Origin of the sequence: Treponema bryantii, from assembly GCF_036492245.1 — a bacterium.
In the GTDB taxonomy this organism is placed as follows: Bacteria; Spirochaetota; Spirochaetia; order Treponematales; family Treponemataceae; genus Treponema_D; species Treponema_D bryantii_C.
On record NZ_AP025286.1, the window covers coordinates 2,473,125 to 2,530,795 of the forward strand.

48 protein-coding genes (2 of these 48 cut by a window edge) are annotated in these 57,671 nt (G+C 38.2%); 8 read left to right on the top strand and 40 right to left on the bottom strand.

Features of this window, described 5'->3' with window-relative positions:
• The 12 genes from AABJ44_RS10945 to AABJ44_RS11000 all read right to left on the bottom strand — a co-directional run.
• On the bottom strand, positions 1-3,770 hold the 5' portion of the coding sequence (locus AABJ44_RS10945; RefSeq protein ID WP_338369106.1) for an RHS repeat-associated core domain-containing protein. It extends 2,083 nt beyond the left edge of the window; 3,770 of the gene's 5,853 nt are visible here — the first part of the coding sequence; its start codon is at positions 3,768-3,770; its stop codon lies beyond the left edge, outside the window.
• A 14-nt stretch (positions 3,771-3,784) separates the two neighbouring features.
• On the bottom strand, positions 3,785-5,125 hold the full coding sequence (locus AABJ44_RS10950) for a clostripain-related cysteine peptidase (RefSeq protein WP_338369107.1): 1,341 nt from the start codon (positions 5,123-5,125) through the stop codon (positions 3,785-3,787).
• A 10-nt stretch (positions 5,126-5,135) separates the two neighbouring features.
• The gene (locus AABJ44_RS10955; RefSeq protein WP_338369108.1) at positions 5,136-5,573 is read right to left on the bottom strand and encodes a hypothetical protein; all 438 of its coding nucleotides are present in this window, start codon (positions 5,571-5,573) and stop codon (positions 5,136-5,138) included.
• Positions 5,570-6,163 (bottom strand): hypothetical protein, encoded by a 594-nt coding sequence (locus tag AABJ44_RS10960; protein WP_338369109.1) that lies wholly within the window; start codon positions 6,161-6,163, stop codon positions 5,570-5,572. The genes AABJ44_RS10955 and AABJ44_RS10960 overlap by 4 nt, the downstream gene beginning before the upstream one ends.
• Positions 6,160-6,708 carry a hypothetical protein gene (locus tag AABJ44_RS10965; RefSeq protein WP_338369110.1) on the bottom strand — a complete coding sequence of 183 codons (549 nt, stop codon included), beginning with the start codon at positions 6,706-6,708 and terminating at the stop codon, positions 6,160-6,162. The genes AABJ44_RS10960 and AABJ44_RS10965 overlap by 4 nt, the downstream gene beginning before the upstream one ends.
• 63 nt (positions 6,709-6,771) lie before the next feature.
• A complete protein-coding gene (locus AABJ44_RS10970) occupies positions 6,772-7,407 on the bottom strand; it encodes a hypothetical protein (protein WP_338369112.1) in 636 nt (211 codons plus the stop codon).
• A 26-nt stretch (positions 7,408-7,433) separates the two neighbouring features.
• On the bottom strand, positions 7,434-7,769 hold the full coding sequence (locus AABJ44_RS10975; protein WP_338369114.1) for a hypothetical protein: 336 nt from the start codon (positions 7,767-7,769) through the stop codon (positions 7,434-7,436).
• Position 7,770: 1 nt separating this feature from the next.
• Entirely contained in the window at positions 7,771-7,965 is a 195-nt protein-coding gene (locus AABJ44_RS10980; RefSeq protein ID WP_338369115.1) for a hypothetical protein, read from the bottom strand.
• Entirely contained in the window at positions 7,943-8,458 is a 516-nt protein-coding gene (locus AABJ44_RS10985; protein WP_338369117.1) for a type II secretion system protein GspG, read from the bottom strand. Before AABJ44_RS10985 ends, AABJ44_RS10980 begins: the two co-directional genes overlap by 23 nt.
• 15 nt (positions 8,459-8,473) lie before the next feature.
• Positions 8,474-9,376 carry a type II secretion system F family protein gene (locus AABJ44_RS10990; protein WP_338369119.1) on the bottom strand — a complete coding sequence of 301 codons (903 nt, stop codon included), beginning with the start codon at positions 9,374-9,376 and terminating at the stop codon, positions 8,474-8,476.
• Positions 9,348-10,772 (bottom strand): GspE/PulE family protein, encoded by a 1,425-nt coding sequence (locus AABJ44_RS10995; RefSeq protein ID WP_338369120.1) that lies wholly within the window; start codon positions 10,770-10,772, stop codon positions 9,348-9,350. Before AABJ44_RS10995 ends, AABJ44_RS10990 begins: the two co-directional genes overlap by 29 nt.
• Complete coding sequence (locus AABJ44_RS11000) at positions 10,756-12,792, bottom strand: type II secretion system protein GspD (protein WP_338369122.1); 2,037 nt, start codon at positions 12,790-12,792, stop codon at positions 10,756-10,758. Before AABJ44_RS11000 ends, AABJ44_RS10995 begins: the two co-directional genes overlap by 17 nt.
• Before the next feature lie 340 nt (positions 12,793-13,132).
• On the opposite strand from AABJ44_RS11000, the gene AABJ44_RS11005 reads away from it, so the two are divergent.
• Complete coding sequence (locus AABJ44_RS11005; protein ID WP_074642559.1) at positions 13,133-14,182, top strand: magnesium transporter CorA family protein; 1,050 nt, start codon at positions 13,133-13,135, stop codon at positions 14,180-14,182.
• Here AABJ44_RS11005 and AABJ44_RS11010 read toward each other — a convergent pair.
• From AABJ44_RS11010 to AABJ44_RS11040, 7 genes are all read right to left on the bottom strand, one after another.
• Complete coding sequence (locus AABJ44_RS11010) at positions 14,179-15,117, bottom strand: formylglycine-generating enzyme family protein (protein WP_256210326.1); 939 nt, start codon at positions 15,115-15,117, stop codon at positions 14,179-14,181. The two genes, AABJ44_RS11005 and AABJ44_RS11010, sit on opposite strands and share 4 nt — an antisense overlap.
• Before the next feature lie 22 nt (positions 15,118-15,139).
• Positions 15,140-15,832, bottom strand: a complete 693-nt coding sequence (locus tag AABJ44_RS11015) for a metallophosphoesterase (RefSeq protein ID WP_074642557.1) — start codon at positions 15,830-15,832, stop codon at positions 15,140-15,142.
• Between the two features lie 191 nt (positions 15,833-16,023).
• Positions 16,024-17,184 carry a histidinol-phosphate transaminase gene (gene hisC / locus AABJ44_RS11020; RefSeq protein WP_338369129.1) on the bottom strand — a complete coding sequence of 387 codons (1,161 nt, stop codon included), beginning with the start codon at positions 17,182-17,184 and terminating at the stop codon, positions 16,024-16,026.
• A gap of 26 nt (positions 17,185-17,210) precedes the next feature.
• Complete coding sequence (locus tag AABJ44_RS11025; protein WP_338369131.1) at positions 17,211-18,176, bottom strand: hypothetical protein; 966 nt, start codon at positions 18,174-18,176, stop codon at positions 17,211-17,213.
• Positions 18,177-18,194: 18 nt separating this feature from the next.
• The gene (locus tag AABJ44_RS11030) at positions 18,195-18,926 is read right to left on the bottom strand and encodes a DUF4097 family beta strand repeat-containing protein (RefSeq protein ID WP_074642553.1); all 732 of its coding nucleotides are present in this window, start codon (positions 18,924-18,926) and stop codon (positions 18,195-18,197) included.
• A gap of 9 nt (positions 18,927-18,935) precedes the next feature.
• A complete protein-coding gene (locus AABJ44_RS11035) occupies positions 18,936-19,946 on the bottom strand; it encodes a permease prefix domain 1-containing protein (protein WP_338369134.1) in 1,011 nt (336 codons plus the stop codon).
• A gap of 1 nt (position 19,947) precedes the next feature.
• Positions 19,948-20,283: a PadR family transcriptional regulator gene (locus tag AABJ44_RS11040; protein WP_074642549.1), complete on the bottom strand. Its 336-nt coding sequence runs from the start codon at positions 20,281-20,283 to the stop codon at positions 19,948-19,950.
• A 157-nt stretch (positions 20,284-20,440) separates the two neighbouring features.
• Here AABJ44_RS11040 and AABJ44_RS11045 point away from each other — a divergent pair, with 157 nt between their 5' ends.
• Both AABJ44_RS11045 and AABJ44_RS11050 read left to right on the top strand, forming a co-directional pair.
• Positions 20,441-22,342, top strand: coding sequence for a hypothetical protein (locus AABJ44_RS11045; RefSeq protein WP_074642547.1), 1,902 nt, complete (start codon positions 20,441-20,443; stop codon positions 22,340-22,342).
• 238 nt (positions 22,343-22,580) lie between these two features.
• Positions 22,581-23,012 carry a single-stranded DNA-binding protein gene (locus tag AABJ44_RS11050; RefSeq protein WP_074642544.1) on the top strand — a complete coding sequence of 144 codons (432 nt, stop codon included), beginning with the start codon at positions 22,581-22,583 and terminating at the stop codon, positions 23,010-23,012.
• Here AABJ44_RS11050 and AABJ44_RS11055 read toward each other — a convergent pair.
• The 3 genes from AABJ44_RS11055 to AABJ44_RS11065 form a co-directional block, all read right to left on the bottom strand.
• Entirely contained in the window at positions 23,009-25,282 is a 2,274-nt protein-coding gene (locus tag AABJ44_RS11055) for a U32 family peptidase (RefSeq protein ID WP_338369135.1), read from the bottom strand. The two genes, AABJ44_RS11050 and AABJ44_RS11055, sit on opposite strands and share 4 nt — an antisense overlap.
• Before the next feature lie 57 nt (positions 25,283-25,339).
• Positions 25,340-26,500 carry a lipoprotein TP_1001-related protein gene (locus tag AABJ44_RS11060; RefSeq protein ID WP_338369136.1) on the bottom strand — a complete coding sequence of 387 codons (1,161 nt, stop codon included), beginning with the start codon at positions 26,498-26,500 and terminating at the stop codon, positions 25,340-25,342.
• A gap of 143 nt (positions 26,501-26,643) precedes the next feature.
• Positions 26,644-27,348 (bottom strand): DUF2259 domain-containing protein, encoded by a 705-nt coding sequence (locus AABJ44_RS11065; RefSeq protein WP_074642537.1) that lies wholly within the window; start codon positions 27,346-27,348, stop codon positions 26,644-26,646.
• A 96-nt stretch (positions 27,349-27,444) separates the two neighbouring features.
• Between AABJ44_RS11065 and AABJ44_RS11070 the strand changes: the two genes are divergently transcribed.
• Complete coding sequence (locus AABJ44_RS11070; RefSeq protein ID WP_338369137.1) at positions 27,445-28,260, top strand: hypothetical protein; 816 nt, start codon at positions 27,445-27,447, stop codon at positions 28,258-28,260.
• Between the two features lie 21 nt (positions 28,261-28,281).
• Here AABJ44_RS11070 and AABJ44_RS11075 read toward each other — a convergent pair whose 3' ends face one another.
• The gene (locus tag AABJ44_RS11075) at positions 28,282-28,902 is read right to left on the bottom strand and encodes a diacylglycerol/polyprenol kinase family protein (protein WP_074642533.1); all 621 of its coding nucleotides are present in this window, start codon (positions 28,900-28,902) and stop codon (positions 28,282-28,284) included.
• Between the two features lie 17 nt (positions 28,903-28,919).
• Complete coding sequence (gene flcA, locus AABJ44_RS11080; RefSeq protein ID WP_338369138.1) at positions 28,920-32,531, bottom strand: periplasmic flagellar collar protein FlcA; 3,612 nt, start codon at positions 32,529-32,531, stop codon at positions 28,920-28,922.
• A 277-nt stretch (positions 32,532-32,808) separates the two neighbouring features.
• Here flcA and AABJ44_RS11085 point away from each other — a divergent pair, with 277 nt between their 5' ends.
• Positions 32,809-33,528: an early set domain-containing protein gene (locus AABJ44_RS11085; protein WP_074642528.1), complete on the top strand. Its 720-nt coding sequence runs from the start codon at positions 32,809-32,811 to the stop codon at positions 33,526-33,528.
• 32 nt (positions 33,529-33,560) lie between these two features.
• Here AABJ44_RS11085 and ffh read toward each other — a convergent pair whose 3' ends face one another.
• From ffh to AABJ44_RS11130, 9 genes are all read right to left on the bottom strand, one after another.
• Complete coding sequence (ffh, locus tag AABJ44_RS11090) at positions 33,561-35,012, bottom strand: signal recognition particle protein (protein WP_074642526.1); 1,452 nt, start codon at positions 35,010-35,012, stop codon at positions 33,561-33,563.
• A gap of 41 nt (positions 35,013-35,053) precedes the next feature.
• Positions 35,054-36,103, bottom strand: coding sequence for an NAD(P)H-dependent glycerol-3-phosphate dehydrogenase (locus AABJ44_RS11095; protein ID WP_338369139.1), 1,050 nt, complete (start codon positions 36,101-36,103; stop codon positions 35,054-35,056).
• A gap of 72 nt (positions 36,104-36,175) precedes the next feature.
• On the bottom strand, positions 36,176-36,619 hold the full coding sequence (gene ndk / locus AABJ44_RS11100) for a nucleoside-diphosphate kinase (RefSeq protein WP_338369140.1): 444 nt from the start codon (positions 36,617-36,619) through the stop codon (positions 36,176-36,178).
• Positions 36,620-36,940: 321 nt separating this feature from the next.
• Complete coding sequence (gene ispH, locus AABJ44_RS11105) at positions 36,941-37,810, bottom strand: 4-hydroxy-3-methylbut-2-enyl diphosphate reductase (protein WP_338369141.1); 870 nt, start codon at positions 37,808-37,810, stop codon at positions 36,941-36,943.
• 351 nt (positions 37,811-38,161) lie between these two features.
• Entirely contained in the window at positions 38,162-39,379 is a 1,218-nt protein-coding gene (secF, locus tag AABJ44_RS11110; RefSeq protein WP_338369142.1) for a protein translocase subunit SecF, read from the bottom strand.
• Complete coding sequence (secD, locus tag AABJ44_RS11115) at positions 39,376-41,115, bottom strand: protein translocase subunit SecD (RefSeq protein WP_338369143.1); 1,740 nt, start codon at positions 41,113-41,115, stop codon at positions 39,376-39,378. Before secD ends, secF begins: the two co-directional genes overlap by 4 nt.
• Positions 41,116-41,136: 21 nt before the next feature.
• Positions 41,137-41,562: a preprotein translocase subunit YajC gene (yajC, locus tag AABJ44_RS11120; RefSeq protein WP_074642517.1), complete on the bottom strand. Its 426-nt coding sequence runs from the start codon at positions 41,560-41,562 to the stop codon at positions 41,137-41,139.
• A gap of 116 nt (positions 41,563-41,678) precedes the next feature.
• Positions 41,679-43,451, bottom strand: coding sequence for a tetratricopeptide repeat protein (locus AABJ44_RS11125; protein WP_338369144.1), 1,773 nt, complete (start codon positions 43,449-43,451; stop codon positions 41,679-41,681).
• 12 nt (positions 43,452-43,463) lie between these two features.
• Complete coding sequence (locus AABJ44_RS11130) at positions 43,464-44,087, bottom strand: hypothetical protein (protein ID WP_338369145.1); 624 nt, start codon at positions 44,085-44,087, stop codon at positions 43,464-43,466.
• A 117-nt stretch (positions 44,088-44,204) separates the two neighbouring features.
• Here AABJ44_RS11130 and AABJ44_RS11135 point away from each other — a divergent pair, with 117 nt between their 5' ends.
• The 3 genes from AABJ44_RS11135 to AABJ44_RS11145 are packed head-to-tail and all read left to right on the top strand — an operon-like array spanning position 44,205 to position 47,895.
• Positions 44,205-45,275 (top strand): tetratricopeptide repeat protein, encoded by a 1,071-nt coding sequence (locus AABJ44_RS11135; protein ID WP_074642509.1) that lies wholly within the window; start codon positions 44,205-44,207, stop codon positions 45,273-45,275.
• Positions 45,275-46,507: a lytic transglycosylase domain-containing protein gene (locus AABJ44_RS11140; protein WP_338369146.1), complete on the top strand. Its 1,233-nt coding sequence runs from the start codon at positions 45,275-45,277 to the stop codon at positions 46,505-46,507. Before AABJ44_RS11135 ends, AABJ44_RS11140 begins: the two co-directional genes overlap by 1 nt.
• 29 nt (positions 46,508-46,536) lie before the next feature.
• Positions 46,537-47,895: an OmpA family protein gene (locus tag AABJ44_RS11145; protein WP_338369147.1), complete on the top strand. Its 1,359-nt coding sequence runs from the start codon at positions 46,537-46,539 to the stop codon at positions 47,893-47,895.
• Here the strand turns inward: AABJ44_RS11145 and AABJ44_RS11150 are convergent.
• From AABJ44_RS11150 to ftsH, 7 genes are all read right to left on the bottom strand, one after another.
• Positions 47,892-49,898, bottom strand: a complete 2,007-nt coding sequence (locus AABJ44_RS11150; protein ID WP_074642504.1) for a diguanylate cyclase domain-containing protein — start codon at positions 49,896-49,898, stop codon at positions 47,892-47,894. The two genes, AABJ44_RS11145 and AABJ44_RS11150, sit on opposite strands and share 4 nt — an antisense overlap.
• A gap of 99 nt (positions 49,899-49,997) precedes the next feature.
• Entirely contained in the window at positions 49,998-52,217 is a 2,220-nt protein-coding gene (locus tag AABJ44_RS11155) for an ATP-dependent helicase (protein WP_338369148.1), read from the bottom strand.
• Complete coding sequence (locus AABJ44_RS11160; protein ID WP_338369149.1) at positions 52,204-54,144, bottom strand: diguanylate cyclase; 1,941 nt, start codon at positions 54,142-54,144, stop codon at positions 52,204-52,206. Before AABJ44_RS11160 ends, AABJ44_RS11155 begins: the two co-directional genes overlap by 14 nt.
• Positions 54,145-54,171: 27 nt before the next feature.
• Positions 54,172-55,563, bottom strand: a complete 1,392-nt coding sequence (gene rimO, locus AABJ44_RS11165; protein ID WP_074642497.1) for a 30S ribosomal protein S12 methylthiotransferase RimO — start codon at positions 55,561-55,563, stop codon at positions 54,172-54,174.
• An 8-nt stretch (positions 55,564-55,571) separates the two neighbouring features.
• On the bottom strand, positions 55,572-56,663 hold the full coding sequence (locus AABJ44_RS11170) for a helix-turn-helix domain-containing protein (protein ID WP_074642494.1): 1,092 nt from the start codon (positions 56,661-56,663) through the stop codon (positions 55,572-55,574).
• Between the two features lie 6 nt (positions 56,664-56,669).
• Positions 56,670-57,344, bottom strand: a complete 675-nt coding sequence (locus AABJ44_RS11175; RefSeq protein ID WP_074642492.1) for a LolA family protein — start codon at positions 57,342-57,344, stop codon at positions 56,670-56,672.
• Positions 57,345-57,451: 107 nt separating this feature from the next.
• On the bottom strand, positions 57,452-57,671 hold the final stretch of the coding sequence (gene ftsH / locus AABJ44_RS11180) for an ATP-dependent zinc metalloprotease FtsH (protein ID WP_338369150.1). It continues 1,871 nt past the right edge of the window; only the last 220 of its 2,091 coding nucleotides appear in the window; the start codon falls outside the window, past its right edge; its stop codon occupies positions 57,452-57,454.

The following is a 57,671-nucleotide window of genomic DNA, read 5'->3' on the forward strand; positions in this document are numbered from 1 at the left end:
ACATTTCCCTTAGAATCATATATAAAACGATTTTCAGAACCATCTGAGAAAACAAAAGTCTTTATACTTCTATCTGACGAATAAAGTATTTTTATATTCTTATTTTCAAAATCTCTTTTAGCTATAAGAGAGCCTTCTTCATCATAAGAAAATGTTTGATAATTACCATTTCTATTCTGTTCACTGGTAAGCCTTCCATAAGAATCATAATAATACAAAAATGAATTATTATTGCCATCGTTAGCAGACAATATTCGTCCATTATCCCTATAACTATAACTTTGGAGAACATCACCATTACATATGATTTTTAATAATCTGTTTGAATTATCATATTCATATTGTTTTTCACCCTCTGCACGTTTCTTTTCTTTTATAAGTCGTCCAGCTTTATCGTATTCAGCCTTATAAACACAACCGCAATCATCACGTATTTCTTCAAGAAGACCTAAACAATTATATCGATAATTTATTTCTGTTTTATCAGGATTACAGATATGGCAAATATTCCCAAGTACATCATATTCATAAAAGGTTTGATTACCATAACCATCGACACTTTCTATTATCTGATTACGCTCGTTATAAACAAACGAACGTTCGTTATTGTTGCCATCTATAACTTTTATAACATTTCCAAACGAATCAAGAATTCTGGTTGTTTTATACTTCCCACCTTCACAAACACTTACAGCATGTCCATCCCGACTATAATCAAAACTTACAAAGTAAACAGCATCTGATTCATAGGCAGATGGACCAGTAATTTTTTTAACAATTCGTCCCCATAAATCATATTCGTACCAGATTTTCTGTCGTTCACTTTGAACACTTCTTATTCGTCCCAGTTTATCATAATGATATTCAGTTACTTTTCCATAACGGTCTTTTACTTCTCGAATTTTCCCATCAGTGTAATAGCTGAGATTAATCTGTTTTTTTCCACGTTCACCAGCGCAGCTAAGCATTCCATCAGAAGCATAAAAATAATCATACCAGCCTCCAAAATCAGATTGTTTTGAAGAAAGCAATCCGCTTTTTGTAAACTTGTATAATATTTCATTTCCATTGCCATCAATTGACCTTACAATATTACCGTAACTATCATATTCAAAAATTTCCTCAACACCAGATAATTTTGATACTGTAAGAGTTTTTTGATTCTTACCATAAATCTTAGAATTATATTTTACAACAAAGGCATTTTCGATTTTATCTTTTTCTTTATATTGTCTTACTTCACTTAGCAAACCATTTTTATAAATAAAATCTTTTATAATGTTTTCTGTTCCATATATAATTTCCGAACTTAGTTTACCTTCTGGCGTATAAGAGCATTCTATTAGTTGAGTTTCATTTTTTTCATCGCCAATAAAGACACGTACAGGAAGATGTCGTTTATCATATTCAATGCAAAGCTGATGTATCTTTCCTGTTTGATTATCTTTTTGAATAACGCTGTCAATATCCTTACGACCGTTAGTCTTACAAGTTGTGATAAGTCCGTTATAGTCTTTTCTTGTTACTTCATGCTTACTATAAACATATTCTGAAACAACCAACCCATTAAATGTATATTTTATCAATCGATTTCTGTTATCATATTCATATTCTTTATTGGTAGTATCAGAAATTTCTTTTTTCAAATTTCCAAATGAATCATAATAAAACTCCGTAATTTCAGTTTGTTCACTATAAATACATTTTTTAATTACCTGCCCTTTTGAATTAAAGGACTGTGTATAAACAGTTTTTCCACCTTTCCGATATTCAACAACATTACCCGTATCATCACGAATAAACTCTTCTTTTACTCCATCTCTATTAACATATACGGTAATCAAATTAAAATTATCATATTCCCAGTGCTCAGTGGAACTATCTTCAAAAAGTGTTTTTATTTTATTTCCACGCCCGTCATACTCATTCCTGATAAGATTTCCATTTATATTTACAAGCACAGGATTATCAGAATCATCGTACTCATATTTTATTATTGTTCCATCTGGATGATATTCCTGAACAGTTCTGTGTTTATCATCATAAAAATATGTAAACTTATTTCCATCATGATCTATATAGTCTGTTCTTTTTTCTGAAAGGCTATATTCAAAATACTCTGAATCACCTTCTTCATTTGTTGTTTCTGTAATGAGAGTTTTACCATCAAAAGTCTGTACATCGTATTTAAATTGAACCTTACTTCCATCGCATTTAGACAAGGATATTAAATGATTATTTGAATCATAATTCATTTCTACCTGATCACCATCCGAATCTTTTACACTTATAAGTTTGTTATTAAGATAATCGTATACAAACTTTTCCTCTTCTGAACGGCTGTTTTTAATTTCTTTTATAAATCCGTTTTCATATTTAAAGTCAAAACATTCGTTATCTGATGTTTTTATACATACAATTTCTTCTGAAGGATTTCGAATAATCTCAACAACATTCCCATTTCTATCGGTTACACTAATCAGAAAACCATTTTCATTAAAACATTTTACAGTTCCATTCTTTTCATAAAGCAAGAACTGATTATCTGATTTCTCACAATATTTATACAGTTTATCAGTCTGGTTTTTCCAGATTTTATTTTCTTCTTTAAGTATATGAGGAAAACCTTCTGCATCAATTACCGTTATTGTATCTAATCCAGTTTCTTCATAGAACTTTGCCATACCATTGAACATTACTTTTTTGTTATGTTCATTCCGTTCTTTAGACTCCTGCATAAGCACTTTCATTTCTTCAAGTTTCATATGAGCCTGCTGAAATTTATGTTCCAGCTCCATTAAAACAGAAATCTCTATTTTAGATTTTTCATAAAGTAAATTTAGTAATTCTTTTTTATTTTCTGCTTCCCGTTTAACATCTGAGGCCTTTTCTATATATTCACTTATTTTATTTCTAAGTCCTTCGCGAGAACCTGCACGATCCTTTAATTTATTTAATTTAGAAATAATCGTATCCATCTTTGAGCAATATAATTCGCAATTTTGAATTTTATTATTAATTTCTTCCGGAGCATTATATATATCAGAAACATGATACATATTTGAAAGCTGAACTTTTCTCAAAGAGATTAACAAGCGCAAGTTGTGAACATAATCATTCATACTTTTAACATCATTATGATGAGCAGGTCTTGTTCCGAGAATTATTCTTTCATCAAGATTTGTATTCCATCCTAATCCAAATGAACCAGTAATTTTTCTTCCAGAATCATAGTTACGCTTTATCATAAACAGCTTATTACTACCAATTATAAAATCAGATTCTGAAAGTTCATAAGTTCCTTTTGAGATTTTTACAGGATCACCAGTTTCTGTTGAATTACTTCCATTTTCTTCATTTGTACTGCTTTCAATATTTTCACCTATTTCTGCTTCAGTGCTAGCAATAGCTTCTCCTGCTTCATTATTCAAACTTTCTTCTGCTGCAATTACATCTGCTGGATTTGAATTATCAACATTAAAAGCTTCGATTGATTCTACTTCAGACTGTTCTTCATTTATCTGAGAATTTAATTCTTCTGCTTCACTTTCAATCTCTATTCCTTCTGAATCAATATTTGGTCCTTGTGGCTGATTTGAATTGTTATTATTATTTTGATTACTATTATTATTTACACTTTCATTTTCTCCATTACTATATACTCCTGTGTCATAAGAATGCGGATAGCCATTTCCATTTTCTTCATAAGAAATAATAAAATTTGAAATAAAACCTGCAATCAGAATACATATAAATATTTTCTTTTTCATAACAACATCTCCATTTAGTAATTTGTATAAAAAAGCTTATTCAGAAGACTTTCGGCTTTTCCATCGTAGGTTGGTACCCACCACAAACTCTCTCTGATAAATAAACATTGATGCAAATTTTCAGGATTTTTTATGTAGTCAAAGGAATGTGTTACGGCCGTTATTTGAGAAGAAACTAATGGAATAAAATGAACACCAATTCCATAACCCGTATCTGATAAAGTTACTGCACATACATCTTTTTTCAATTGTTCTGCTGATGTTGCCAGTACTTTATTTGAATCATTCGCATAAAGTTCTGCCATTGAATAAATATCCAGATACATATCACAAGGGTACTGTGTATACTTATAGGATTTAGCATTAAACAGTGTATTAAAAACGCTTCTACGTTTATCTTCACTTTTAATTTGATTTGCAAGATTTTTTGAAAAACTTTCAAATGAGTTCATTAAAGTTTCCAGTTTTTCATTACAAAAGACTGTAGTTTTCGCAGAAGAACTGTTACACATCTGCTCTGCAATTGTCCGGGATGAAAAATCTCCTGCAGACAGATTTTCAAGTAAAGATTTGTAATCCCAGCCTGCACCAGGGGTTATTCCAGGGCTGCCCACCGTGAACTCGGCGCAATTCTTCAATTCATATACATTTTCAAAGACTCCACCAAAGCAGGTATCAAAGCCGATTACATTCAGGCCCTGGCCCCGTAAGGCATTACCTAAGTCGGATAGTTTCATGTATGAGCCTGTTTTATCATCAATTGCAACAGCCCGACCAGTGCCACTCAATCTGTTTTCTTCTTTATAACGCCACCCTGTTCCATGCCCCCAGATTATCAAAGCATACTTTTCAGTCAGATATTGTCTTTTAACGAATTCAATAAAATTACTTAACACATAAGGATTTGCCATATCCAACTCTGTTTTTTCGTGATTAGAGAGTCCAAGATCAGGACAATCGATTCTACGGGATACAATATGTGCACTACCCGAAATATCTTTGCAAACCTCAAAAAGTCTTGTATCTTTCCAGTCTCCATCTGTTTCATCATAACCTTCAGAACGATCCATTAAGACAAGAACATTCAGATTTTCACAATCTGCCAGTTCCATTTGATTCAAGTTCTGCAAAGCATAACTTTCTAAATCATTATCAGCAGCCATATACACCATTAGGGTAAGCTGCTTGATTATCTCAGGTTCGGACTCTGGTTCTGGTTCAGGCTCTATAATTGGTTCAGGTTCTTCGACAATCTGATTCTTATTAACAACAGTCACAATTGAAGGCTGTTCTAAACAACCCGTTAAATAAATAACTGTAAAAAACAAAAGAAATACTAAATGTTTAACTTTCATAAATATCACCTCACTTAAACGCAATAAGCCCAAGAGGATCTTTCCATACACTGCCATCCTCGTATTCGATTTCTGCAAGATACAAATAATCTACAATCAAAGGATCAGATGGTATTGCATTCATAAACTTATCCAGACTCATAATAAAATTACAGCTTTCGCCTGCATCAATATCCAATTCAGTTACAACAGAAATCTTGTTTCGACATTCATAAGCTGGTTCACCATCCTGATCAAACAGAAAGAATACAACATTGATTTTTCGGATATCCTTATCACTTTGATTTATAAGGAAAAAATCTACTCCACAAATCTCATAATCCAGAGAATCTTCTTCCATCACAAAATCACCGGAAATGACATATGGAATCGAATCAAGACAAAAAACATTACAACCTGTTAATGAAAAAAATATACCGAACAAAAAAAACTTTATTAATCTTTTCATTTTATAGCCTCCTCTAGTTTTACTGCATAGTCATTGAAAAACGCACTCTCTTCTCCTTTATATTTTTTTAATTGAGTAATAATAGTTTTCTTTTTTCTTTCCTTGTCTGCCGTAAAAAACTGGTAAGCCTTTATCAGATTTTCCTCTGGAGATTTTGATTCACAACTTATATTGCAGAGTAGTTTATACGCCTCATCTGTCTGACCTAAACGAATCATTTCATCTGCGCTTTCTAGTGCTGCTTTAAAACTTTTTGTCTGAAGACAAATAATTTTACTGCGGTCATTAAAGCTGTACGAAATCTTTGAGATATTAAGATAATTGTTCTTTTCTCCAGAAAGCAGGTATTTGTCAGATGGGACATCGTAAAAAACAAAAAGCCCATTTTCATTTGTCAACACCGGACGTTTGTAAGGAAAACTTGCATCACCAGAATGGCAGTAAACAATAAACTCCTTTACAGGCTTATTATTTTCATCAACGATAAGCCCACATAAATCTCCATTTCCCTTAAAACCTGGTTTAGAAACACAACCAGATACACACATCAGGAAACTTAAAAACATAAAACACTTTATTATTTTTTTCATTTTTCCAGCTCCTTTGTCTGAATTAATTTTTTTACTTTACCATCTTCATCTTTATAAAAAATTATGATGCTGTTATCAGGTCGTTTTATTTCTCCAAGAATCGTGTTCTTTCTAAATAAATTCTTTTCTTTGGGTTCTGCGGCAACATAATTTCCAGTTATCTGTTTTTCTTTTCCCCGGTAGAATAATTTCAAATTATCAGCAATGTTTTCCAAATCAAAAGTTGTGCCACTAAAAGAAAATTCAGTTATTGATAGTCCAGCCCTCATTTGCTGTGAACCAGTTTGAATCAGACTAATTTCAGTAACAGAACGATTGTCATCCTGTATGATTTTTGAAAGTTCCTTAAAAAGCAGTTCAGACGATTTTCCTTCAGCAAATATAAATTCAATATGATATGGAGGAGCCTTTTCTTCTTTTAGAACAGCTCCTTTTTTCAAAATAGTATTTCGAATTTCTTTATTGAAATCTGAATTTGAAAGAACAGCTTTTACAGACTTAGTATTGTTATTATTTTGCAAAATACGCTTTGACCAGGAAATCATAAATTGAGGAATTCCCTTTTCATAAATTATGGAATCTTCTATATAATTAGAAAAATCGGAAAACTATTCTGGAAAAATCCCGCTGACATTCGCTTTCAAACGTTGTGTATAGCCATCTGACTTCCATTCAAAACTGCTGATTTTCCCGTCACCGGCTCCCACTACTTCAAATAGACTCTTTATATCTATAGAAGTATCCTGGATACTCTCCAGTTTATTCTCACTCCCAGCTGAGTTTATGTTTGTAACTTCTGTATCAAAAGTGTTAGTAGAAACAGATAAGGAATTACCCGCAAGTTTACCACATAAAATTCCAGTCAGAACAATTATAATAAAAGCAATAAAACTCCATTGCGTTATTTTCCATTTCGAACTCAAGAAATATCGGTGGCGTGCTTTTAATTTATTTCCATTTTGCTTTTCATCAATAAAGAATCCTGTTCCCGAAAGAGATCTTTTTCTCTCATACTCCGCAAGTTTTTGCTTATTAATTACAAGCACATCTGAATAAACACCTTTTCTACCGATTCTCTTTAGAACTTTATCAAAGGCATATTCATCTGAGAAACAAGGATGACGTTTCTCCAATTCTGAACACAAAAATTGATTTCTTCTTTTTCCAGATAACGATGGAAAAGGAATCAATATCTCATATTTCTCATAATCATTTTTTTTAATTACATTAGTTTTTTGCTCCATTTTTACCTGCCCTAGAATGAATTCAGTCAGTCAGTTTGACTACAATAAACTTCAACAGTTTCATTAGAAATTTTCCATTTTCCGCAATAAACACAGGTCTTATTATTTTCCACTACTTCCCATTCAATATCTTCCAGCCCCCAAAGCTCTCTACAACTTTCTTTCCACTCTTCCAGAGAAGCATAACCTTTTCCGTGGCACGTATTGTAAAAACTCTCTGAAACAAATATTAAAGAATCTGTTTTTTTCCTAAGTTCATCTGCCTTTTTATCTATCTTTAAGAACTCACACATAAAGCCTGATAAAACAGACGAAAAGAGAACAAGAATTACAGCAACGGAAAATACTTCTATAAGCCGCATTTTAATAACCAGAAATAATGCTCCATTCTTTCTGATTCTTTTCCTGTATATAGGAAAGAGTCTTTGAATATTTCTTTTCATAAAATTTAATCTTTGTCCGTTTTTCTGCAGTCATTCCACAAATAACAAAAGTAATTGTCATTAGTCCCATCAGGCAAAGAAGAAGAATAGATTTACTTCCATGAGCAGATATCATCTGTGCCTCCTGTTGTACTTTGTCCGGCACCGGAATCTTCTTTACCATCCGGTCCGAATGAGATAAGTATAAAGGGCAGTTTCGAAGGAACCTCTGACGGCATAACGGAACTTTCAGCGCTGAGATACTTATAATCGGTTCCCCACGGATCATTGCATGGTTCACGTTCAAGGTATGGGCCATCCCAGTTTTCTGGTATCGGATACAAAACTGGTTTTTCCCATAAGGCTGAGAGTCCCTGTTCTGAGGTCGGGTATCTTCCGCAATCAAGGAAATAGGTTTGGAGTGCGCTGCTGAATTGTTCAATTTGATTTCTTGCTGCAGTTTTTTTCGCGACGGAAATAATCTTTGATGCCGAGAATACGCTCCCTGCTGTAAGTACCGCGCCGATTGCAATGACGGCCACAGTTTCGACATAGGTAAAGCCTTCTGAACGTTTTTTAAATCCATAACAAAACCTCCTGAGATTTTTGTAAATAGTTTTTTTATTCATTTTCAAACCTCCCGTTTACATAAATGCGATATTATTGATAAGCGGCATAAAGAATGTCATCAGAAGTACAAGAATAAAGCCACCTGTGATAACTATAAAAAGCGGTTCAATCAATGAAATACAGATATTCCGGCTTCGTTCTTTTTCTTCTTCCAGATAGCCTGCAATTTTTCTAAAGAGATCTTCTTTACTGCCACCAGTATCTGCATAATAAAATGCTTCCTGAAGTTTTGAATTATAGAAGCCTTTATATTCATCTGAAGGTAAAAACGCATTCTGCAGATTCATTCCATACAAAAGTTTAATGCGCGCATTTTCAAAAAATTTACCGATTCTACTCGAAGGGCCAGCTATCTGAATTGCACAGCCAACAGCCACAGATAGTTCAATTCCATTTCGAAGCAAGAAATCAACAGCCGTAAAAGCTTCAAATAATCTGCTCTCGCCAAGCATTTTTATAATCACAAAAATAAGAAACATACAGACTGTAAACAATCCAAGAACATATTTCATAAGCACCTGAAAATCTGCAGTCTTTGTATAAAGTCCAATAAATATTGTTGCTGCAACTGAAACCGTAACTACAAAGATGGGATATACCAAAGCACCTTCTATTTTCTTTCTGCACTCTGCTTCGCGTTCAAGTTTCTGTTTCAGAAAGGAAAGTGTTGATTTCAAATCTCCGTTCTTTTCTGCAATACTGATAAAGGAAATATAAACAGGATCAAAGGTACAGTCTTTGCAAACTTTTAATGCATTTGAAAAAAGGCTCCCATTTTCAAGCGCTGCATAAATTGAGGCTGCAGCTCTGCTGACACGATCCTTTCTCGGCTTCGCACGCATGATTAATAGGCTTTGAGTCAGTGTAAGCCCTTGTTTGATAAAAAGCTCATACAATGCCTTTGTGAATTCCAGCATCCTCACGCCCCCTGGTATAAAATGGAATTATTGATTTCTTCTTTCCTTTACTTCGTTTTGACTGTGCCTTAAAAAGTTTCATTGTTTCACAAAGTATTTCGCTGTAATTGGTAAAATGTTCGACATACTTTTCCAGCTGTTCTTCAGAGTTTGCTGTAATTGCCCTTTCACCAAAGTTTTCAGAAGGAATTGCAATATCAGCATATAACCTCATTTTTCCACCAAGCTCATTCAACTGCTGGCAGATTATTCCCCGCAAAACCTGACATAACAGATTTCTTTGAATCCCCAGATTTTCAAGTCTGAATATAGATTCAGCAGCGCCTCCAGAATGAAGTGTTGCAAAAACAAGATGCCCGGTTAGAGACGCTCTTAAAGCAGTTGCAGCACTTTCTTCATCACGAATCTCACCAATCATAATTACATCAGGATCCTGTCTGAAAAGATGATTTATTGCTTCAGAAAAACCATTCCGTTCATCTATCTTTACCTGTGTTACGCCTGGTATTACATATTCAGGTGGATCTTCAAGACTTATTATTTTCAGAGTTCCTGAAGTACGTTTTTCAATTTCAACAAGAAGAGCTGCAACAGATGTTGATTTTCCTGAACCAGTTGGTCCACATACCAGAACAAGACCATTTGGCAATGAAATCAAACCATTCTCACCACAAAGCTTTTCAAGCTGTAAGGAATTGAATCCCAGTTCGCCCAAAGTCAGTGGTATTCGTGAAGTATCTAAAAGTCTCATGACTATTGATTCTTCACATACCTTCCCACCTCCAACAACAGCCATAGCAGATACTCTTATGAAGAACGGATTTTTATTCCCGTAAATAAACTGTCCGTCCTGACAACATCTGTTATCAATTACATTCATTCCGGCAAGTAATTTAATGCGCTGAATAAGCTCCGCACTTTTTTCACTCTGAAGTTCAATATACTTTTCCAGTCGTCCATTTATTCTTAAGCGGACACAACTTTTTTCAATATGAATATCCGTAGCATTGCGAAGCCTTGCTTCATTCAACAGGCTGTCCAACAGCAAAACAGCAGCAGCTTCTTTCTGATTTTTAGCTTCCTCAGAATCAGATGCATCTTTTACTAATCCAAACTCACCTGCCCTATAAAGTTTCGAAACACATTTTCTAAGCTGACTTCTGGTACCATTTTCAAAATCAATTTTTATCAGGCGATGAAACTGTTCCGGACAATCCTTCAACTGTCTGATATTTGCAATATGATTTTCGAATGCTCTCGAAAGGCGTCCGCATAAAACTGCATCATTTTTATTTTCAACAAGAAAACGAATACTCGCACCGTTCTGTTCCAGCACAGCAGCCCCATTGTAAAGACAGTAAGCAGGAGTAAGATTAAACTCATAATTTCTGTTCATCACCTGTCTCCTTTGAAAATTTTCCCTCAGAATAATCAGCTAAAAGATTCCATAAAGATTCTTTCGCCCATGCTAAATCCTCAGTTCCATTCCCAGCATCCTCAAAAGCCTCACCTCCGGTAATATGCGGAACAAGATAAATTACCATCTGCATTTTTTCCTGAATTGAGTTTTTATTCTTAAAAAGATTTCCAATAATTGGGATTTTAGAAATCAGTGGACTTCGTTTTTGCTGCTCACTTTCTGCAGTCTGGACGAGCCCACTCAAAACAACCGGTTCTCCGCTTTTACTGCAAACTTCAGTAGTAACAAGTTTTTCGGAAGTTGGAGGAGGATTACCCGTGAGCCCTGAAGTATCATTTCCTCTGCGGGATACAGAAGCCGTAACCTTACTTGTGATCATTCCGTCACCGCTTACCCAGCCAAGAACATCAAGTTTTATACCTGATGCAATCTCTCTTGTTACTCCAGAGTAAATCGGCTTTCCGGTTTCCGGGTCTACATTATTATCCCGATACCTGTAAGTATTCGTATTCTCAAAATGTATTTCCCGACCTGAAACACCATGCAAGGTTGTATCCGCATAAACCCGGGCCTTATTTTCTTCGATTGATCCCTGAAGTTCTGCAGCAAAAGTTAAACCAAAGGCTGTTACTACATTAAGATTAAAGCCCATCACAGAACCGAGTACTGCAGAAACACCGTTCCTGTCTCCTACAGTAAGACGTTTTACTCCAAAGGAAGAGGTCCAGTTATTTTGAACAGTCTCGTCATACTGCAAAATCAAAAGATCATAACTAAGACGAACAGCAGGCTTATCACAAACCTCAAGCTGTTCACACAAAACTTTATAGGCTTCTTCTGTTCCCTTAAAATATAGCCGTGCAGAATCATCTGCCATAAAAAGAGAAGAACGTTCTACTGCAGGCGGTAAATGCTCCAGGAATTCTGACGGCTTAAGATATTTAAGATTAACTACATAAGTTGAAAGCTTAATATCTGCCTCGGACATTAACTCCTCAATGGCAGCAGTCTCTGATTCACTTGCATAACACAGAAAAGAGAATTCATCTGGAAGCGGAAGTATTTCCAGTTTTCCAACACGCTTATACACAAAGGTTAAAAAATCCTGAGACTTAGTAAAACGGAGAGTAAATTTACGCCAGGTGCGTTTTCCGCTTATAAGCTCTTCACGGACAGAAGGCTTTGCAAAAATGTAATAGATGCCGTTTTCATAAACAAAGTCAAATCCGCACTGCGAACAAAGAATACTCAGAGTATCTTTAAAATCCGATCCGACAAAAACAGACCTCTGAATTTTACTTTCACCATCAGAAAGCAGACAATAACTTTCATTTTCAAACAATCTGTTCAAAATCACAGAAAAACTGCAATCTTCTACATCAACAGAAACAGCCCCACTTTCAAGCATTTCGATTTTTACCATTCCTGAAAAAACATCATTACGCAACACGCCATTGCCACGTACATCAGTCTTTTTCACAAAATGATATCCAGCATCATCCTGTACAACGTCATAAACACCAAAACGTTTTGCAAGACAATCCATTAAGACAGTTTCATCAACTCCCTTAAAGCACACCGAAATCCTTTGCGCCGGTAACGTCTCAAACGTTACAACCTTATCCATTACCTCAGACAGCTTTTCAATAATCTGCACTGGAAGCAAATCATACGCTTCAACAGAAAACAATCCATTTTCCACCGAAACCTGAATTCTGCTCACAGTCCATATACTGCCATCACGTTTCACAAACAATCTGTTAGTTCTCAGAAAAGACTCAAAAGCTAAATCAAAGTTACCGCCTGCAAATTTCAAATCGCCCTTACCACTAACAGTGTCATCAGGAACAATCGAAATTCCAGTATCCATCGACACCGCAAACAAGATGTCTTTAATCTCACAATCCGCAAAATCCCAGCTGAAGCCTGTACTCTGCGCAACCACAGCATGACAGAAAGCCAGCACAACAACAAAAAACAGCAGACCCTTTTTCATCCGCCCGGAAAACTTAACAAACGCCCGTCTCAAGATATTTAACCTCCACCTATAAATTAGGTGTGATAGAACTTTTTTGACCAATTTTTCAAAAAAAACTTAAAAAAAAGCATTATTTAATGCATTTTTTTCCAAAAACTTGCACTCTTAGCCTAAATTCAGTAAAATTATATTTATCAGTTTGATATTTTAATCTGTTATTCAGGAGGCACACTTATGGACAGCGGCTCGAGTTATCCCATACGTTCATTAATTTCTAATACAAGCCTCCTGACAAATCACGCATAAAAATCACACAAAAGTCATCGAGGCCTCATAAAAATTTTTAACGAGGTTAACTATGATTACATATTGGCAGCAGATTGATGGCCAGTTCTCTAAGACCAAAAAAGATGAAATAAATACAAAGCTTCCTCTTTGGGTAGACGCACGTAATGTTACACGTGATGAGACTACATTCCTTCAGGAAGAGTATCAGATTGAGCAGGATCATATTCTGGATATTCTTGACCCGGATGAGCTTTCACGAATTGAAGACGGTGATTCAGGATACATTCTTACAATCGTCCGGGTTCCGTTCTACGACCCCGCAGCTGAAACGCCATATTTCACCGGGCCGGTCGGCATCATAATTAAAGGAAAAACAATCATCACAATCTGCTGGACAGACTGTGAAGTGCTTAAAGACTTTGGCTCTAACAGAGTCCGCAATGTCCGATTAAACGACTTCCCGTCTTTCATCGTACACATTATTAACCGCGCCAACTTAAACTTCCTGCGTTACCTTAAGGAAATCAACCGCCGTTCTACAAGCATTCAGAACGAAATGAGACTTGAGATTGAAAACAAAGAAATCATCCTCATGCTTGGACTCGAAAAATCTCTTGTTTACTTTACAACTTCCCTCAAGAGTAATTCACTTTTGCTGATGAAGATGAAAGGTACCCGTCTTATTAAGTTTGATGAAGATGACCTTGATTTTGTTGAAGGAGTTACAATCGATAACCGCCAGGCTATTGAAATGGCCGACACCTATTCGAACATTCTTTTTGGTGTAATGGATGCCTACTCTTCCGTAATCTCAAATAACCTGAACGTCGTAATGAAAAAGCTCGCAATCATCAACCTGGTTATGATGGCTCCAACCTTTGTAACAAGCTTCTTTGGAATGAACTTTAAACTGCCATTTGATGATCTGCCGGGCTACATTCCTGTTCTGATTGCAACTGTGATTTGTCTTGTTTCGGTATTCCTCTGCAGCTGGATGCTCAACTGGAACAAAGAAACTGTCGGTGCCATCAAAAAAGCAAAACAGATGAATAGAAAGCAGAAGCAGAAACTTAAGGCAGAGACAAAGAAAATTAAAAAGCAGGAAAAAAGATTAAGTTAACGGGCTGTACAGCAAATCCTGAAGCCCATGTAATTATAGCATTCGTTAGGATCGTAGCTGTAGCGGTCGCCGGCATAGAGGAACATTGTATACTCTGACCAGCTGCCGCCGCGGCTTACTCTTTCAAAGCCCACAGAAGGTCCGTGCGGATTATCAGAAGTATAGTCTTCAAACCAGTCCCAGCAGAATTCAATAACATTACCGCTCATATCAAAAAGGCCTGCAGCATTTGCATTACCGCTAGCAGGATATGACTGCTCACCAGGATCAAATGGTACACCCGCAGTTCCTACATTATGAGAACTCGAAGCATTTTCACTTGTCCAGGCATATAAAAGCCCTTCTTCATATTCAGCAGAAATCTGTCCGCTAATCAGGTCGCCACGCTGAAAACCTTCTCTGGTTCTTCTAGCAGCATATTCCCATTCAGCTTCACTTGGCAGACGATAACCATTACAGTTCCAGTTACAGACACACAAATCACACGCTGCAGTATCTGCTGAATCTCGGATAACTTCACCATTATAAGTATAACAAGGCTCTTTACCGCGAACCTCACTCAAAGCATTACACCAGACAACAGCATCATACCAGTTAATCATGGTAACAGGCTGAGCATAATTATCATCAGTAGGTGCAGCACCTCGTTTTCCATTCGAACCAGCCTGTCCTGGATTTGCAAAGTTATACCCGATTTTTTCAGCCTTCATACGAACCGAATGCCACAATGTATATGTAGTTTCAAATTTATTGATTGAGAAAGGAAGGAGTTCACGTTCAGCAGTGTAAGCCTGAGTATCCTCACCAATAGTATATGAAAGATTTGAGCGGAAGGTAACAAGACTTATGTGCGAAAATGAAGTCTGAGCAAAACTGCCTGCAGCCATTAAAAAAGCGGATATAAAAAATACAGCAATCTTAAAGTTTTTTCGCACTACTCGCCCCCTTTACCTCAAACTAGAGTTTACACATTTCAGAAGAAACAACCTTCCAGCCGTCACCTTCTTTAGCAACCTCAAGCCATGCATAAGTTTCTTTTTCTCCAAGGCTGCCAGGATTGATTACAACAGTATCACCGATTTTTTCAATTCCAGCACCTTCATGAATATGACCACAAACAACAGCAAGCGGCTTATGCTCTTTAATGAAGTCAGTAAACTTCTGGCTTCCTGCATGGTGCTCACCGTCAAAAGAATCAAGCTTATCTGCAACCGGTGGATTATGACTTACGAGAATAAGACTCTGCCACAAACTTTCATCCCCGCTCTGTTCAACCGAGTTCAGAACAATATCAAAATCAGAAAGAACCTCATCTTCAGTTCTTTCAAATTCAGTTTTTCCGGTAAATATAGTTCCACCACCGCTACCAGCAAAACCAAGACCTTCATGGAACACAAGAGCCTTTTCTACACAGATATCCTGATTCTCCAGTTCTTCCATAAAATCTTCATTATCGCAGTTTCCAAGAACAGCAAAAATTGTATCGTGTTTAGCACAAAGTTTTTCAAGCGCAGCCTTTCCAGTTTTTGGCTTAAAGCATTCAGCAAAGTCACCGCCAAATACAACAGCATCAGCCTGCTCAAAAAGAGAATCCATCTTATCCAGTACATCATTATGTGCATGTAAATCACTTATAACTAAAATCTTCATAATCATACTCCTATAGAAGGGGAAAGCCTTCCCCTCGCTCGCACTTGCCTAAAATCGAAGAACCGTTAAGAAAAATGCATCGCATTTTTTAGGTTCTACGAAAGAACGGCTCGCACAATTAATTGTGCGCGTTGCTCGCTACCCCTTCTGCGGGGACACCCCGCAACGCCCCCTGTCATCCCGAATCAAATTCAGCATGACACAGCTTTTTCTATTGCTTTTCTAAGTTCATCCATCTGCTCTGCCGTACCAATTGTGATACGTACAAAATCTTCAATTCCCTTAGTTGCAAAGTGCCTTATCAAAAGGCCCTGCTCTTTAATCTTTTTATAAAGTTCATCCCCGCTGATCTTCGGATGTTTTGCGAACAAAAAGTTTGTTTCGCTCTTCAAAACATAAAACCCTTTTTCCTGCAAAAAGTTATAAAACTTATCACGTTCATCAGCTACCTTGCGTGAAGTCTCTACATAATAAGGAACATCGCGGCAGGCAGCAGTTCCACTCACCTGTGCAACAGCATCAATCGGAAAGTGGTTTACGCTGTTTTTTACAGTAGTTACGATATTTACCAGTTCCGGATTCGCAACAATATAACCAAGCCGCTGACCAGCTCCGCAAAGACTCTTAGAGAAAGTTCTTACAATCACAAGATTCTTGAACTCTGCAAGCAGCGGAATACAAGACTCGCCGCCAAAATCAACATAAGCTTCATCAACAATAAAAATCTCATCGCTCGAAGCCTTTTTTAGCATTTCGCGAACCTGATTGCGGGTAAGTCCAAGACCTGTAGGTGCATTAGGATTTGCAAAAATTATACCGCCTTCATTTTTTGCTGCACGCTTGAGCATTTCGTCAGTATCGAGAGTCCAGTCATCTTTAAGAGGAACCTGGTCCATCGGAATATTATAAAAGCCGGCATATACAGGATAGAAGCTGTATGTAAATTCCGGCATTACAAAATGTTTTGAAGAATCAAAAAAGGCATAGAAAACAAAAGACAAAACTTCATCGCTTCCGTTTCCTGTGTAAATCATATCTGGAGTAACTGTAAAAGGAATTTTATCCTGCTCTGAAGGCTCAACGTTTTCACCGCAAACCTTAGCACGGCAAAGAACTCCACCGCTTTTGTTGAGCATTTCAGCAAGAGCTGCATGAAGTTCAAGTGAATCTGGGTCAGGATAAAGGCCCAGTTTTTCTGGATTGTTATTTACGAAATCCATAACGGCCTTCTGAACTTTTGGAGAAGGCGCGTATGGATTTTCATTAGCATTAAGCTTTATATAGACACGGTCTTTAGGCTGTTCGCCTGGAACGTATGGATGCAGATTTTTAACACGATTTGAAATTATCATACATCCATTTTACCCCTTTATCGGGTTTATTTCAATTCCAACACTTCTTTAATGGAAGCTGTAAGTTCAGGACTTGGAACATTCTTCTTATTATTCAGAAGAATTACAAAGTTATCTGCAAGAATTTCTTCTGCATGAATAATATAGTCTGTATTCTGACCTACCTTTTCCATATAGTCGCTCACCTGCTCAAACTGAATCAGTTTCGGATTCTCGTTCTCCATAGCGAGAGTACATACATCTCCTGTATTAACTTCACCAAAGGTAAAAATCATATACTCAAAGAATTCTCCGCCTCTTTTTTCATCATATGGACTTGCTGCAATAAGAAGCGGCATTACATTTACGCTCTGTCCGTTCACAGTTCCCTTGAAATAATAATTATTTACAACCGAATCCGGATTAGTAATCTTCAATTTTCCAAGTTCTTCTGGAAGCTTAAGTTCTCCCGTTTTGTAATAACCAACAAGGCTGTAAAGTTTTTCCCGCACATCAAGATTATTCTTAGAGAAAATATGGAAAAGCTCATGAATACAAAGATTAAGCAAAGCATCTTTGTTAGCAGCCATTCCCTGAGGAATAACTACAATATTCTGACTGCGGCAATATGCAGACATTCCTTCTTCACGCCCGGTAGTTTTTACAAAATAAACTGTCTTTGGATAATTCAGATTATATTTTTTTCCAAGTTCTTTAATTTTCTTAAAGTTTGCTTCAAAAGTTTTCTTCTCATCCTTTGTCCAGTCCATAGCCTGTTCACCAACAAATGTCAGATATTCTTCCTTTGAAACAGTTCTTGAAACCTTAAGTCTTGCAGAACGGTCAAATTCAGATTGAGCAAGTACAAAATCATCTTCTGTTGTCAAAAGCTCTTTTCCTTTTGCTTTATCTGCAAGCACAAATTTTACATTCTGCAAAGAAGTCATTTCTATCGCAGAAAACGGCATCAGTATACTAAATAATCCAATTGCAAATGTTGCACATTTTTTCATTTCCTGACTCCTGGATTTCTATCTAATATTAACTTCACCAACATTGGTATTTGTTCTGATTCGCTTCTTTCCGTTTCCCTTAGAATTATAATTTCTCTTATAATGTTTACCGCCTACACGTACCCCGCCTACATCTGTAGAAACTGAAATACTGTAATCATCGATATTTCCTTCAGGATATATTGAAATTTCACCAACATTGTTATCTACATCAATCTTTTCAAACTCAACATCACGTACAGAAACTTCTCCAACATTCAAATCAATATCTATAGTTTCTGCTATAAGCTTACGAAGTTTTATATCACCAACATTGGAATTAATATCAATATCGCTAAGTTTAGTACCGCTGGGAATTGTAATTATTACCCTGCAGTTATTGTTACCGCCATTGACCCCATTCTTCTGTTTTGGCTGACTTACTTCCAGAGTTCCGTTATTCACAGAACACTCAGGCTTAAGCAAGTCTCTTGTATAAGTACTTTCAAGCTTAAACTGTTCCCCTTCTTCAATTTTAAGTTCCATAATAGTTGCATTAATTCTGATTGATGAAAACTTTTCCAGTATCAGTTCCATAGATTCTCTTTTCTCCTCATTATAATTATCATTATCATCTTCCAGATTATTTCCAATACGAATAAATGGAAAACCACTAACTCTGAAAGTTCCGCCAACATGTTTTGTTGTTCCATAAATGATACAGAAAACTGTAACTACACCCAGAACAATAAGAAAAATTGTTTTTTTCATTTTTAACTCCTATTCATCTTCTTTTTCTACAGATTTTTTATTTTCTTTTTCTGAAGGTTCAACTGCATAAATTGCCTTTATGATTGTATGTATTGCAGCTGCAACAGGCCAGATAAGCCAGGTAATATGCCATTGGAAAGTAAGGAAACTTACACAAAGGTAAATACAGGTAACTACAGACCAGTAAGCACTCAAAATAACTTTTACATTTTTATTTTCAATCATCCTGTTTTCTCCTTTTCCTATTTCATAAAACTCGATTTTCTCATTGATATTCAAAAGGTTGAGGTATGCTCTTTTCATTGATTTTGCAAAGACCATTAAAAATACTCCGGCTCCCACAAAAACAAACAGCATTACTCCACCAAGCTCATCCATAAAACATCCGCCAAATTCATCAAAGATTACTGCCGGAATAAAACACAAAATACACAAGAGTACACCTACTGAAGAAAGTACACTGTAAGTTGGTGTAAAATCACGGATCTTATTTTTCAGATAATCGATGGAAATTGCATCTATACTGCATGGTTCGTTTTTAATATAACGCCATGGTTCCATAATTGTGGTTGTTAGACACATGAACATTACTCCGCAGCCAATTGCCAGGAACATCAGGACAACACCTATCTTTTCAGAAATATCTAATGTATCTGAAAGTATCGGGAAAATTACACTGATTATGAACAGACAGATTGCGGTTGATTTCATTATGATTGCTCTCTTTTTTGCAGCAAGGAAATCTGTTACTTCATCAAAAGAAAGTTTTCTACGCTGAACATCTGAATACTTTGTCTGATGCAGAATGTCTTTAATTCCAAGATCTTCTGCCAGATCTTCCAGATTACCAAAATTCTGAATTACATCACCAACTGCCTCATTTTCTGTTTTACCGCTTCTGATAAGCTCGGTATATTTGTCTTCCATCATCTGAAGAAGTTCAGATTTTGCACGCATGATTTTGTCTGTCTGCGGAAGTCCGCGGAACATTGATTCAAGATAGTTTCTAATCGTCTCCATTTTATCCCTCATTAGATATAAACTTCTCTACAACCTCTTTAGTGAGGTTCCACTCTTCACACTTCTCTTTGTAATAACTCCGTCCTTTATCTGTTATGCGGTAGTATGTTCTCCGTTTTCCATTTTCAGCATCCTGAGAATAGGATTCCACATAACCATTAGTTTCCATACGGGTAAAGGCTGAATAAAGGGTCGTTTCCTTTATGATGTACTTTTCCGCGGACAAGGACTTAATGTCTTTGGAAATTTCGTATCCGTACGAAGGCTTTTTCTGGAGTAAATACAAAATCATTGTGTCGTTATACCCTCGTATAACATCACTGCTGATTGATGTCATTTACAACCTCCGGTGATATAATACGACTGACGTTGCTTTGTTTATCGTTGCAACGACTGTCGTACTACGTCTGACGTAGTATAATATAACGCACAAAATGCCTGCTGTCAACTAAAATGCTTTAAAAAAACAAACTTATGGTATAAAATATTCAATTATGGCAACCACATCTAATTTAAGTGCAATTATCCGCTACTATGCAGAAAAACAGAAATCCCCTTTTATTGATTTAAAGGAGTTCTGTGCTTATGTAAAAAAATACGCAGAACATCATGTTGAAGAACAAAGTGAACTTGTAAAATATCTTGGAGACCCAAGCGGTACTGTAGTTGCTGAACTACAGGGACTTTCAGAAAAAAAACTTGTTGCCATTATCAATTCAAACAATAAAAAGACTATTGTTTCTATAACATTCCTTGCTTCCAAATATGCAAATCTCTATAAGGAAATGATGAAGAATGAGTCTATTCCTTATCCACAGGCTTCTGATCTTCCTAAACAGTTTCCAAATCAAGTGCTTGAGCATAAAGCAGCAAGTCAGTACATTCCTGCGATAATCGAAAAGGATAATTTAAAATCACCTTTACTCTATATTCTTGATTTTTCCCGTGACCTTCCATCTATGCTTATTCCTGCCTGTGTACCAATAAAGGCTTTACTTGATACAGCACAGCAGAAGGTTCGTAAAATCCTTAAAAAAGATGAATTCCATGATTACTTCCTAAAAAAGCTCAGAAGTACAAATCCTACAAAAGAAATCTCAATTAAGAATTTCTACACACATTTTGTTGATACAGAGAATTATCAGTTTGCAGAGTTTACGGACGGTGAAGATTACTATATCTGGAATCAGTCTCTTTACTATATCCGTCAGGATTTTGAAAAGATTCAGGACCGCACTGCTGAGGATACAAATGTTCTTCAGGCAGTTCAGATTCTTGAATTACACAGTTCTTATCTTAAAGAAAAATTCCAGAATGAACATAAACGTGAAGAAGCAATTAAAGAACTGGAATCAGCTCTTGCAAAGCCGCCATATTTCTATTCAATGCCTCAGATTCTCAAATTCCAGGATAACAACGGCCGCCTTCTTTACGGTCAGTACACAGAAGATGACCTTAAAAACTTCCTCCAGAAAATGACAACAGATGGAGAAGCAAATGAGCTTCCTCAGATTCTGGTATTTAAGGCTGAATCTGGAACCCGCTATTATGTTTACAAGAAAAAGGTAAGTCAGGTAGTTGTCCGACTTTGTAATGAAGCACATGAATCTGTTGAAAAAACTCTGGAAGATCACTGGTACGATGTTCTGCTTGATTTTGAACGACTTCCGGAAATGACAAATGCTTCAGAATTTGAAGCCTGCCTTCACGAGCTTGTAGAAAAGCATTCACCAATCCTCTACTCGCTTTTGAATGCAAACTTTATGAATATTCTTTCTTACGAAAATAATGAAGATAACCTTGATGGTTTCCGTCTTTTTGTTGATGGTAAGCTTTTGCCTTACAGCGATTTGCTCATGCTTAAGAATTCAAAAATCTATGCAAATGCAAAAGCACGGCTTCCATTCTACTATACGCTTCCTATAATCTCATGGATTATGAGCCTGTTCAGTGGAAAAAATAAAGAAAAGAAACGTTCTACATCAAGTGTTATTGTAGAGAAGAATCCATTTGAAGAGGAAGAGAAGAAACCAGACACAGGGCCTAAGAAAACTAAAACTCAAGCTCTTGCTGCAAATGCAAAAGAAATTGCACAAGACCTTGTTCCGGAAGGTTCTACTCTTGACCGAGAGTTGAATTACCTTACTAAGCAATGGAACAAAATGATTTCCAAGGAAGCTTACAATAATCTGACAGAAGATGTAAATGCCCTTATCCGCGATTATACAAGACGTGTTGTAAAAACACTTTCTGCAACTTCATTTACACGCGAACGTGTAGAAAACCTTGCAAAGACTCTTGTAAACACACCGAACATGCAGAAAATCAAAGAAGACAAAGCACTTACAGAATATGTAATTCTTTATATGCTGCGTCTTGTAAGTAATTTCCAATAAGATCTAAGTCATCCCGACCTGAACCTGTTTCAAGGTCGGGATTCTTTTTTTGCTGAAACAACTTCAGCATGACAAAATTCATCAAAAATCTAAAATTTTCTCATTTTTTCAAACTTTTTTTCAAAAATTTGGTCAAAAAAAACATATCGTGGCAATTATATAGGTGTACGGATTTTGAGTCCGATTTGTGATTGCCCGGCCGGAAATCATTTTAAAAACTTTACAAAGAGGTTGTTATATGAACAATTTAAATTCTTTGATTCTGGAAGGAAACCTTGTAAGAGATTCAGTTCTTTCTGAACCTGCACCAGGTTTTAAGAAATGTATGTTTACAATTGGCGTCAACCGTTTCTACAAGAACAGAAACAATCAGGATGTAAATGAAGCATCATTCTTTGATGTTGAAGCGTATGGAAATATGGCCGAATACTGCGGGGAAAAAGCTAAAAAGGGACGCGGTGTTCGTGTCGTAGGAAGACTTAAACAGGACACCTGGAAGGACAGTAATGGTAAGAGTACAAGCAAGGTGTACGTGGTTGCAGAACACATTGAGTATAAGCCTGTTAAAAAGACAGAGGCAGCGGAAGAAACCGCTGCCCCGGAACAGAAAGTTGAAGCAGAACAGGAAACTGCTCCAGCTCAGACAACTGAGGAGGAGGCAGTATTCTAGCGACGCTTGCCGCTGCCACCGCGGTTCGGTTTGCTATAACCACCACGGGCAGGCTTACCTGCTTTTTGTGCAGCGGCAGCCTTACGCTCTGCAGCTCTTTCATTAGAAAGTCTGTATTCTTCCATTTGCTGAGGGGAATAGAAACCGTCTTTCCAGTTGAAACGTGAAACTCCTGGAAGCGGCTGACCTTTCAGCATGGAAGTTGTAATAGCCTTTATCTGACTGCGGGAAACCTTAGTCTTTGAGAAGTCTATAAGCAGACGCTTAAAGCCTGAACTTGTAATAAAGTCAGTTTTATCAGTAATAGCAAAAGGCTCTTCCGGCATAACAAAGGAACCGTCAGCTGTTGAGTTTACCTTGAATACAGAATTTTCCTTGTCTTCAAAATATGTAAAGTCATAATCAGAAGGAAGCTTAAAACGCATACGGAACAAAGCCGGATAAGCAAAAACCGGAACAAGTACACGGGCCCGGACATTCTGTTCCCAGGTTGCTTCAAGGTTACGGCGGCTGTTTTCGTAAGGCATGATGAATGCACCAACATTCTGATTTTCAAGCCAGCTTACAGCCCAGCGGTTGAAGGTGTACAGATAAGGACCTGCAATAATATTTGTCTTAGTACCTTTAAGCATCTGAAGATGTGCTATATTGTTTGCAACAAAGTTCATGTAGCCGTCTTCAATAAGGCGGTCAAGTTCTTCTTTGAGCTTATCTTCCTGTGCTGCTGAACAGAACGGATCAAGAGAAATATAAATCTGCTTTTTAGAGAAAGGCAGAACAGTTTTATGATTAAGCAGGTCGTAAGCAGTTTCGCTGTTGTATTCGAGAATAAGGCGGACAGGCTTAAGTCCCTGTACGGCAAATACATCCTGAACAGAAGAAACCTGAGCGTAGATTCCTTCAGGGAAGTAAGCAAGTTCTTTACCTGCAACTGGAGTTACATCAAGAACTGGAAGTCTTTCATCTTTAGGTTGTTTTCTGTAACGACCGAGGTCATTAGGAAGTACGCGGTTATAGCGTTTTGAACCGGCTTTAATCTGAAGAAGATAAACTTCATCACCGATAGAGAAGCCACCTGGAATATCAATCCAACGTTCACCGTTATCCTGAACTTCAACAGAATGAACCTTATGGCTTACACGGCCGGTATCATCTTTTTTATGAAGACGGATTGAATCGCCTGGATCAGGATCATAAGAGCCGCCCTTAAGCAGTGCCATCTGAATATGCTTCTGTTCCGGAGGTACATCATCATTCATGTTTTCAACAATGGCTTCTACGAGTTCTCTTGGAGCAGCCTTAGTTGCAGAAATCTTTCCAAGATAAATACCGGTACCACCAGCCTGATCCGGATTCAAAATAGCAGATGCAGCATTATTTACACCGTCTTCAAGAGACTTAAATCCGTACCAGTAAGAAGTCTTGCTGCGTGCAAAGTCAGAAGCAAGCATACGCTTACCTGCAGCAATAGCACCCTTCTTATCTTCTTTATAATGATCAATTACATAACGGTATGCAGAAACAACACTTCCTACATACTCTGCACTCTTCATGCGGCCTTCAATCTTGAAAGAATCAACACCGGCTTCAATTAAGTCCGGAATCTTTTCAATCAGTTCAAGATCACAAGGAGAAAAATAATAACCCTGTCGTACACCACCAGGAACTTCGGCAGTATAGAAACGACGGCAGGCCTGAGTACACATACCACGGTTAGCGGATTTTCCGCCAAGGAAGCTTGAGAAAAGACAGAGACCACTTTCACTTACACACAAAGCACCGTGTACAAAAACTTCAAGATCGGCACCAGTTTCTGTCTTGATTTTTTTGATTTCTTCAAGACCAAGCTCGCGGGCAAGAACCATGCGCTTTACACCGCAGCCCTGTAAAAGTTTAACCGCAGAGGCACTCTCAACATTCATCTGAGTAGAAGCATGAAGTTCAAGATTTGGAAAGAACTCCTGAGCCATACGCATAATGGCATAATCCTGTACGATAAGACCGTCTGGTCCTACCTCATTCAGATAAGAGAGAAAACGATAAAGACGCTCTGTTTCGCGTTCTTCACAGACTGTATTTACAGTTACATAAACCTTCTTCTGTTTTTTATGAAGGCTCTCTACAGCCGCTTCAAACTGATTCCACGCAAAGTTGGAAGTTCGCATTCGCGCATTAAAGCTTTTGAGACCAAGATAAACAGCGTCCGCGCCTTCACCAATAGCGGCATCCAGAGATTCAATATTTCCCGCAGGGGCTAATAATTCTACCATACGGGAAACTTTAACATAAAAACGAGCTTTATTAAAGCGTTCCGGAAGTTTTGTAAATTACAGAGTTCCCGGACTCACATTTTTAACCATCCAGTTCTCAGGAAGCCGCTTCACCGGATACTCTGCCGTGTCCTCAGAAAACTCTCCGGCCAAAGCACGAGTCTGCAGTTCCTTTGCATCTTCGCGGCAAAAAGATTTCTGTGCAACAGAACCAAGTCCCGTATTTAATTCAACCTCAGAAACAGAAATATCCTCATAAATACCACTGTCAGCTACCTGAATCGCCATGGCCAGAAGATTCTTTTCCCAATCAGGAGCACCTTCTACAGCATACATAAAAGCATCCAGAAGAGAACCATCAACACTGTTTCTTATTACAATAATATCTGAATTATCACTAAGCCGGGCTTTAGAATTATCCGCCCAAAGATCCCTGACATTCTTTCCAGAATGAGGTGCCGTAGATTCATTTAAGTCTTCGTCTTCTGTAACACAACCGCTTCCTGCACTTCTCAAGTGAACAATAAACACTTCCCCCGCCTCTACAGTAAGAGGTGGAAAAACATATTTTTTTGATTCGCCATCTACAGCACTTACAAGCTCCAGTCCGCTAAGATTCCCGGAGGTAAGTGCCAGCAGTTCAACAAACTCACAGCGATAAGCATCTTCTTTATATTTCTTATACTTATTCTGAACCTCGGTCATAACAAGCTTTGGAAGATGAGAATTAAAACCTGTAAAAGGAACACAAAACGTGAGTGAGTTTCCAGCCTTATCTTCCACCGTACCAAATATTTCATAATCCTTTCCGATTTCATAATTCTCTAAAGCTGAATATGTAATGACACAACCATCTTCAGAAACCGAAAAGTCGGCTGCTATTTTTCCATACTCACCGGCAGCCGCTCTGATTGAAGGAGAAAGTTCGAGAGTTTCGGAATGCTCTGAAGAATCCGAAACCTCCGGTATTCTTTCGGAAACAACAAAACTCTTTAAGTTTACCCGTTCAGAAAAATACATTTCCACAGTTTTTTCATCAAGCACACAGACATTTTCTAAAACCGGAGAAACATAGTCGCCGCCAACAAACAGAATCCCCTCTTCTGAAACCTTACAGGAAACAGGCACCACACACAATGCAGTAACAGAAACAAGAACGACAGTCTGAATAAGAAGAATAAAGAAACTACCCCACTTACCAGAAAAAAACTTTTTCATAAAACCTCCTGGATTATCAGTTTTTACCTGATGCCCCTGACAACAAAAAAAGCACGGCTCCAGGGAGGCGTGCTTTTTCTCTATATATAATATAGGATAAACCTTAAGATTTTAGGAAGTTTTTCCAGAAAGAAAAAATCTTTTTAAAACTGTGCGGCTTCTATCATATATCTGATTGAAGTTCCTGTATCATCTTCCATCATTTTTTCAATTACAAAAATCAGATTACGTTCTGATTTATCACAGAATATGCGTTCGATTTTATAGTTTGTAACACCCTTTCTGTTAATTCCAGGATTACCGATTTTGCGGCTCATAATTACTTCACCATTTGCATCTCTTTTTTCCAGCATGATATAGAAAGATGAGCGGGCATTCTTTCCGCTTCCATTTACAGTTGGATAAAGTCTGATATGGTAAACATCTGCATTATCAAGATCAGCGCTTCTAAAATCCTTAAATACAATTTCATCAGTTCCTGTTTTATTTACATCATCAAGAATATAAAGCACATGATCCAGATTAGCCGGCTCACACTTCAAATCCTTGAAATAATAAAAGCTTTTTCCTTCAAGTGCTTCAAATACATCGCGGCCATTTTTATCTGCTGTTACTGCAGAAGGCTTTGTTTTGAAAACGCCATTATCAGTGTAGTCATTTGCAGCAATATCTACCTGATAGAGTTCTGCCCAGCCCTGGAATTTTTTGTCGGTCTTACCATACTGACCGAATACATAATATTTTCCGTCTTCAGAAAATCCCTTATCAACAAAGGTAGCAACATCACCTGCAGAAAGAGCTGTAAGCCCAAGAATCATAATCAGGCCGCAAACAAATGTCTTTTTCATTATAAAAATCCTCCCAAAAGAATTCTTTTCTCATTAAATTTTCGGAATAAAAACTAAACTCTTTACTATTATTTGTCTTCACTGTATCTTTAAATTATGACTATAAGATTCAGAAACCGAATGACCCTTATCTTCTTTATTATTGCTCTTTCATATTCCCTGCTTTGCAGTGTTCTCACACTATATCAGTTTCTTTTTAATGGAATTAGTCTTCCAGAAATTTATACAAAGTCTCTTTCAGATGCCTTTCTTTTACGTTATAACCCGATCTGGGTTTATTCAGGCATTTTTCTACTGATGCTTTATATCTGCATTACTTCTATTATTATCTATCACAGTTTTGAAAAAACACAGGCACCAGATATTGTTTTCTTTTTAATGTTTTTAATTGCCTGCCTTTGTGATACTACCCGTATCTTAGTTCCTGCATTCCATTTGTCAGGCAGTTTTTCTCACTTCACTTTGAAAATTGGAAATATCCATCTGTTTGCCCGACTGCTTGCCCCTCTTGCACTGATGGGAAATACAGTAATGAGTACAGATGATTTTCGTCAGAGTACAGACCGTAACTCCATTATTCTGATTATAGTTGCTTTGTTTTTCGCAGAAGTGATTCCTCTGAATACAGCAATCATTCTTCCTAACTACTGCATTTCCTATGGCTATGTTAGGGCTATAAGAATTTTCTGCTGTCTGACCTGCACAATGAGCACAATTAATCTTTTTGTAATAAACAGAAAAAATGAATATAAACAGATTATGACAATTGGTTTTATTCTGTTGTGTATTGGTTATACTTTGATTTTCTACTGCTACAATATTCTCACACTGATTTCTGGAATATTACTTTTAGGTATCGGAACTTATCTGTATCTGAATGAAGTTCACAAACACTACCTGTGGATTGATTAACAGCAGGCTGTACTTGCCGACTTATATAAGACCACTATAAATCAATCCAATAACCGGTGGAATAATCAGGTTATCAAAATCAGAAAGTGGCAGAACCTCAATAAACATTGCACAAAGAGCTGTAATTAAAGAAACAAGACAATTACCGCAGCAGCAGAAGGTTGAAATAAACACTGCAAAAAAGCAGGTAAGACTACCGGCTGCAGTTTTTCCATGAGCACCTGGAATTGTGATTTTTCCGAAAAGTTTTCCCATCAGACTTGCAAGCCCATCTCCAAATGCCAATGCAAAAATACCGACTCTTGCACAATCCAGAGGAAGCAGAAGTGCTGCAATAAGAATTCCACAGGCAAGTGTTACAGGGCCCAATACAAAACGATTTTCATCACGCTTACGGGCTGCAATTTCTGTAATCTTTGAAATAAGAGGAATATTTATGCCCTTAGCACGAAGAAGTTCACTGATAGTATAAACAACAATGGCCAGAATCAGTAAAGCAATTACAGGCCAGTAAGCAAATCCCAGAAAAAGAGGAACAAAGCTGGAACAGATATGAATAGATTTTCTGAACAGTTCCTTAAAGATTGCATTGAGGCGCTGTCTTGCTATAATTCCTTCGACTGTATTTCTCTGAGTTTGCATATACGTTATCCTACACTCTAAAGACGCTCATTATCAAGCAGTGTCTTTGAAATGTCAGTATAGATAGATGGCTCAAACTCCGGAATTGGATGTGTAATATATTTAATATTCTGTTCAGCAAGATTGCTGCCTTCAAGACGAAGCATTGTTTCCTGATTACGGGTAAGAGCATCCCATGCACGAACTGACTGGCTCAACTGTACAATAGCCTGTGCATTCAGAGCTGAATTACCAGTTCTCTTTGCAAGTTTATACAGTGTAACACCGTAGTTATTTGCTGCGTAAAGATATGTATTGATTAAATCATAATCCTTTACATTTGCCTGAGGAAGTACAAGACCTGTTTCTATAACCTCTGCCTCAAGCTCATCAAGCAGCTGATCGTAATATCCCTGCGCCGCATACTCATCACCACGAAGATAAAGAGTATTTGCCATAGCGAGCATGAGATTTCTTTCTTTTATATTTCCATCTCCAGACTTCATAAATGCGCCTAAAGCTTCCATATAATTCTTTTTCTTATACTGAATATAACCAATTCTATAACGGATAGAAGGATTATCGTTTTCAAGTTCAACTGAATACTTGTAATTAAACAGAGCGTCATCATAGTCGCCGGAAATGGTATACTTGATATTTCCCATATCCTCGTATAACTTTCCGATTCCTGGAGTTCCTTCAAAGCCTGCATTATCACGCTCAGTTGTAAACAAAGAAATACCTTCTGCAAACTGCTCCTGAGCCTGAAGATAATCGTTTGTACCAATATAATGCTCACCAAGAAGACGATATGAATCTATGTACTTGTAAAGTTCGCGCTTCTTCATTGAAGGTACTGTGTTGAACTTTTCAATAGCTCTCTGAAGTGTTGCTTCAATAGAAGCTGTTTCATTTGTCTTGAGGAAGTATTTTGCAAGATTGTACTGAGCAATCGGGTTATTTGGATTTGTCTTAACGGCCCTTAAAAGAAGTCCACGGAGACCTTCGATTTCATAACGCAGATATTCTTCTGATGGAGCAAGATCTCCATAATACTTGTCGAGAAGGTAACCGCTGAGTTCTGTCCAGTCTTCTGAACCAAGAGACTTCTCGCGCTTTTCAAAGTTTTTCTGCATCTGAATTACTTCACGCAGATTATCTGTACGGATAAAGTAACGCATCATGCGCGACATATAGAGGTCTGTAGGTTTATAAAGCTGAATAAGGTTTGCATACTGCTCGCGTGCAAGTTCAAGCTTTGCAGGATCTTTTTCTGTACCCCACTCCAGGAATACATCACCAAGTTTCAAGATACCATCTGCATCATTTATATGATAATCAAGAACTTCACGGCGTACTATTTCTTCTGCACGTTCATAATTTGCAAGGTCATTGAGTTCCATATCAGCATATTCAAGACCAGCCATCTTATCATGCTTAAAGAAGAAAAGAATATTCTGATACATCTTTCCAGCACGCTGATACTGCTTATGTTCACGGTAGCCGCGGGCATAGCGGAAGAACCACTTCTTATTTATTCGTTTCTTAACAGCTTCCTCAAAACGCATTTCTGCCTGAGGATATTCATCTGCCTGAAGTAAAGCATATCCCTGTTTATAGAGGGAATTAGCTTTTATTGGTCTGTAAATACAGTAATCTGTAAATTTAATGAGTCCCCAGCCTACAATTGTAAGAAGAAGTCCAAGGAGAATTCCCGGAATAATCTTGTTTCTAAGCTGATATGAAAGAGACTTCTTATATGCTTCATATTCTGCTGCAGTTCTGTGCTCAAAGTCACGTGGAATCGGAATAGAAGTATCGAGCATCTTCTCAAGCATACCGGCTACCTGGCGTGCAGGTGCTTTGTTGAGAATCTTTTCTATGATTTCGAATTCAGCATCATCTGTAAATTCATCCTGAACAATAAAGTCTTCAAATGCAAGACGCACGTTCAGCGGATATTCAGCAAGATTTGCAAGGAAGATTTTATACTGTTCGTCTGAAAGAGTATTTGGTGGCAGTTCTTCTGCTTCTTCTGCGCCAGAAAAATCTGCTACCGGAAGATCCTTTGCTCTTCTTCCTCTTCCCTTAGGCTTATCCTTACTGCTTACAAGCTTAGTTTTTGAACCTTTTTCTTCTTTGGCTGTTGTAACATCTGAGAAACCAGGAATCTCAAATTCGCCTTCCATTGCAAAGTCGTCGTGAGAACCAAATTCAAAGTCTCCGTCTCCACCTGCACTTATCTGGGAATCAGTATCCTGGATACCAAAGTCCATTCCTTCCATTTCGGAAGTATCGAAAACTTCAAGAGGAGTATTTTCTTCACCTTCTGATTCTGAATCAGAAGGTTCATCATCAAGTCCGGCAGTATCATCAAAATCAGGAATTTCGTCTTCAGCAGAAAACTCTGTTGAAGCTGAACCTGTATCACCAGCTAAATCAAAATCTCCGGCATCAAAAAGTCCGGCAGGAATTCCACTGTCTTCTTCTGAAGTTTCTTCTGCTGTAGCAGCATTATCAGGAGCATCAAAATCAAGATTTCCAAGTTCTTCAAGACCAATTGATCCGTTTGAAGAGCTTTCCTCTGAAGCTGTATCTTCTGTTATAGAATCAGCCGCAGGCTCTGTAATATCTGAAATATCCGGTAAATCAAAAGATTCCAGGCCATCTGAAGAAGAAGTTTCTGTTGCAGGAGTTTCAGATTCAAAAGATTCCGGTTCATCTTCATCAAAATTATCAGAAGGTAATGAATCAAAATCGTCAGCAGGAAGAGCTTCTGATTCTGAAGCTGTTTCCGAGCTGTCTGTCTCCGGGAGATCTGGCATATCAAAATCAAAATCGCCGGCAGGAAGCGCATCGCTAAAGTCTTCCTGAGAAGCAGCCTCTTCAAATGAATCAGACTGAGGTTCCTCTAAAGGCTCCATATCGTCTAAAGCCTCAGGCTCGCCTAAAGCTTCAGGCTCATCTAAAGGCGCAATATCATCTAAAGCTTCAGGTTCTTCTAAAGGTTCTGCATCGTCAAGAGCTTCTGGTTCTGCTTCAGGGATAGTCTCTGACTCAAGTTCCGGCTGTGTTCCAATATCATCTAAATCTGGAATATCTTCAAAATTATCTAAATCAATTTCAGGCTCTGCATCTTCAGAAGATTCCTCTTTCTCAGGTGATTCTTCCGGTTCGTCAAAACCACCGCCAGCAAGCAGAGCATCAAGGCCCATATCGGCAATTGAAACTTCTTCAGGTTCTTCTTCAATGATTTCTTCCGGTTCTTCTTCCGGCTCATCAAACATTGAAAGATCCGGCATTCCTGCATCATCAGAAGCTGTTTCTGTTACAACCGGATTCAAAAGTGCAGACATATCCGGAGCTTCAAAACTTGGGGTTGGCTCGTTTTCTTTGGATTTATCTGTAGATGCTGTTGGATTTACAAGGGCAGTTAAATCTGAAAGGTCTTCATCTGCTGAAGATGTATCAACCTCTACCTCAATCTCAGGCATACCAAGAACAAAGTCTTCTGAGTCGTTTTTATCTTCAATTTCTTTTGGAATCTCAATTTTTACAGGCTTTTCACCACGGATGGCTCGGAGATTTATCTCGTCACCTAGTGAAAGAAGATCACTGCTGAATTTTTTTAGCTGACTTAATCCTGGCATACTACTTTAATTTTACCCCACAACCCTTGTAAATTACAAGTATAATATACTTCTTATATGAACGGATGATTTTTGTTTTGACTTAAGAGAAATATAATAAATAAGAAAAACAACGAAATCTTATATTTTTATTCCCGCTCGCGGGAATAAAAATATCAAAACCGTATATCTTTGCAATATTCCGAAAAATCTAAACTAAAATCATAATCACAGAATCAATATTATACTTGTATTTACTTTCACTAAACTCCCCGTCTCAGATTCCGATAATCAGAGTATGAAAAAGCTTATTTTACTCTTGATTGCGGGGATGGGGCTTTTGGTAGCGCCGTTGTTTGCCGCTGAGATAACAAATTATCAGAATTTTGAGCTTGATACACTTTTGCATGGAATTGACAAGCCGGGGGCTCCCGTAGTCACCGACGACTATATTATTTTCACAGCGGATACAAAGCATCGCTTTGTTGGAATTGCTTTTGATTTTGAAGAATACAAGGTAATTCATCCGTTTCAGATTCTCACCCAGAAAGATGATGAAGAAAAAGTCAGCCGTAAACATATGTTCTACGTTTACAAACGACAGCATAAGTTTACAGAACTAAGATATCGACTTGTTTTCGACGGGCTGTGGACAACAGACCCTCTGAATCCAAACAAAGAATATGACCAGAATGTAAATCTGTATTTTTCTAAGCTGGATAATCTTGGAAGCATAAATGTGTATACAGAATCTCCAAAGAACGACTATGCACACTTTATTTACAAGGGAGAAACAGGACAGAAAGTAAATCTTGCAGGAACTTTTACAAACTGGGATCCATGGATTTACGAAATGGTCGAAACTGCACCAGGGCTTTATGAACTTGAATTACCGCTTCCGGCCGGAAAATATTATTACAACTACTATATTGGTTTAACACCGGTACTAGATAACACAAATCCACAGAAGATTTATACACATGACGGCCGAAGCGCCAGTGTACTGACTGTTAAGTAAAAAAATCGGCAGGTTGACCTGCCGATTTTTATTTATCTGAACTTCTTAGCCATTTCCATCAGTTTTTTCATGTCCATACCTTTGAGGGCGCTTGGATCTAATCCACCTGGAAGACCACCGGCTCCACCGAGACCTCCCATACCGCCCATCATACTTGGATCAAGGCCGAGCTGATTCATCATCTTACCCTGCATTCCTTTGTTACGGCTTACTTTCTTCATCATAAGCTTTGTCTTTTCAAACTGCTTTAAGAGTTTGTTTACATCTGCAACAGAAGTACCACTACCCTTTGCAATTCGCTTACGACGGCTAGGACCAATAATAAGATGGTTCAGACGCTCTTTATAAGTCATACTCTGAATGATGGCTTCGTTTTTCTTCATGCTTGAAAGGTCCATCTGAGACGCGTCCATTCCGCTCATTCCAGGAATCATGTCGATGATAGACTGCATGCTGCCCATCTTCTTAACCTGCTGGAACTGTTCAAGATAATCCTGAAGAGTAAACTCATTGCGCTGAAGTTTCTTCTGCATTTTAAGGGCAGCTTCGGCATCAACAGTTTCCTGAGCCTTTTCAACGAGAGATACAACGTCTCCCATACCAAGGATACGAGAAGCAATTCGTTCAGGATGGAAAACTTCAAAATCTTCTGTTTTTTCACCGGTACCAATAAAGAGAATTGGTTTACCTGTAATTGTTTTAAGAGAAAGAGCCGCACCACCGCGGGCATCTGAATCGAACTTTGTAAGGATTACACCGGTAAGTCCAAGCTGCTCGTCAAATGTCTTTGCAATATCAACTGCGTTCTGACCAGTCATCGCGTCGGCAACAAGAAGCACCTCTACAGGGCCAGTTGCCTTTTTGATTTTTACGAGCTCAGCCATCATCTCTTCATCAATCTGAAGACGACCGGCAGTATCGATAATAATTGTATCGTAACCGTTTTTGCGTGCAAAAGAAATTGCATCTTCTGCATTCTTTACGGCATTTTTAGAATCTTCTTTGTAAACAGGAACACCAATTTTTTCGCCGAGCTGAGAAAGCTGTTCTACAGCCGCTGGACGTACTAAGTCACAGGCTGCAAGAAGTGGCTTTCTTCCCTCTTTCAAAAGGCGCGCTGCAAGCTTATGGGCAGCGGTAGTTTTACCGGCACCCTGAAGACCGAGCATCAAAATTACAGACTGAGTATCTGGTCCTTTAAGATGTAGATCAACCTTGGTATCTCCAAGCATTGAAACCATCTTGTCATAGATGATTTTTGTAAACTGCTGGCCTGGATCTACAGACTTAAGAACTTTTTCTCCCTTTGCTTCTTCAATAGTTGAATTAACAAAGCGGCGTACAACACGAAGATTTACATCGGCCTCAAGGAGTGCCATTTTAATTTCTTCAACAGCATCCTCAATGTTCTTTTCTGTGATTGTAGATTTTCCACTCAGCTTCTTAACAATTCCGCTGAAAGTACCAGTAATTTTCTCTAACATTCTTAAACCTCAATAAGTTGCTCGATTATTCCCACTCTGATTTACATACTGATTAAATTTTTTAAAATTCCCAGAGCAGTAGCTTCTTTGTTAAGCACCTTATAAAGTGCATCACAAATAGGAAGTTTCAAATCTTTTTTCTTTGCAATTTCATGAACGTATTTACAGGCAATTGCTCCCTCAGGAAGATATCCAATCTTTGATACATTAGCAATCAAATCATCAATATCTTTAAACTTAGAAAGCATATCTGTTTTAATTATGTCCTGTCCAAAACGACGGTTTCGACCATACTTACTCTTACAAGTAACATCAAGGTCACCAACTCCAGAAATTGAAGTAAAGGTTTCTGCATGAGTTGCACCCATTGCAAAACCTAAAGTCTGAATTTCATTTAATCCTGCAGCAAGAAGAAGGCTTTCTGCATTGTCACCAAAAACATCTGAAGTTTCTGCCATAGCATCAACAGCACCATAAACAGCAGCAACAACGTTTTTAGCAGCAGCACAAATCTGAACGCCAATTACGTCAAAACTTGAGAATACCATAAGTCCTGGAACCTTCAGAAGCTCACGTACACGAATAGAATTCTTTGGATTAAGAGAAGCCGCAACGAGACCTGTAAGTTTACCCATTGCAACTTCTTCTGCATGACTAGGACCTGCAACATATACAGTGCAGTCCTTATATACTTCTGGAAGAACTGATTCCATTGTTTCAAGAATCAGCTTTGGACCTTCTGCAGAAGGCACGAAACCTTTTGTAACTGCAGTTATAACTGTAGAACCGTCTGCAATATTTGGAACATTAACTATCTGTGAAATAGTCTTAGCCAGAAAAAGTGATGGAGAAGCAATAATCAGAAACTCTTTTCCAGTTGCAACTTCAGTAATATCATTTGAACAGGTGATTGAATCTTCCAGTTTATAACCAGGAAGAAACTGTTTATTTTCATGTTCGTTGTTAATCTGATCAGCGACTTCTTTTTCAAAGGCCCAGATCTGAACCTTATGACCACCACGTGCGAGAGCCTGTGCAAGTCCGGTTCCCCATGCACCACCACCGATTACACCTACTGTTTTCTCAGACATATATCTTTCCTACTACAAAACATTCCCAATTTATCGCTCAGGCACAGCCTTCGCTCTGAGGCGTATTTTAGGCTAGTACCAGCCATCCTCGCAGTCAGCCCAGTCATAGAGTTCTTCTGGCTTGAACCAGAGATTGATTTCGCGCTCTGCGCTTTCATCACTGTCTGAAGCATGGATAATATTTCTGTCTGTGTGAATACAGTAATCACCACGGATTGTTCCTGGGATTGCTTCAGTAGGCTTTGTAGCACCTACTACTTTTCTCATAAGAGTTACACAGTCATCAGCCTGCCATACCATTGCAATTACAGGACCTGATGTAACATAACTAACTAAATCATTGTAGAAAGGTTTTCCATCATGCTCTGCATAGTGTTTACCAGCGAGATCTTCGCTAACGTGCATCATCTTCAAACCAACAAGTTTGAATCCTTTCTTTTCAAGGCGCTCAATAACTTCGCCTACTAAACGGCGGTTGATTACGCCGGGTTTTAACATTGTGAAACATCTACTCATAATATTATGATTATATAGGAAGAAGTGAGTCTGTTCAATATATAACGAAATCTTGAAAACAACAAAAACGCGGAGCCGGAAACATCCCGTGAAACCGAGTTGCCTCGTCGCTTCGCTCTGTAATTACTGCGAGGCACGTATTTTCTGTATCGGCAACAAATGTTTCACGGGCGTGTTTCCGGCTCCGCGTTTTTGTTGTTTTCAAATTCAGTGTTATTTACAATTATATTCTTCCTATATAAACATAAAAAGACGACGGAAAAGAGGGCGGAGTCCCGACCTACGGACGCATTTCATTGCGTCCTACCCCACCCAGCGGGCTCAAACGCCGCCAGCAACGCCTGCTTTTAATAGTCGCTCGACTTCATCTATAATAGAGTCAGGGGTGGAGGCGCCGGCGGTTATTCCTATGGTGTTTAGTTTATAAAAATCTGAGGGGATTTCGGCGGTGGTTTGGACGTGAATGGCTTGCTTGCAGTTGGCTGCAGCAGTCTGATAGAGGCGTTTGGTATTTGCGGAGTTCTTGCCACCGATAACGATTACGCCATCTACTTTTTTGCACAATTCGAGCAATGCTTCCTGACGTTCACTGGTAGCGGGACAGATAGTGTTCATCACTGCAAGATTTTTGAATTTTGAACGGAACAATGATTCTATTTTTTCGAACTCTTTTGGACTGTAAGTAGTCTGGCTTAAAAGAATTACGTTTTTGTTTTCTGAATCTTTAATGTCAAAAGACTCGGCTTCGGTATAGTCCTGAATCTGGCTGAAGTTTTCGCCTGCGTAGCCGGCTATTCCTATTACTTCACCGTGATTTCTGTCGCCTGTAAGTACTACATAATCATTCTGATTTGAATAACGTTCTACCATTTTCTGACTGGCTTTTACGCGTGGACAGGTAGCATCTATGATTGTACATTTTTTAGCTTCTAAGGCATCTGTAACAGAAGGAGCAACTCCGTGTGCACGGATGATTACTACAGATTCTGAAGGAATCTCCCCTACCTGCTGTTCATCAACGGTAATTAAGCCTTTAGCACTTAGAGCACGCAATGCGTTTTCGTTATGAATAAGAGGTCCAAGAGAATATACAGTTTTATCTTTATTTTCAGCTAACGCCTTCTCCGCCAACTCAACAGCACGGCGAACACCAAAGCAAAATCCTAAAACAGAAGCACGTACAATTTCCATAAGAGCAGAATACACATTTCCACACAAAATGTCGAGGAGAGAAAAAAAAGCAGCTTACGTTCCGTATTAAAGAAGTAATCAAATTTTGGCGCGAGGGAGCGGATTTGCAGGGCAAAATGACTTTGTTTGTGGCTGCCGCGAGAGCGGCAGTATAATAGTTTCTATACCACAAACAACGTCAAGCGCAATATTGCGCGTTTTTGACCTGTAAATACGAGACCAGAAGCCAATATAACTATTAAATAGTCTATTGCGAGTACAATTCTTTATTTTTCTCTCCTCGAAGAGATTTCGTTAAATAAAAAAGCCCTGCTCTTTTTAGAACAGGGCTTTAAATTATTTTAGTTTAGACTATTCTTCATCCGCTCTTACATGCTTAAGAGAATGGTGAACACCAAATTCTGGTTTCCAGTTCTTTCTTGAAGCACTGATGAATGCGCTTGAAATGAAGATTGATGAGTACATACCACAAATCAATCCGACAATCATTGCAAGTGAGAAGTCCTTGATGCTTCCTGTTGTGAATACGAACAGAGAAACAACAGCGAACAATGTTGTAATAGTTGTCAAAACAGAACGTGTGAATGTATCAGAAAGAGACTTGTTCAAAATCTCATTGAAAGTCTTAGCTTCTGGCATCATCTTGAGGTTATAGCGAACGCGGTCGAGAATTACGACAGTAGCGTTGATAGAGTAACCTACGATTGTAAGAACAGCTGCAAGAACAGTTGTTGAGAATTCAATCTGAGTCCAGATGATGAATGTGAACATAATCAATGTATCGTGAAGCAAAGCAATTACCGAACCGAGAGCGAAGTCCCAGTGGAAGCGGATTGTTGCATAGAGCCAGATAAGTCCAACTACAGCAATGAACATGATGATAGACTTAATTGTTGTGTTCTTTGACATACCAGCACCAATGAAGTCTGTCTTTACGATAGCAACCTTCTCTTTTCCAAAAGCCTTAAAGAGCTTTTCATTGATAGAAGTCTGAATCTCGTTCTGTGCATCACCTTCGCTAACACCCATACGAATCTGATAAGAAGCATCAGCTCCAGTACCAAGCTGTTTGATGTTTCCACCAGCTTCTCCAAGAGCGTTACGAATATCATTTGTAGTAACTTCAGAAGTTCCTGCAGGATAGATATAGATAGGTGTAGTTGAAAGCTGATTTGTAACAGCAGAGTTCAAGAACAATTTTGTAGAATCATATGAACCGTTCTTTACAGTCATTGTAACATTGCTGATTTTGTTTACTTCAGCAGCAACATCTGCAACTGTCTTTGCAACAGCAAAGTTGATAGAACGAGTTTCGTTGTCAGCACCAGTACCAGAAATGATGATATCCATCTGACCAGCAGAAAGATCCATAGATACTTTTGCAGCACCATTATAAGTAATTTCGGCAACAGGATTTGCTACACGAACTTCCTCAATAAGACCTGGACGGAAATCAAGACCAAGATTGATTCCTTTTACAAAGAAACCAACAATACCAAGTGCGATGATTACACAACTGAAAATAGCAGCTGGGATAAATCCCTTATTAAAGTTTAATGTCTTTTTCATTGTTTAATCCCCCAACCAATGCTTACTTTCTTAGCATGGAGAACCTCTGTATCGAAGTCGAACATAAGACGTGATACGAAGAGAGCTGTGAATACAGATGAAACAACACCAATTGCAAGAGATACAGCGAATCCCTGGATAGAACCAGTTCCAAGCTGACTCAAGAAGATTGCAGCGATGAATGTTGTAATGTTAGAGTCCATAATAGCCCAGAATGCATTGTCAAATCCCATTGCAATAGCAGCTGGACGGCTCTTACCCTGACGAAGCTCTTCTTTGATACGTTCAAAAATAAGTACGTTAGCATCAACGGCCATACCGATTGTAAGAATCATACCGGCAATTGATGAAAGTGTAAGAGTAAGGTTGAAAGCAGAAAGGATAGAGAACATCATAAAGAGGTTCAAAACCTGTGCAACAACAGCGTTAATACCAGAAGCCTTGTAGTAAATCAACATGAAGATAAGGATGAGACCAAGACCAAGAAGGATAGCCTTTGCACCAGAACGGATTGAATCTTCACCAAGTGAAGCTCCGATAACCTGCTGACTTTCTACCTCGAGAGGAACGTTAAGCCAGGCTGTCTGAAGAACCTTCTTAATATTGTCTGCTTCTTCGTAGCTGAAACCACCAGAAAGTGATACTGAACCACCTGTGATAGCTGTCTGAATACGAGCGTTAGATTTAACCTTGTTATCACTTACGATTGCAAGATTATCACCAACATGAGCACCTGTGAAATCACCAAAAATTACAGCACCTTCGCTGTCGAGGTTGAAGTGAACTTCAGGCTGGTTTGTGAATTCATCTGAACCAACGATAGCAGATTTAACATGCTGACCATCAAGAGCGATTTCCTTCTTTACAACAACCCAGTCATAGCGTTCATCAAGACCATATTCATCTTTTCTATATTCTCCGAAAACTTCACAGTCATCAGGAATTACAGATGGGTCCATCAATTCGCCAAGAGCATTGAAGGTATTTGCAGGGTTCTGAGCATAGTATGCTTTGAAGGCATTTGTTGCTTCTGTATCAACGAGACGGAAGTTCAAAATACCCTTACCCATAATCAATGTATTGATTGCGTCTGCCTGAGCAGCACCAGGAATTTCGATGTAGATTCTGTCATCGCCCTGCTGGCGGATAACAGGAGAAGTAAGACCAAACTTGTCGATACGGCTTGAAAGGTTTTCAATAGCATTAGCCATTGCTTCTTTCTTGAAATCAGATGCATTTTCTGAAGCAACTGCATCACCCATAGAAGCAAGAGCTGCATCAAGATCAGCCTTTACGATAATATTCATACCACCTGAGAGGTCAAGTCCAAGCTTTACAGAATTTTCATAATACTTTTTAGCTTTAAGAATCTGCTCGCGATAACGAGTCTGGAAAACAGTCAAAAAATCAAGTTCACTGTCATAAGCAGAAAGAACATCTTTCCATGTAAGCTCTGAAGGAGCTTTCTTATCAAGAGTCTTGTATCTCTTGTTTACATCTTTCTTAAGCCAAGCATATTCGTCAGTAAGTGTTGCTGACAAATCCATTTTTTTAATTGCGCGTACATCTTCTGCGGCTTTGAGTTCAGCATAATTCTTAATATTTTCTGTTGAACCTAAAGCAAGCTGCTGCATTTCCTTTGGTGTTCTTCCATACCAGCTGATTGAAGGCCAGAGGAAAACGAAACAAAGAGCTAAAACAGCCAGCAGAACCAATAAACGAGTTCTCTTGTTCATTTTATTATAAACTCCAATTATTTATTTTTCTTCAGCGTCTTCAGCTTTTTTTGCCTTTTCGAGATCTGAAGATTTTTTACCTTTGAAAAGTTTTTTGTTTTTTGCTTCTTCAGCAAGTTTTGCTTTTTCTTCTTCAGTAAGTTCTACAGAAGAAATTGCTGTGCGGTTGAATTCAAGTTTACAGTCATCATCAACTTTTACGATTACAGTATTTTCTTTAACAGAAGATACAGTTCCGTGGATTCCTCCAATTGTGATTACTTTGTCACCCTTCTTCAATGCATCAAGCATTTTTTGAGTTTCTTTCTGCTTTTTGTTCTGTGGACGAATCAAAAAGAGATAAAAAATAACGATAATAAGCAGAAAAGGAAGAAGGCTGCCTACAAGTGACGATGATGTAGAAGCGCTGCCTGCTGCTCCTGCCTGTAAAAATGGGATAAATGACATATGAGTTTCCATCCTGTTTTTAAAATCTGATTATGAAATCAGTCTAAAAATTATAACACGATTTATTCTACAAATCAATGGTAAAATTTCCCATTAAAAGAAGTGATTTTTATACGTTATTGAATGAGTTTTGTTAAAGCTTCGTTCAGCTTTTTAATAGAAGAATCATTAGGATTTATGGCAACTACCTGACGCAGATAATACTGTGCCTTGCGGTAATCTTTCTTTGCATAATAAAGTTCATACAGACGGAAAAGGGCATCGCTGTTACGAGGATTTGCAATCAGACTTGAACGAAGATCTGCAAGGGATTTTTCTTCTGTAAGCTGGAGAAAACTTCTTCTATAGTAAAGGTAACTTTTTACTTTTGAAGACGAACTGTTCATCAATGAATCAATATACTTAATGACAGCATCTCTGTTACCTACCTTGCTGTAAGCGAGGATATAGGCTTCAAGCAGAACTTCATCTGATGGATTTGCATCATAGCGGGCTTTTGCAAATTCATAAGCTTCATTATATTTTCCAAGCTTTATACAGACTGTGACATATTTATCAACAACAGTAGAACTTACATTTCCCAGAGAAATAAGATTCTTACTTGCCTTATAGGCTTCCTGCCAGTTTTCACGGTGAATAAGACCGTCCAGTGCATAAGTCATTGCTTCCTGATTTCCAGGCTTTTTCTCAAGCACGCGGGCAGCAAGTTCATCTGCATATTTGCCGGCAACAGGAGAATCAGTTTCTGAAGAAATACGGGCTGCAAACATAAGTGCATCAACATTATCCGGATACATCTGAAGTGCCTTTTCTACAGTCTCAGAAGCGGCTGCTGTATTTTTACTCCAGTCAAGCTGAACGCGTGCACGAAGAACTAGATAATCTATAGAATTACTGTCCTGTCTAGCATAAACATCAAGCAAAGAAACAGCATGAATATAATCTTTCTTTTCAACAAGAATCTTTGCACGGAAAAGCAGGAACTCAAGATCATTAGGAGTCTGCTGAATTACTCTTGCAACATACAACTCTGCAGCGTCATAATCACCCGCATCAAAAGAAATATATGCATTCTGCTTTAGCACAGCCAAATCATTTGAAGAATTATCGACTTTATTTAAGATCTTTGATGCATCTGTCAATTTTCCATTTGCACGTAATATTCTCGAATATGCAAGATTTATTTCTGTCGTCTTTGGAGAACCTGCATAAGCAGCCGCAAGATTATTTTCTGCTTTTGCAAAATTTCCCTGTCTCTCACAGAGCATAGCCATCAGATAGTTTGCAAGAACAGAATCCGGCTGAAGAGCAAGAGCTGAAGTCAATGCATTTTCACATGGCTCATAAATTGAATTATCAGAAGCTCTATTTACAATTACAAGTGCAGGCAAGAGAATAGTAAGGAAATCAACATTACCGGTACTTGAATCAAAAACACCCTGTTTAACAGAACTGATTGCACCAGTATAAGGATTTTCATCTGAAACTACAGGAATATCCCAGGTAATCTTTTCAGAAGGCCATACCAGTTTCATGATTTCTGCAGAAACTACAGCAAGCACCTTTTCGCATTCTTCGTATTCACTGCCCTTCTGGCGCATAAGTGCCATAGCCTCACGAATAGATTCAGGGCTGCCGTTCTGAACACCATTCAACACATCAGGATTAACCTTAGCAAAATAATCTCTCTGATTTTTTCCTGTAGGAAGTTTAATTGAATATGAAGTATCATCTATTTCGGTTTGAGTTTCAGCGGAAGTTTCAATCTTTTCCGGTTCAGGTTCTTTAGTTTTCTTCTTCTTTTTTGAAGCAGAAAAAACCGGACTGCTTATAATAAAAGCAGCCAGCAATATGAGAACTCCAGTTTTACCCCAAAAAGTTTTTATCACTTCTAATACCGATTATTCGTCGTCTAAAGCTGATTTAATTGATGCTTCCTCATCCGCAAAAACTCCAGTCTCCTCATCAGGAAAAACAAGTTCTTTATGCTTTTGTTGCAAAAAGAAGAAGAAAACAAGGAAAACTGCTACAAGTAACATAAAAAGTGGTCCTAAAGTGCTTGCTACAGTTTTAAATGATAAACTTATTACCCCGAATGAGAAAAGTGAATACCAGACTCCCATTCCAAACAAAGTAACAGACGGAATCAGAAAACCAAACTTCAAAGTCTGATACTTTAATCTTCCAGCAATAAACCAGAGTATTCCAGCCGAAATACCAAGCAGCGGCCACATCTCCTTTAATGAATAAGAGAAAAGTGTATATGCAAACAGATAAATCAAACTCCAGCTTAAATAAAGGAGTCCCATAAACAGATGGAAGAATTTCTTGGTAAATTTTCTGGAAATAATAATTGTCGCAAGTCCAATTCCAGCCTGTACAATTATAAAGATGATATTAAGGATATTAACGGGTTTTGAAACAGGATTAAACAAAGCAACAAGTGTACAACCTATTGCAAGAAGGATTCCAACAACTATTAGGACATAAATTGATCTTATATTTTCTTCAGTATTCATCTGCATTTATCCCTCTAAATATAACATTCAATATAGGTCTGATTTTGAAATTATCCTGTTTTTCTATAATACAAGTAAAATTTAATCTTTACAATAACAAATCACTATGATAAATTTAAAAATATGATATTAAAAAGAAAAATAACTCCTTATATATATATATTCTTTTTTACTATTCTATTTATATTTTCGGCCTGTAAAAATACTAAAAATACTGGAAACAATAAAAAATCAGCATCCATTCAAAGCCATCAGCAGGAATTGCAGAGCCTTTTAGACTCCCAGACTTTTAATGGAAAGCAGAAATATTCACTTATTAAGCAGATTGCAGACACACTGCGAGATGAAAAGGATTATCAGGGACTTATTCTTTTCCTTACAGATTGGGTAGATAATAATCCGGATGATATGTATAACTCTTACTGGCTTTTGATGACTGCAGATGCTTACCTTGCACAGGGAGCAGAACCAGTTGCAGAATACTATTTTGACCGTATTCTTCAGCAGTGTCCGGATCTTCTTATAAAAGGAAATTCTGCACATTTTATCTGCCTTCAGAAACTGATTCAGATCAGTAAAACACCGTCTCACAGAATAAAATACTTCAACGAGCTTATAAGCCGTTTCCCACAGAATGTAAATACAACAGAACTTTATCTGCGCCTTGCGCTTGAATATCAGAATGACAGTCAGTGGTCTCAGGCACTTAAAACCTACTCCCTCTTCCTTGAACAGCCGGATGCAACTACAATCCAGATTGCAGGAGAGCCTGATGCTTATAAAAATGCCCGCCACCTTGTAGACTTTAATAATTCTTCTAAAGACTGGACTTTTGAAAGCCTTTCTGCTCTTGAAGAAGCAGTTAAGAAAGCTATCAGAAATTATGACTGGCGTGCTCTTGACCGCTATAAGGCAAAAGTAAACTTCTTCTCTATGTCATGGAAGCAGGATGAAAATGACGCTAACTCTCAGGAGGAATTCTCAATGTATTCCTGGATGAGAGGAAAACGCATTCGATATAATGATGCTCTTGATGAAGCCTCTAACCCGAACGAAGCTTACTTAAGAACCTGGGGATGGAACAGTTATGTTCCTGTATGGTATCTGTATTTCCGAAAGGTAGACTTCCCTCTTGATCCTGATATTCACGGTAACTGGGAATGGGCCGGCATTTATCTTGGAAATAAACTGTAATGAAAAAAATACTCACTGCCTTTGCTGTACTTCTTGTTTGTTTCTCATTATTTGCTGATGGCGCAGTGGAAGAACCTGATAAAAACTCTGAAAGTACCGAAACCGCAGAAACCACTGCCCCCCAGCCCCTTTCTTTTACAGAAGAACCTTTAGAAGAAGAGGTTGTTGAGGACGAAGCCTTTCTTGAACTTTTGAAAACCGCCCTTCTGCCCGAAATAACTCCAATCAATATAATAGAAGAAAAACACACTCATACACCGCTTTCATTTATTTCTGATGAAGAAATTGAAAAGCCTCAGGTAGAAGCCTTCCGCAAAATGTATCTTTCTCCAAAATGGAGTGCTCTATTACGCGGATATCTTGAAAGTGCTATGGAATACCGCCTTTATGTGCGTAAAGCCGTCAGCGACAAACAGATGCCAGAAATGCTTGAATACTTACCGGTTGTAGAATCAAATTACAAGACAAATGCAAAATCCCGTTCTGGCGCAATCGGCATGTGGCAGTTTATGGCTAACAGCGTATGGCCGTTTCTTACTCTAAATGATTTTGTAGATGAACGCCTGGATCCGTGGAAATCTACGGATGCGGCCCTTAAAAAGCTCACAGATAATTATAATATTTTCAACGACTGGTTACTGGCAATCGGTGCTTATAACTGCGGGGTTGGCGCAATGAACCGGGCAATTAAAAAGGCCGGTGGAGTAAAAGATTTCTGGTATCTGGCAGAGCACGGCTATCTTTCAAAACAGACTGCAGATTATGTTCCAAAGCTTATAGCAATTGCAGACCTTGCAATCAACAGTCAGTATTACGGAATTGATATTCCGGATCATAAAGAAGAATACGAAATTCTTGAAAACGAAAAAAACGGAAACTTTGATTACGTTACCGTAAAAAAAGCCTATTCTTTGAATCAGCTTGCACAGGAAATGAGAATGGATGCTGCAACAATCAAAAGATTGAATCCTTCCTACACTCTTGGAATGACACATCCTTCAAAAGCAAGCGAAATCCGACTTCCGCTTGGCATGAAAGAGTCTGCAGAAGATGCACTGGCAAACATGAAGCCGGTTGATTTCCCTCTTAAGTACACTGTAGTTGCCGGTGATTCACTCTGGTCAATTTCAAGAAAATACAAGACAACAGTTTCTGCAATCTGTGAACTCAACGGTATTAAAGAAAACGCAATTCTTAAAATTGGAAAAATACTTTATATTCCCTCAAAATAAGCCGAAACTTGTAGAAGAGGTATATTATTATGTCCAAAACGTTCACTGCCCTCGCAGGTGTTATTCTTTTTGCATTTTCACCACTTTCTGCTCAGGCGGCACAGCAATATGACACTAAGATAGAAGCAATCAGCTCTATCAACTGGATTACAAAAGAATTCGCCACAAATATTTCTCTGGACGCTAATAAAGCAAATATTCAGATGCCGTCTGGAAAAAAGGTTGCTTCAACCTACATAAAATCTAAAATGCTTCCTTTAATTCAGCCGCCGCTGCTTTCTCTTTTTGAGAACTCAGAGAATGACCTTTCTGAAGCAGTAATTAACGAAGACCTCTCTCTTGATCAGGTTTACAGTTTTATTATGGGTGGACACAAAACTCCGGATGTTTTTTCTAAAGACCTCAAATACTTAAATACTACAAACACAACAAATATAAATGATATAGGCAAACTCCTTGTCCGACATAATTATGCCTATAATCCTCAAAAGCCGATTGAATCAGTTCCTTCAAGAGCTTTCAGCGGAATTATTATTGATGCCCGCGGAGCATTTCCTGTGCATGGTGAATATGTAAAGAGTGAAGTTTACGCCTGTTTCTTCCCTCAGATCTGGGATGATCAGATGAACAGCATTTTTGAAAAAAACATTGTTTCACCATCAATTGTCACTTCAAAGGGTGTTGTAGGCTATCACTATTCTGATGATGTAGCTGATTACGAAGACCGAGTTGGTTCAGATCCGCTTTATATAAAGGCTTCTCAGGTTTATGGACGAAACCGCACAGACCCTGTTATTAAGCACCGCGATGCGCTGAAAATCCTCACAGTTCCAGAAAATATAAAACTTTTGCAGGAAGGCAAGGTTGTTATTCTTCTTGATAAGGACAACCTGATTTATGAAATTTCTGTACCGGAAAAGACACCTGCTTACTATGTAAAATACGATGCAGTAAAACAATATTTCTACGAAAACAAAATTCCTGGTGTTACAATCTCAGATACAAGCATCGGCTTTATGTTTGATGTAAATCTCCGCTTCTACCCTGACTCACCTGAACTTCTTCCAGATGAAAAAGGCCGCATTGAACTGATTGCAGAAAAACTCAAAGAGATTCTTGAAGATGAAGGCTATTCTATTCTGATTGAAGGACACACTGCCGATGTAGGAAAACCTGTAGGCCAGTTGAATCTTTCCATCGAACGAACACGTACCGTAATGACTGCACTTATAGATGAAGGAATTGATGAAAAGATTTTCACCTACAAAGGATATGGTGGAACAATGCCGATTGCAGACAATGACACAGAAGCCGGCCGCGCCCAGAACCGCCGCGTAAGAATTATTGCACGCCCTCGCGCAACTTATATTCAGCGTGACTGGAACTAGTCATCTTCTGAATAGATTTCTGAAGATTCTTCTACAACTTCTACCAGCTGTTCAACCTTCTTTAATTTTTTAGAACGCTTTTCCATATACATAATGGAATCTGCCTCGCTTAAAAGCGGGGTAATTTTATAGCCCATTTTTTGAGATGGATAAGCAACATAGCCCATACTGATTGAAAGCGAGAATCCTACTTCATTACCACCAGACCACATCCGGCAGTCTTCATCAATCTGTGCACGAATATGTTTTAAAGCCTGCTTTGTAAGTCCCGGACAGAGAATTGCAAACTCATCACCACCGATTCGGGCAATAATATCATTGGAACGGAAATTACTCTTGAGAATTATTGATTCTGCAATAATTGCCCTATCCCCTTCTTCATGGCCATAATCATCATTTATTTTCTTAAGGCCATCCATATCACAATAAAGCATTATTCCGCTCTGGCCCATTGCTTTAGCAAATTTGAGTGTAGTCTCGCCATAGGAATAAAAACCGCGTCTGTTGTAAAGGCCAGTCAACTCATCAGTACTTGCAATAAGATCAAGTTCATCAATCTTTTTGCGTACACGGGAAGTTTCACTATGAGCAAGCGAGAACGAATAAACAGAAGCAATTGTCGAAGACAAAAGTTTTACAAAAAGATCATAAATAATACTGTCATAGCTACCCGGACGAAGGATAATGTATCCATACTGCAGGGTACTATGGAAAAGAGCAAATACTAATACTCCGTCATGATCAATACTGATTATTCCATCAGGAAGCATCTGCTCTTTTGGATTACACTTAATTATCTTTTTCTCTACTGTAGAATCAAAACCAGTCTTATTATCAAAACCTGCAAAAAGATGTGCATTTTTTGGAAGATGGAAATAATCAAAAGGAACTGCAGCTTCAATCGGTTTATCATAAAGCACAACTGCACAGGCAGTTATTCCAAAAGAACGGACATCATCATTGATTCTGTTACGCAGCTGGTCATAAGTCATATCAGACTGCATTTGTGTATAGAAATTTGTTGTCTGATAGAATTCTCCTTTTTTTCTATACCACTCAGTACCAGAGTTAGTTCTTAAATAAGGTTTATTTTCATCAGATTCAAATTCAAAACTTCTTGCATGAGGAGCAGTCTTATCATAAGGAACACGCCGGCTGGATTCACGCATAACAGGAATTGCAGTTATCACAGATAGCTTATCTGCAGCTTTTCCATAAATCTCTTTAATAAGATTCATTCCTGCAAGATATCCCTGCCCTTCAAAATTCTGTTTAATAGTAGTAAGGGTTGGTATACAGGTATCAGAATTTATAAGATTGTCAAAGCCTACAACTATTACATCATCAGGAACCTTTAATCCTATTTCACTGCAGAAATCCATAGCTGCAAAAGCCATTTCATCATTCATACAGATTAAAGTATCATAGTCGAAAACTCCAATTTCTTTATAAATTGCACGAAGATCTTCAAGAGCCGGAGTATAGCTTAAGGTTGATTTCCATACAGAAATATCATCTTCGCTAACACCAAGGTTTGAAAGTGCAGCTTTTATATTTTTGAGACGATTTTTGATTTCTGAAGAATTTCCCCGTACGCTAAGAATTCCAAATTTGTGACATCTCTGTCGTTTTACCAGTTCTGTAAGAATTGAATCATAAGCTTCCTCATTATCAACAATAACTGAAGGAATGCCTGATATTTCCATTGATATATTTGCAACAGGAAGAGGCTTAAAAGCCTTTATGTACGAAGCAACTTCTGATTTATTTTGAGACTGCATGATGGCGCCAGAAATAAAAATTACACCATCGAGATTTTTTGAAGATACAAAGGAAGATACTGCTACATTCTGATAGTCAAATGCATTGGTTATACTCTGAATTTGACCAATTGAGAATACAACAAGCTCAGCGTCTTTTTCCTGACAGGCGAGCGAAACACCCCGGATTATACGCTCAGCATATTCCGAAACTACATAATCTATTACAAGCCCTATTCTCATACTCTCTCATCTTTTGAATAAAGTTTTAAATAATTATTTTTAAATCTTTTTATTACATTTTTGGGCTAATTATATTTTAGTCTAGTTTTTGTAATTTGTCTAATCTTTTATTACCTGCAGCGATTTTGCCTGATATTTCGGCAAAAACTTCTTTTTTCCGCCATTTGCAAACTGAACTTCTATTACATACTCGCCGGAATTTGAATAAGCAGCAACTACAGCACCATCACCATAATCATCATGATAGACATGTGTTCCCTTTTTCCATTTTGATACCAGTGCATCATCTTCGGAAGTATCATCTGAAGTATTCGAAAAGGCTGATGCATCGCGGCCGAATTGACCATAAGGCGAAGTTTTCCTTACTGAAAAGCCGAAAGGAGCCTGACCTATTACTGTAAATGCCTCGGCTGCTTCTTTTATGAACGGACTTGGACGCATAAAATCCCAGCGGCCATAAAGACAGCGTTTTGCAGTCGAGGTCACATAAAGTTCATCGCGGGCACGGGTAATTCCAACGTAGAAAAGACGGCGTTCTTCTTCAAGTTCTGCCCCTGTCTTTTCCATTCGTGGGAATACACCTTCTTCAAGACCAGTTATGATGACCTTGTTGTACTCCAGACCTTTTGTGTTATGGAGGGTGATGAGGGTAACTGCATTGTCTCCTACAGCCTGATTTTCAGCATCAAGCGTACGGTCCAGGTTAATTGCATCAAGGAACTGAAGAAGTCCTTCCATTGTGCATTTGTACGGAACTGCAGTATTTACAAGTTCCTGAAGGTTTTGAACTCGAGTGGTTCCTTCTATTTCGTCACCAGCTTTGTGATATTCATCAAGACTTGAATCGCGAATTACCCGTTCAATAAAATCTGAAAGCGGTTTATTTTCATCAAAACAGCCCGAAAGGGTATCAAACAGTTTAATAAATGCAGAAGCACCTTCTGACGCTTTTTTAGAAAGTGATGGCTGCTGATTCTTCAGATTTTCAAGCAGATCCGAAAAAACAGGCACACCATCAGGATTAAGACTAACGGCACTTTCCATAAGTTTATCCTGAGTTTTGTCACCTATTCCGCGAGTTGGTTTGTTGATAATACGACGGAATGAGATTTCATCCTTATGATTTGCAAAAAAAGAAATGTAGGCTAAAGCATCTTTGATTTCTTCACGCTCGTAGAATTTTAGAGAACCTACAACGACATAAGGAATCTTTCTATGCAGGAACTCTTTTTCAAAGCCAAGAGACTGAGCATTTGTACGGTAAAGAATAGCCCAATCAGAATACTTTGCGCCTCCGGCAAGTGATTTCATTACAAGATCTGCCGTAAAGGTAGCCTCAGCATTCTGATCTGGCAGAAAAGCAAGCACAGGCTTTCCACCACCCTCACGATCTGCAACCAAAGTTTTTTCAAGGCTTCCATGATGATTCTTTTTTACGACAAGACCTGCCGCGTTTAATATATTCGCTGTGGAACGATAGTTCCTCTCAAGCTTAATGATTTCTGTTCCCGAGAACTTTTCCGGGAAGGTCAGAATATTTTCTACCTCAGCTCCGCGGAATTTATAGATAGACTGGTCATCATCACCTACTACGCAGACATAGGTATTACTTCCCTGCTTAACTCCCGAAAGAGCCTGCAAAAGCCGATATTGTGCAATATTCGAGTCCTGATACTCATCAACCATAATTACTTTAAATCGGTTGTGAATATAATCAGCAATTTCCTCATACGCTTCAAGAATTTGAACCGGCAGCATAATGAGGTCACCAAAATCAGCATTACCTGTGGCGCGAAGTCGTTTCTGATATTTAGAATAGATATCGCTGAGGTCAAACTCACTTCCAATAATGCTTAAATCATCCTCTGGAGTAAGACAGTAATCTTTTGCCAGCGAAATCTGATGAGCTGCTGTTCTTATTTCTTTTGTAGAAAGCGAAGGTTCTGCTTTTTTTATAAGAGTCGCAACGTCATCATCATCATAAACAGTAAAGGATGGTTCAAGGCCTGCGTGCTCGGCATATTTACGAAGGAACCAGGCACCAAAAGAGTGGAAGGTCTGGATTTTTGCATCGGCAGCACGTTCATCAATTGCAACTGCACGTTCACGCATTTCATTGGCAGCCTTTTTAGTAAAGGTTACCGACAGAATACTCCATGGATCTATATTCTTTTCTTTAATAAGATACGCAATCTTAGTAGTAATTACACGGGTTTTTCCGGAACCGGCACCCGCAAGAATTAAAAGAGGAGAGCCCTCGTGTACAACGGCAGCTCTCTGTTCTTCGTTTAGTGAGTCGAGATAGTTATTTTCTGGCATGTTTCTTCTTTTTTTCTTTATAAAGTTCTTTATCTGCTTCGGAAAGAAGCTGCTTCAAAACACTTGATTTCTGAAGGTCTACTGCTCCAAGACTTATTGAAAGTGTAAACGGCAGCTGATTTTCTATAGAAACTTTTTTACAGAGCATTTGTATTTTAAGTCTTGTTTTTTCAACATAACCGATTTTCATTCCAAGAGCAACAATTCCAAATTCATCACCACCAAGGCGACCAACAACATCTGAAGAACGGAAAATATCTTTCAGAACCCTTGCCTGAAGCATAATTGCCTTATCCCCCATTTCATGACCATAAGTATCATTGATTTTTTTAAGGTCATCCATATCTGCAAAGAAAATGACACCAGAAGTATCTGTTTCCTGCAGAAGGTCAAGAGCTGCCTGTCCCTGTTCAATAAAGCCGCGGCGGTTGAGAATACCAGTCAGCTCATCCATGCGAGACTGTAAAGCAAGATCAGTATTTTCGCGTTCAAGGTTTCGGCCTTCCTGAATCTTACCGGTATAATCATAAGCCTGAGCAATTGCATTTATGATGATTTTTAAGTAAACGTTGTAATCTGCAAATTTATTTTCGTTTATACGGCAAAGCATATAACCGTAATTTGCTTCACCCATAAAAATCGGATTCAAAATAAATATTCCGCTTATATCTTCCATTGAGCGGGCTGAAAAAATCTTTTCATGAGGATTTACAGTAAGCCCTGGTCTGAAGAATTCAACATTCTTCTGATTAGTGTAAAACATGTGAAGTTCAGCTTCTCTAGGAAGGACAAATTCCTGCTCAGAATCAATAATCTGAACATCCTTAAAGAAATGAATAGCCATTCCACTCATTGCACACTGCTTTACAATATATTTAAGGCTGAAGAACATCTGTTTGAGAGTATTAAAGCCCCGGATTGTATCTAATAATGTTACAACAACATTTTTTTCGCCCAATGCATTTACAAACTGCATGACTCCATCAGTTTTATCGTTAACATCAGAACGAAGTTCACCTTCAACATTTTTATATACAGGAAGAGAATGATCCAGGCTGATACAGCCGCAAGACTGACGGAATTTTGGAACGAGAGGATTAAAATACGCCTTCTTCATCTTTTCACCGGATAAAACGCGGTCTACAATTTCTGCAGCTTCATACCCCTGACTATAAATATCCTGGTTGATAGTTGTAAGTTTTGGAGAATGCATAGATGCCACAATAGCATCATCAAAGCCTGTAACCTTTACTTCCTGAGGAACTTTTACACCAAGTTCTTCCAGAGCACGCATACAGCCCGAAGCCATCATATCATTGGCACAGACAATAGCATCAAAATCTATTTCATTTTTAGATTTATAATGTGCTTTAATTGCATCATAAGCCTTAAAATCAGTAAATGCACCATCAAAAACAAGTTCAGGATAAAAGGTAAGCTTACAGGCATCGAGTGCGGCAGTAAAAGCATCATAGCGTTCCAGAGCTTCCTTTGATTTTGTTTCATTGGCAGAGAAAAAAGCAATTTTCTTGCAGTCATGAACTTTTTTAAGATGACTTACAATTTCCTTAAAGCTTTTACGGCAGTCTGCCTGAATCACATAACTGTTTCTTGTTTTTGGATCGAGGTTAATTGAAACTACCGGACGTGGTTCAAAACATTTGAGGATTTCACGAAGTTTATCTTCAGGCATCTCAGAAGCATAAACACCGCTTACACAAATTACAGCCTCTACTTCTTCTGATTTAGCATATTCAAATCCTGTACAAAACTGATAGTCAAAGGCTCCTGTATTTATGCCAGGAATTCTTGTCTGAATAAGAACAACCTTAGCATCTTTGCCTCGAAAATAATCAGAAATACCACTAAGAATATCCAGATTGTACTCAGTTGAAAATGTCGGAATTAAAACTGCTATAACCTTCATTTTTGTGTCCGATTTGTAAATTATACACTAGAAAATGAATTTTCGCTCGTTTTTTTTATCAATTTTTCTAGAATTTTTAATAAATCGGGAATCGAGGTCTACGCCAGTATTTGCGAGAACTTTTACAGTTACTACCCCGCCAGGAATTATTGATTCTACAGCTTTTTTGTCATCCAGGTCATAACGGATTACTACAGAACCGTCAACTTCCGGAGCCTGGAACCAGGCACGGCCGATTGCAAGCCCTTCTGCGGCAGCATCACCCTCTACACCAGAAACGATTTCTTCAACAAGAATATTGAGTTCCTGACCGACATAGTGTTCAAGGCGCTCACGGGTGATTTCCGCCTGAAGCTCTTCGAGATGATTTGCACGGGCTTTGGCAATCTTTGCAGGAACACGAGGCTTCATTTTATAGGCCGGAGTATCTTCTTCGCGGCTGTAAGGGAAACAGCCAGACCAGTCCGGCTGAATTTCCTGAAGGAAACGGGCGGTATTTTCTGCAGCCTCGTCTGTTTCGCCAGGGAAACCTGTGAGGAAGGTTGTACGGAGCACAGCGCCCGGTAACTCACGACGGAGTTTTTTTACAAGGCTTGTGTATTGCTCGTATGAGCCGGTTCTATTCATTGCGCGAATGATTTTATCATCTGCACTCTGGAATGGAATATCAAAATATGGAAGAAGTTTTGGAGAAGTTTTAATTGCTTCAATAATGTCATCTGTAAAATGATCCGGATGAATATAAAGCGGACGAACAATAAAATCTCCCTTGATTTTTGAAAGCTTAGTCAAAAGCTTGGCAAGTGAAGTACCAAATTCCTTGCCGTAAACGGCAAGATCCTGTCCAATCAGATTGATTTCGTAAACACCGTCTGAAATAAGCTGCTTTACTTCGTCGAGAATTTCTGCTTCCGGACGGCTTCTTACCTCACCACGAATTAAAGGAATTGCGCAGAAAGAACAGTGATTTGAACAGCCTTCAGTTATTTTTACAAAAGCGCTGCCAGGGAAATTAAAGAGCACCGGACGGGTTCCGCTGCACACACCTTCCTGACTAAAAGTCTGAGCAACACGTTCTTTACGAACCTTATTCATAAAGCTGCAGATTTTTGAAAGGTCACCGTTTCCAAAAACACCATCCAGTTCAGGCATCTGTTCTATAAGATCATTTGCATAGCGTTCTGCAAGGCAGCCAGTCATAATAATTCTGGCATCCGGATAAGCCTTTTTGATATCATAAATTGCATCAATTGATTCTTTTTTGGCAGATTGAATAAAACCGCAGGTATTAACAAAGATAAAATCAGCTTCGCTGGCATTCAGTGTAAGTTTATACCCCTTCTCCATCAAAAAGCCTGCCAACAGCTCTCCGTCTGTCTGGTTTTTAGCACAACCGTGCTGGTCGATAAAAAATTTCATAGGTTTAATTAGTCCAATTCGATAACGACAAGCTTATACTTACCGTCTGTATCTTTAATCCACTTGATATCTTCAACAAAAATCTGACCGGCAGTACCAATATCAAGGTCAAAGGATTTAGAGTCTGCAATAATTGTAATTTTTACAGTATTGAAGTTAGACATCCACAGGCGGATACCATTACGTGGAGTTGCAGTGAATAAGTCACCGCGCGCGAAATAAGATTCAACCGACTGAGAATTATCCACGCGATCGCGGAAGAGACAAGGACCGCGGAAGCTTGCATTGATTGTGAACGGATAAGCTCTGTTGTCCTCATGAATAACCTTGTAAGGATGCGAAGACTTAACTTCAGAAGCAAACGGAATTTCTTCTGCAGCAACTACAGTTGTATCTACAGCAAGACCATGACGGAGCAGAATGCTAACTTCTGCACCGCGGCTTTCATCAGTAGAGGAAATATCAGAAACGTAGACAATCATATCAGATGCATTGTCACCGTTAATATCAAGTTCAGATTCTTCTGCAAGCTCGATATAGAAAACTCCGGAAGGAGTATCAATACCAAAGGCAGAAAGAGTATCTCTAACAGTAAGAATGATTTTTCCATCGTTCTCTGTAGGAATAAAAAGCTGGTCGCCCTTATAAACACGCTGTGTAAACTTTTTATCAGAAAGCTCATACTGACGATTTTTTACACCGCTGGAAACTACAACACCATCTTCAATATTATTCTTCTTTTTTAATACGAGAAGAGTCAGAACAACAGCAACGACTGCAACAAGCAGTACAGAAGGAATTATAATTGCCGGAAGAAAGTAACGTGGCTTATGAGGTTCATAAAGCCCCTGTGGAAGCGGAGATTCCTGAATCTGCTTATTACGGTAAAGCTTTAAAATAAACTCTGAATCAAGTTCAAGATAATCTGCATAATTCTTTAAGAAGCCAACCATATAAGCTTCGCCAGGAAAAACAGCATTATCTTCTGCTTCAAGTCCTGCAAGATATCTTTTTTCTATAGAGATTTCGCGACTTGCACGGTCAAGGTCAAGTTCTTTTGCTTCGCGGGTTGTTTTTAAAAGTTCACCGTAGCTTTCCATACCACACTACTCCGAAAACAGGAAGTTGTTATAATTATTTGCAGAAGAAGGAGCGTCGTAAACGAAACGCTGCTCAGAAAGGTTCTGATTCAGTACATAATCATAGAAATCAAAAACAAACTCTTCTCCCTTAGGAGTAACAGCTTCTATACGGCGAATAAGCTTTGTTTCGTTGTTGATTGCAAGCTTAATATATCTGAAGGCTTCTGAAGCGCTCTTTCTTGTAAGAATCAGTTTTACTACCATTTCATCAGAACCTTCTTCCAAAGGCTCTGGATTCTGACCAGTTTCATAAGCAACTGTGTAATAACGAGACATAAGAGACAGTCCCTGAGGTGTTGAAAGTGTTGATGCACTTCCACTTGAACCAGGAGTTACCTGCTGCTGAAGAACAGCCTCGGCCGGCTCTTTAATATAGATTGTAAGGATATCACCATTAAAGCAGATTACCTGCTCTTCCGGATTTGTATAATCCATTCTCAAAAGATTAGGAGCCTTAAAGGAAAGTTTTCCTCTTGATTCTGTCTTTTCTATTCTGATTTCAAAATCTACTTCGTAATCTTTGATAGTACCGTAATATTCAGAAATAGTCTTAAAATATGCACTAGCAGTTGTAATATTCTGTGCGAATAAAACAGTTGAAACAAAAAGTGCACAGAAAGAAATAATTAGCTTTTTCATATCAGTGTATTATACAGCGAAAATGCATTGTAGTCTACTTATATAAAAAAAAGGCTTCCGCTGCTCAAAACTGCAAATAACGGAAGCCCGTTGATTAAAATGCTAACTTACTCTTCTTTTTTAGTTTTACGTGGAGCTCTAGGCTTTTTCGCTGTAGAAGATTCTTTTGAAGTCTCAGAAGTTTTTTCTTTCTTACCGGCATTTTCAGTGAGTTCCTTGCAATGAGCTTCGCCCTTTACAATCTCATAGAACTCTTTACCGTCCATTGTTTCAATCTCAACCAGGCGGTTTGCAATATATTCAAGAAGATCTTTGTGCTGTTTAAGC

Bases quoted from the DNA above. Each gene is read 5' to 3' on its own strand.
- AABJ44_RS11065 (WP_074642537.1), bottom strand. From the start codon at position 27,348: ATGAAAAAGACATTTGTTTGCGGCCTGATTATGATTCTTGGGCTTACA.
- AABJ44_RS10985 (WP_338369117.1), bottom strand. From the start codon at position 8,458: ATGAATAAAAAAACTATTTACAAAAATCTCAGGAGGTTTTGTTATGGA.
- AABJ44_RS11000 (WP_338369122.1), bottom strand. From the start codon at position 12,792: ATGAAAAAGGGTCTGCTGTTTTTTGTTGTTGTGCTGGCTTTCTGTCAT.
- AABJ44_RS11070 (WP_338369137.1), top strand. From the start codon at position 27,445: ATGACTATAAGATTCAGAAACCGAATGACCCTTATCTTCTTTATTATT.
- AABJ44_RS11060 (WP_338369136.1), bottom strand. From the start codon at position 26,500: ATGAAAAAGTTTTTTTCTGGTAAGTGGGGTAGTTTCTTTATTCTTCTT.
- AABJ44_RS11085 (WP_074642528.1), top strand. From the start codon at position 32,809: ATGAAAAAGCTTATTTTACTCTTGATTGCGGGGATGGGGCTTTTGGTA.
- AABJ44_RS10990 (WP_338369119.1), bottom strand. From the start codon at position 9,376: ATGCTGGAATTCACAAAGGCATTGTATGAGCTTTTTATCAAACAAGGG.
- AABJ44_RS10980 (WP_338369115.1), bottom strand. From the start codon at position 7,965: ATGATATCTGCTCATGGAAGTAAATCTATTCTTCTTCTTTGCCTGATG.
- AABJ44_RS11145 (WP_338369147.1), top strand. From the start codon at position 46,537: ATGTCCAAAACGTTCACTGCCCTCGCAGGTGTTATTCTTTTTGCATTT.
- AABJ44_RS11135 (WP_074642509.1), top strand. From the start codon at position 44,205: ATGATATTAAAAAGAAAAATAACTCCTTATATATATATATTCTTTTTT.
- AABJ44_RS10965 (WP_338369110.1), bottom strand. From the start codon at position 6,708: ATGATTTCCTGGTCAAAGCGTATTTTGCAAAATAATAACAATACTAAG.
- AABJ44_RS11030 (WP_074642553.1), bottom strand. From the start codon at position 18,926: ATGAAAAAAACAATTTTTCTTATTGTTCTGGGTGTAGTTACAGTTTTC.
- rimO (WP_074642497.1), bottom strand. From the start codon at position 55,563: ATGAAATTTTTTATCGACCAGCACGGTTGTGCTAAAAACCAGACAGAC.
- secF (WP_338369142.1), bottom strand. From the start codon at position 39,379: ATGAAAAAGACATTAAACTTTAATAAGGGATTTATCCCAGCTGCTATT.
- AABJ44_RS11040 (WP_074642549.1), bottom strand. From the start codon at position 20,283: ATGACATCAATCAGCAGTGATGTTATACGAGGGTATAACGACACAATG.
- AABJ44_RS11095 (WP_338369139.1), bottom strand. From the start codon at position 36,103: ATGTCTGAGAAAACAGTAGGTGTAATCGGTGGTGGTGCATGGGGAACC.
- AABJ44_RS11170 (WP_074642494.1), bottom strand. From the start codon at position 56,663: ATGGAAAGCTACGGTGAACTTTTAAAAACAACCCGCGAAGCAAAAGAA.
- AABJ44_RS11045 (WP_074642547.1), top strand. From the start codon at position 20,441: ATGGCAACCACATCTAATTTAAGTGCAATTATCCGCTACTATGCAGAA.
- AABJ44_RS11005 (WP_074642559.1), top strand. From the start codon at position 13,133: ATGATTACATATTGGCAGCAGATTGATGGCCAGTTCTCTAAGACCAAA.
- AABJ44_RS11175 (WP_074642492.1), bottom strand. From the start codon at position 57,344: ATGAAAAAGCTAATTATTTCTTTCTGTGCACTTTTTGTTTCAACTGTT.
- yajC (WP_074642517.1), bottom strand. From the start codon at position 41,562: ATGTCATTTATCCCATTTTTACAGGCAGGAGCAGCAGGCAGCGCTTCT.
- AABJ44_RS11160 (WP_338369149.1), bottom strand. From the start codon at position 54,144: ATGAAGGTTATAGCAGTTTTAATTCCGACATTTTCAACTGAGTACAAT.
- secD (WP_338369143.1), bottom strand. From the start codon at position 41,115: ATGAACAAGAGAACTCGTTTATTGGTTCTGCTGGCTGTTTTAGCTCTT.
- AABJ44_RS11055 (WP_338369135.1), bottom strand. From the start codon at position 25,282: ATGGTAGAATTATTAGCCCCTGCGGGAAATATTGAATCTCTGGATGCC.
- flcA (WP_338369138.1), bottom strand. From the start codon at position 32,531: ATGCCAGGATTAAGTCAGCTAAAAAAATTCAGCAGTGATCTTCTTTCA.
- hisC (WP_338369129.1), bottom strand. From the start codon at position 17,184: ATGATAATTTCAAATCGTGTTAAAAATCTGCATCCATACGTTCCAGGC.
- AABJ44_RS11155 (WP_338369148.1), bottom strand. From the start codon at position 52,217: ATGCCAGAAAATAACTATCTCGACTCACTAAACGAAGAACAGAGAGCT.
- AABJ44_RS11035 (WP_338369134.1), bottom strand. From the start codon at position 19,946: ATGGAGACGATTAGAAACTATCTTGAATCAATGTTCCGCGGACTTCCG.
- AABJ44_RS11025 (WP_338369131.1), bottom strand. From the start codon at position 18,176: ATGAAAAAATGTGCAACATTTGCAATTGGATTATTTAGTATACTGATG.
- AABJ44_RS11130 (WP_338369145.1), bottom strand. From the start codon at position 44,087: ATGCAGATGAATACTGAAGAAAATATAAGATCAATTTATGTCCTAATA.
- AABJ44_RS11050 (WP_074642544.1), top strand. From the start codon at position 22,581: ATGAACAATTTAAATTCTTTGATTCTGGAAGGAAACCTTGTAAGAGAT.
- AABJ44_RS10975 (WP_338369114.1), bottom strand. From the start codon at position 7,769: ATGCGGCTTATAGAAGTATTTTCCGTTGCTGTAATTCTTGTTCTCTTT.
- AABJ44_RS10995 (WP_338369120.1), bottom strand. From the start codon at position 10,772: ATGAACAGAAATTATGAGTTTAATCTTACTCCTGCTTACTGTCTTTAC.
- AABJ44_RS10970 (WP_338369112.1), bottom strand. From the start codon at position 7,407: ATGGAGCAAAAAACTAATGTAATTAAAAAAAATGATTATGAGAAATAT.
- AABJ44_RS10950 (WP_338369107.1), bottom strand. From the start codon at position 5,125: ATGAAAGTTAAACATTTAGTATTTCTTTTGTTTTTTACAGTTATTTAT.
- AABJ44_RS11015 (WP_074642557.1), bottom strand. From the start codon at position 15,832: ATGAAGATTTTAGTTATAAGTGATTTACATGCACATAATGATGTACTG.
- AABJ44_RS11150 (WP_074642504.1), bottom strand. From the start codon at position 49,898: ATGAGAATAGGGCTTGTAATAGATTATGTAGTTTCGGAATATGCTGAG.
- ffh (WP_074642526.1), bottom strand. From the start codon at position 35,012: ATGTTAGAGAAAATTACTGGTACTTTCAGCGGAATTGTTAAGAAGCTG.
- ndk (WP_338369140.1), bottom strand. From the start codon at position 36,619: ATGAGTAGATGTTTCACAATGTTAAAACCCGGCGTAATCAACCGCCGT.
- AABJ44_RS10960 (WP_338369109.1), bottom strand. From the start codon at position 6,163: ATGAAAAAAATAATAAAGTGTTTTATGTTTTTAAGTTTCCTGATGTGT.
- AABJ44_RS11140 (WP_338369146.1), top strand. From the start codon at position 45,275: ATGAAAAAAATACTCACTGCCTTTGCTGTACTTCTTGTTTGTTTCTCA.
- AABJ44_RS10955 (WP_338369108.1), bottom strand. From the start codon at position 5,573: ATGAAAAGATTAATAAAGTTTTTTTTGTTCGGTATATTTTTTTCATTA.
- ispH (WP_338369141.1), bottom strand. From the start codon at position 37,810: ATGGAAATTGTACGTGCTTCTGTTTTAGGATTTTGCTTTGGTGTTCGC.
- AABJ44_RS11075 (WP_074642533.1), bottom strand. From the start codon at position 28,902: ATGCAAACTCAGAGAAATACAGTCGAAGGAATTATAGCAAGACAGCGC.